The following is a 56,181-nucleotide window of genomic DNA, read 5'->3' as shown; positions in this document are numbered from 1 at the left end:
CGGTTGGAGGACTGGACGCCGACAAGCTCGAGGTCGACGCCGATCGTATCGGCCACTTCCCTGGCCATATCGGCTTCCATGCCGACAAGCTTGCCATCGGTGTCGATAAAGCCCCAGGGCTTGGCGTCGGATTTGATGCCGACGACGATTTTGCCGCGTTCCTTGATCTTGCTCCAGGTTTCGTTCGTGCAGGAAGCGGCATAGGCGGGCGCAAGGCTGCCAAGTGTGGTGGAGCAGATCACCGCCGCAGTGCTCAACATGTTCACAATCGTTTTCATAGTGCTTCGTTCACCCTCTTGTTTTGTCTGGAAAATAATCTTGCGGACGATGTATCCCCGTCCTTGGAGACCAAGCTGGCATCGTGGGGGCGTTGTGGCAAATGCCGTTTGTTGATAGGTTATGCAAAAATTGCATAGGGTTTGCGATGGAGCTCAACTGGCTTGAAGATTTCATGGAACTGGCCGCCGTTCGTAACTTCTCGACGGCCGCCGCCGCGCGCCATGTCACCCAGCCTGCTTTTAGCCGCAGGATACGCGCGCTCGAAAACTGGATGGGTACGGAACTGATCGACCGCAGTTCCTACCCCGTCAAACTGACGAGCGCCGGCGAGATCTTCCTGGAATCAAGCCGCGCGCTGATGCGTGAGATCTACCGCGTTCGCGACGAGTGCCGCCAGCAGGCACGTGCCGGCGTCGAGATGGTCACATTCAGCGCGTTGCACACGATCGCTCTCAGCCTCTTCCCGGATCTGTTGATCGGGATCGAGAAGAGCGCCGGACCTTTCGTGACGCGGATGCATGCGACGGACTTCTACGATTGCGTGGAGTCGCTGGCGCTCGGCAGGTGCGACATCGCCTTTTGCTACGCCCACGAGCTTGGACCGCCGGTGCTGCAAACCGAGCAGTTCTGGTCGAAGAGGATCCGCGTCGATCCATTCTACCTCGTGAGTACGACGAATGAGAACGGCCAGCCAGCCATTGATCCGGCAACATGGAACAAGAGCAACGACATTCCGTTGGTGGCCTATTCCTCCGATTGTTTTCTCGGCAAAATCCAGGCCCACCTGATGCATGAGATGCAGAAGACGAAGCTGACCTTTCGAACGGTCTATGAAAACTCCATGTCAGAGGCGGTCAAGCGCATGGTTCTTGCCGGAAAGGGCGTCGGCTGGCTGCCGGAAAGCGCGGCTCGACAGGAGATCGAGCAGGCCCAACTCTGTGTCATCGGCGAGGGAGCTCTGCGCGTGGATCTGAATGTTCTCGCAATTCGAAAACAGGGCACCGGGTCGGCGGCGGTTGAGCGTTTCTGGTCAAATCTACATGACCGATAGGGATCGGGAGAGCTGCCTGACCACTTAGCGGCGTACATAGTCTTCACCGGCGAATACCCGGCTAAGGGGGCAAATTTGCACGCCGGAACACAGAAGCCACGTTCGGCAGCACAGAAGCTCGCCGGTTTCTGCGTCCGGAATGTTGGCGCAACAGGGCACTCAGCCGCCCGGCACCGCCGGTAGCCTGCCCGCTGCGGCAAGCTGATCCGTTCCCGGCCCAAGCCGGAAAGCGCAGCGAACGTTGAAGCTACACCACTCCTCGGGAGTACGTCATGCCAAGCTGATAGCTGCTTGTGGGTGCAAGTCCCATCCGGCCAAAGCCATAGCGGGCAAGCCGGGACCGAGTCTTGCGGGCGTCGCGGTAACGCGGGGTCTGAAGTGTAGACAGGAGCCATGCGGGGTGCGGGAATGAGCCTCGAAAGGTGGATGTTCACGGAGGCCGAGTGTGTTCCCTAAACACGAAGGCAACATGAGTATCGTCGTTACGCGAGATGATGCCGCTCCGTCGGGGTCGATGGCCGGATCACGCATGGAAGGCAGTTACCGGAACATGAGAGGCCCGACCGGGTCCGCCAGACTGGTCTCTGGTGGGGGTCAACAACAAGGCACTGCCGGAGTTGTTGACCGAGCTGGGGTCGGGAGTCGGACTGGTTCATAGTACCAATGAAACCGTTGAAGGAAACGAAACGCGTGGAGGGAAGGGACCGGCCCGAGAGGATCTCGCAAGAGGAGGCCAGGGTCCGGACGCAGAGCCGGGTTATCCTGATGCCAAACCTCGAGCGAGTGAACGCGGCAGCCAGACAGGTTGCCCAAACTCGGTTCACTGCACTGCTGCATCACGTCGATCTGAATGCGCTTCATAGTGCATTCAGACGGCAAAAGCGGCAGGCAAGCGCAGGCGTCGATGGGATGACTGTGGCGAAGTACGAGGAGAGGTTGGAGCAAAATCTCCACGATCTCTGCGAACGGGTCCACACGGGTCGCTACCGGCCACAGCCGGTGCGACGTGTTTACATTCCAAAAGCCGATGGCGGAAAACGGCCACTTGGAGTGCCCGCCCTGGAGGATAAGATCGTCCAGGGCGCGGTCGCTGAAGTGCTTAGTGCCGTCTATGAGGCCGACTTTTGCGGGTTCTCCTATGGCTTCAGACCAGGGCGTAACCCGCACATGGCACTGGATGCATTGCATACAGCGATCATGAGCCAGCGCGTGAACTGGGTGCTCGATGCCGACATCCGCAGCTTCTTTGACTCGGTTGACCACGAGTGGCTGCTGCAGATGGTGGCGCACAGGATAGCCGATCCCCGTATCCTCCAGCTAATCAGGCTGTGGCTGCGGGCGGGAATCCTTGAGAGCGGCGAGACGTATGAGACTGACAAGGGTACCCCGCAAGGAGCTGGCATTAGTCCGCTCCTCGCCAACATCTTCCTGCACTACATCCTCGACCTGTGGGTTCATCAATGGCGTCGACGCTATGCACGCGGCCGAATCGTGATCGTGCGCTATGCCGACGACTTCGTCATGGGCTTCGAGAACAAGGATGATGCGCAGGAAATGCTTCTGGCCCTCAAGGAGCGACTAGGCAGTTTTGGCCTGGCGCTTCACGAAGGCAAGACGCGGCTGATCGAGTTTGGCCGGTTCGCGGCTTTGACTCGGCAACGGCGTGGCGAGCGAAAGCCCGAGACCTTCGCCTTCCTGGGCTTCATTCACTATTGTGGAGTGACCCGTGATGGCAGGTTTATCGTGAAGCACAAGACGGAAGGGAAACGCCTGACGCGAAAGCTGAAGGCGGTTAGCGAGGGGGCATGGCGGCATATGCACGCGCCATTAGCCACGCAGCATAAGTGGCTCGCTGCTGTGTTGCGAGGACACTATGGCTACTATGGCAGGCCGCATAACTATGCCTCGCTCAACGGATTCTACCGGCAAATTCGACGCACTTGGTTCCGCTGCCTGAAACGGCGGAGTCAGAAGAGTCGTCGGATGAGCTGGGTGGAGTTCGGAATCCTGACCGCACGCTTCGCGCTGCCAGTTCCTCGCATAACTCGAACTTGGGCGCAGGCACGGATATGACGCGGGTTACTCTCGGGAAGAGCCGGGTGCGGGAAATCCGCCCGCCCGGATCTGTGAGGGCGAAGCCGAATGGCATAGCTACTCGACCATCATCATTCGACCGGCCACGAGCCGATGTTGCGCAAGGCTTCCGGCAATATGTGCGGCTCGTTGCAGACAGTGACACGCGGTGGAAGGGAATCCGTGGCGACGGCAAGCAGATGATTTTCGTCGAGCCACAGCCATGAACCGACGAACCGGCGGGAACCGATCTCCACGAAAAACCCGTCATTCCGGGCGGTGACGGCTATGCTGTCCGGTGCAATGGCGAAACCGGAACCCTCGGCTTTCAGGGCCGATTCCTTGGCCGTCCAGGTCTTCAGGAACTGCCCGATCTCCCATTCCGGGAGGCTCGCCATTTCGCTCGGCGAGAGAAAGGACAACGTGATCTCCTCCCAGAACGGCTGCGGCCGTTCGGTCTCCACGTCGACACCGATCCGGCCGGACCGCATCAGGCCGACGGCGACCCAGTCGCCGCTGTGCGACAGGTTGAAATCGATGCCTGCGGCGTCCGACAGGACCGGTTTGCCGTTCGACAACCTGTCGAAGACGAGGTTCTCCGCCGGCCGCGCCATAGCAGCACCGATCATTGCGCGCGCAAGCAGATGAGCGGCACGGTAACGTTCCGCGTCCTCACGGTGGTGGAACGCCGCGGCCCGCGCCGTTTCGGCCGCGCTCAGCGCCCGGCCTCCGGCAAGGGCGCTGATCACCGTACAAACGGGCGCGGCGATCACCACGCCCGTGCCGCCATCCGGCGCTTGCCGAGGAACGCACCCCTCACTGTCCTCTATCGAGTGCTCGGCAAAAACCAAGTTGATCTCCGTTGCGCCCGCGGGGAGCGGACGCAATCATAATCGGCGGCGGCGTCCGATCACAAGTCCGACGGCGCGTGGGCACTGCAAAGCCGCCGTCCGAGGCGGCGGCCGCCGTCAGGCAGCGCGCCGCAAGGCATCTCCCAGCATCGCCACGATGTCCTCGATATGCTTCTTCTCGGCGATCAGCGGCGGCGAGAAGGCGATGATGTCGCCGGTGACCCGGATCAGCAGCCCCTTTTCGAAGCAGTCGACGAAGACGTCGTAGGCGCGCGCGCCGGGCGCCCCTTCCCGCGGAGCGAGCTCGATACCGGCGATGAGCCCGATCGTGCGGATGTCGATGACATGCGGCAGTCCCTTCAGCCCGTGCATGGCGTCGTGCCAAGCGTCCTGCAGCAGGGCGGCGCGCGTCAGAAGCGCCTCGTCGCGGTAGATGTCGAGGGTCGCGAGGCCTGCGGCACAGGCGGCGGGATGACCGGAATAGGTGTAGCCGTGAAAGAGCTCGATCTGGCCTTCCGGCCCTTGCATCAGTGCGTCATGCACCGGGCGGCTGGTGAAGACCGCACCCATCGGGATGGCGCCGTTGGTCAGCCCCTTTGCGGTCGTGACGATATCGGGTGTCACGCTGAAATAGTCGGTCGCAAACGGCATGCCGAGCCGACCGAAGCCGGTAATGACCTCGTCGAAGATCAGGAGGATGCCGTGCCGGTCGCAGATCGCGCGCAGCCGCTCCAGGTAACCCTTCGGCGGGATCAACACGCCGGTGGAGCCGGCGACGGGCTCGACGATGCAGGCGGCGATCGTTTCAGCGCCATGCAGCGCCACCAGCCGCTCCAGGTCGTCGGCAAGCTCCGCCCCGTGTTCCGGTTGGCCGCGGACGTAGGCGTTCCGCGCCGGATCGTGCGTGTGGCGCAGATGGTCGGAGCCCGCGAGCTGGGGGAAGACACGGCGGTTGTTGACAAGGCCGCCGACGGAAATGCCGCCGAAGCCGACACCATGATAGCCGCGCTCACGACCGATAAGCCGCGTGCGGGTGCCCTGTCCGATCGCCCGCTGATAGGCGATCGCGATCTTGAGCGCCGTATCGACCGATTCGGACCCGGAGCCCGTGAAGAAGACGCGGTCCAGCTTTGCGCCTTCCGGACCCGGCGCGTTCTCGGCCAGCCGTTCCGCGAAATCGAAGGCGATCGGATGCCCCATCTGGAACGACGGGGCGAAGTCCAACGTGGTGAGCTGCCGTTCGACCGCCGCGGCGATCTCGCGGCGCGCGTGACCGGCATTGACGCACCACAGTCCCGCAGTGCCATCGAGGATCCGCCGGCCGTCGGTACTGGTGTAATACATGCCCTCGGCGCTGGCGAGCAGACGCGGCGCGGCCTTGAACTGGCGGTTGGCGGTGAACGGCATCCAGTAGCTGTCGAGCACGGGTGTGTTGGGGCGATTGTGGACGTTCATGGCGATCTCCTGTGATCGTCGATTGACGCCATGATTTGCCAGATACAACAAGTCCTTTTCTGATTGGCCATAACCATCTGGAAAATGGTATCTGATGACAGCAACATTTCGATATTTCAAACACTCGAAACAGGCGAGGAAACATGTCCGTCGATATTGGCAACCGGTTGCGCCATCTGCGCATGGCCCACAATCTCTCGCAGCGCGCACTGGCCAAGCGCGCCGGCGTCACCAATTCGACGATCTCGCTGATCGAATCCAACGCCTCCAACCCGTCGGTCGGCGCTCTGAAGCGCATTCTCGACGGCATTCCGATCGGGCTCGCGGAATTCTTTGCCTTCGAGCCGGAGCGGCCGATCAAGGCCTTCTATGCCGCCGAGGAAATGATCGAGATCGGCAAGGGCGGGATCTCCTATCGCCAGGTCGGCGACAATCTCTTCGGCCGCAGCTTGCAGATCCTGAAGGAATGCTACCAGCCGGGCTCCGATACGGGAAAGATACCGCTGGTGCATGAGGGAGAGGAAGGCGGCATCGTGATTTCCGGACGGCTGGAGGTGACCGTCGACGACGACCGCCGCATCCTCGGTCCTGGCGACGCCTATTATTTCGAAAGCCGCAGACCCCACCGCTTCCGCTGCGTCGGGCCCGTGCCCTGCGCGGTCATCAGCGCCTGCACGCCGCCGACCTTCTAGGAGACCGTTTGCCCGCTATTCGGCGGCGATCTGCGGCCGGAACGGCGTGGGCTTCTGCGCCTCCCCGGTCTCCTGAACGTCGACCGGCTCCTGCTCATGCGTCCTTGTCTCCCGGCCGAAGAACAGCGCGTAGGCGGCCGGCAGGACGAGGATGGTCAGGACCGTCGCGACAAGGATGCCGCCCATCATCGCGTAAGCGAGCGGTCCCCAGAAGACGCCGCGCGAGATCGGGATCAGCGCGAGAACCGCGGTCAGCGCCGTCAGCATGATCGGGCGGAACCGGCGGACGGCCGCACCGATGATCGCCTCGGAACGCTCCATGCCCGCCGCGATATCCTGGTCGATCTGGTCGACGAGGATGATGGAGTTGCGGATGATGATGCCAAGAAGCGCGATGACGCCGAGGATCGCGACGAAGCCGAAGGGCGCGCCGCTGATGAGGAGCGCGGCCGCTGCGCCGATAATGCCGAGCGGGCCGGTGGCGAGCACGAGCATCGCCTTGCCGAAGTGCTGGAGCTGGACCATCAGCAGCACGAGGATGACGAGCAGCATGATCGGTGCCTTGGCCGCGATCGACGCCTGGCTTTCGGCCGAGTCCTCGGCCCCACCCTGAATCTCGACGCGGTAGCCGGGCGCAAGACCGTCACGAAGGGGCTGCAACGCGCCGTAGAGCTTCAGCACCACGTCGTTCGATTGAACGCCGTCGGGCAGAGTGGCGCGTACGGTGATCGTCGGCAGGCGGTCCCGCCGCCATTCGATGCCCTGTTCCAAGACCGGAACGACCTTGGCGACCTGCGACAGCGGCACGAAGCCGCCGAAGTCCGTCGGGATATAGACAGAGTCGACGGCCGTCAGCAACCGGCGGCTGTCGTCCGGTTCGCGGGCGACGATCGACACGGTTTCCTCGCCGTCCCGGAAGTCGCCGAGCGGCGCACCGCTCATCGTCGCCTGCAGCATCTGGCGGATACGCTGCGATGTGACGCCAAGCGCACGGGCGCGGTCCTGGTCGATGACGAGCTTCATGCCCGGCACCGGTTCGAGCCAGTCGTCGTGGATGGCCGCCAGCTGCGGATTTTCCTGGAACTTCGTCTTGACCTGATCGGCGATGCGCCGCACCTCGTCCCGTTCGGGTCCGATCACCCGTATCTGCACGGGCCAGCCGGTCGGCGGCCCGAGGAACAGGCGGTCGACCTTGGAGCGGATCGACGGGAAGTCGGCGGCCAGAATGGACCGCAGCTTGACGATCAACCGTTCACGCGCCGGCTCGTCCTTCGCCATGATGAGCAACTGCGCGAAGTTCGGGTTGCGGAGCTGCTGGTCGAGCGGCAGGAAGAACCGGGGCGCACCCTCGCCGATATAGGTGGCGATGAACCGCTTGTCGTCGTCATCCATCATGCGCGCCTCGAGGGCCTTCGCCTGCGTCTCGACCTCCTTGATGCTGGTGCCTTCCGGCAGCCAGAGGTCGACGAGGATTTCCGGCCGCGAGGACTGCGGGAAGAAGTTCTGCGGGATGAACTGGAAGGCCCACAGGCTGCCGACGAAGGTACCGATGGTCAGCGCGAGCACGATCAGCCGATGGCGCACGGCCCAGCCGACGGTCGCGCGCAGCCGCCGGTAGAAGCGGGTGTCGAAGACGTCGTGGTGTTCGCCGGCATGGTGACGCTGCTTCAAGATCATGTAGCCGAGCCAGGGCGTGAAATAGACCGCCACGAACCAGGACACGACGAGCGAGATGCCGACCACGTAGAACAGCGACCGCACATATTCGCCGGCCGTCGACTCGGCGAAGCCGACCGGGATGAAGCCCGCGGTGGTGATAAGCGTTCCCGTCAGCATCGGAAAGGCGGCGGACGAATAAGCGAAGCTTGCCGCGTCGATCTTGACGAGCCCCTCCTCCAGCTTTCGTTCCATCATCTCGACGACGATCATCGCGTCATCCACCAGAAGGCCGAGTGAAATGATGAGCGCCCCGAGCGAGATGCGCTGCAGGTCGATGCCGAGCTCGTACATGATGGCGAAGGTTGCCGCGAGCACGAGCGGAATGGCGATGGCGATGACCAGGCCGGAGCGCCAGCCGATCGACAGGAACGAGACGACGAGCACGATCGCCAGGGCCTCGCCGAGTGCCTTCATGAACTCGCCGATCGCCTCGCGCACGACCTCCGGCTGGTCGGAGATCTGGTCGACCGCGACGCCATAGGGCAGCGCGCTTTCGAAGCGGGCAAAGGTTTCCGCGATGGCCGTTCCGACATCCGTCACGTTGAATCCCTTGGCCATCACCACGCCGACCTGGAGGCTGTCGCGGCCGTTGAAGCGGTATTTGCGCTGGTAGGGGTCTTCGAGACCCGCCGTAACGGTGGCGATATCGCCGAGACGCGTCACCTGGTCGCCGGCGCGCAGCCGAAGCTCGCGGATGTCGTCCACCCGGTCGACGGCGCCCTCGACGGAAATGCGGACAGATTGCTGGCCGGTATCGATCGAGCCGGCCGGATCGACGCTGTTCTGGCCGGCAATGGCGTTCTGCAGGTCAGTGAGCGTCAAACCACGCTCCGCGAGTGCCTTCGAGGACACGTCGATGAAAATCTTCTCCGGCTGGTCGCCGATGATGACCGCCTTCTCGACGCCCGGTGTCGTCAGCAGCATGTCACGCGCCTGTATCGCGAATTTCTTGAGCTCGGGGTAGCTGTAGCCTTCGCCAGAGAGCGAATAGAGGGTGATGAAGGTGTCGCCGAACTCGTCGTTGAAATAAGGACCGAGCAGGCCGTCGGGCAGTTCGTTCGCGATGTCGCCGACCTTCTTGCGGGCCTGGTAGAAGGCATCGGCAACGTCCTGGGCATCCGTGTCGCCCTTGACCTGCAGCGTGATGATGGCGCTGCCGGCTCGGGTGTAGGATTTAACCCAGTCGAGATGCGGCGTCTCCTGCAGCTTGCGCTCGATCTTGTTGACCACCTGATCCTGCATGTCCTCGATGGAGGCGCCCGGCCAGACCGCCTGCACCACCATGACGCGGAAGGTGAAATCAGGGTCCTCCTTCTGTCCCATGCTCATCAGGCCGAACGCGCCGGCGACGATGATGAGCCCGAAGAGGAAACGGGCGATGCTCGGATGGCCGATCGCCCACCGGGAAAGATTGAACGAACGCTTGTCGTCGGTGGACGTGTTCATGGCCCTGCTCCTCGTTTCCGGCTCAGCGCATCGTGACGTGGTCGGCGGAAGCGGAGAGGGCCGATTGCACCACATCCGCCTGCATCTTGACCTTGAGATCCTCGGTCATGAACTGCGTGCCGGCTGCGACGACGAGGTCGCCGGCCGAAAGTCCCTTGGCGATGCGGACGCCGCTGTCGTTGAAGGATACGACCTCGACGTCCCGTGCATGGACCGTCGCGCTCGCAGGATCGACCGTCCAGACGATCGGCTTCCTGTTCATTTCCGCGAGCGCCGTCAGCGGGATGCTCACCAGCGTCTCGCCGCCGGCGGCCGCCGCCTGCACCATCGCGGTCATGCCAAGCAACACACGTTCGTCGGCCGGGATGCCGATGCGCACCGCGAAGGTGCGGGAGCGCAGATCGGCGCTGCCGGCCACCTCGCGCACCTTGCCCTTCAGGTCGAGACCCGGATAAGACCAGAACCCGACATCGACCGCCTTGCCCTGCTGAAAGGCGAGAATGTCCGTTTCCGGGACCGCGACCAGCACCTCCTTCTCGCCATCGACGGCAACCGTCACGACAGGCGTCCCCGACGAGACGACCTGACCGACCTCGCCGTTCGCCTCCGTCACGATGCCGTTTTCGGCGGCCGTGAGATCGGTGTAGCGCACCTGATTGCGACTTTGGTCCAGCGTGCTCGCCGCATCGTCGCGTGCAGCCACCGCCTGGTTGTAGGAGAGCTCCGCCTGTTCGAGGCTGGACTTCGACGTCACATTCTTTGCGAACAGATCGCGAGCGCGCTTCAATGCGAGCTCCGTGGTCTCGACCTGTCGCTCCGCCGCGGCGACGTTCGCCTCGGCGGAGCGCACCTGCAACTCGTAGTCGGAGGTGTCGAGCCGCGCGAGAACGTCGCCACGCGCGACGCGGTCGCCGACGTCCACCAGCCGCTCGGTAATTTTACCGGACACCCGGAATCCAAGCGCCATTTCACGCCGCGCCCTGACCTGGCCGGAATAGTCGAGGCTGCGCGTTGCTTCGGGCACCTTCACCTCCACGACCTTGACGGGGCGCGGCGCGTCGACGGCGGCTTCGGGCTTCTCCGTCTCGGTGCATCCGGCCAGCGCGAGCGCCGAGAGGAACAGCAGGGGGGTGAACCGAAATTTGACAAACACTGGCGAAATCATCTTCGCTCTCCAACAAAAAATGGGCTTCCACCGATCGCGCGGCGAGCGCATTCGGTCATCGCAGCGCCTGTATGGCGAATTCGATCAGGTCTTCGGCCCGCGCCTGGTTTTCTTTCATCAGGCACTGCGCAACCATCTGCGGGTGGCACAGCGTAACGAGGCTCGCGCCGAAACATTTCGACGCAATGACGGGATCCTGCGGGCGGAACTCGCCGGCCGCGATGCCATCCGCGATAATCTCCGCGACGATCGCATGCAATCTGATGATGTGCTTTTCGATGACATGCCAGTCACGCTCGATCGCAACGACGACCATCTCGTGCACCTTCTCCTGATCGAGCATGGTATCGACGGTCATCTGATGCTGCGTAGAGGCGTAGCGTCGCAGCCGCTCGGCAGCGCTTGAGGGTTCTTCGGCGACCGAACGGGCGAGATCGTAGCCTGCCTGCAGCATGCGGCTGCAGAGCGCCTGGTGAATGTCCTGCTTGGAGGCGAAGAACCGGTAGATATTCGCAGCCGACATGCCGAGGTCGCGTGCGATATCTGCGACTGTCGTCTTGCTGTAGCCATAGTGGCGGAAGAGGCGCTCCGCTACATCCAGGATGCGGTTGATGTTTTCTTGGCGCACCGCATCCTGTCCGGCTTCAAGAAGGGCAATGTCATTCATGGCGTGACCCTGACGAGTGACGATTTTCAAATTTCGTCATTCATAGCTCGAAAGTCGTCATACGTCAATTGTGTCGCAGGTCATTGCAGTGCCTGCATCGCGCCTTCATGCGATCTGCCACTGTTCCCGCCGAATGAACGGGGCTATTGCAGGAGCAATGAAATCGATCCTGCACCGCTTTCGCCGCACCGCCTTCCCGCTCCGTAGCCGGCTGACGCTCGACGGGTCAGCCTTTCCGGTCTATGCGATCGGCGATGTCCACGGATGCTTCGCCCAGCTGCTCGACGCCGAACGCCGAATCCTTGCCGACCTCGGCGGCGGCGACCGAAGGGCAACCGTCGTCTATCTCGGCGATTATGTGGACCGGGGGCCGCATTCATCGCTGGTGCTCGACCATCTCGCCCGCGACGATCACGAGGATGCTCTCCGGCGCATCGCCCTTTGTGGCAACCATGATGATGCCTTTCTCCGCTTCCTGCGCGATCCCGCCGGCAATTTCGCCTGGTTCGACTTCGGTGCCGACGCGACGTTTCGCGCCTATGGCATCGATCCCGATCCTTTCCTGCGATCCACCGACGGAAAGATGGCGCTTGCCGAACGTCTTCAGAAAACGGTGCCGGATCGGCATATCCGGTTCCTCGAGGATCTGGCGGCGCTTGCGACCGTCGGCCGCTTCGTTCTCGTTCACGCGGGGCTGAGGCCTGGCGTGCCGCTGAAACATCAGGAGGATCAGGACCTGCTCTGGATACGCGAGCCGTTTCTCAGCGAGGGACCGTGCCTGCCGCTCACCGTCGTGCACGGGCATACGCCTGTCGAAGTTCCGGTCATCAGCGATGACCGCATTGCAATCGATACGGCCTGTTTCGCCACCGGGCGCCTGACGGTGGTCCGCCTCGACGCCGATCGGGCACGCCTTCTACCGCACCGTTGAAAGAGCTTCGCGCAGCAAAGGGACATTCCCTCTTGCATGTCGTCCCCCCGCGCCGTTATGATCGGGCATTCACCAGGGGGGTCCCGACAAGGGGCTGAGATACTGCTGGCATCCGGGGCTTCGGCCCTTCGCAGCGCAGTGACCCGTTGAACCTGATCCAGTTCATGCTGGCGTAGGGACGGTGCAAGCGCTGACGAGATTCGCAATCCGCACCCGGATTCCGTGTCGGCGTCCTTCCATCATTCCGGCTTTGTGACTGGGTCTCCAACTTTGAACCTTGGAGCCTCACGATGAATATTGCCGCCCAGAATCTCACCCAGGCCGTCACCACCGGCGCCCTGCCCGCCTCGCGAAAGATCCATGTTCCCGGCGAACGGCATCCGGACATCCGCGTGCCGATGCGCGAGATCGCCCTGCACCCGACCGCGGGCGAACCGCCGGTTGTCGTCTACGACACCTCCGGTCCCTACACCGACCCCGCCCATGTCGTGGCGGTCGAAAGCGGCCTGCCGCGGATTCGCGAAAGCTGGGTCGCAGCCCGCGGCGATACGGAAGACTACGAGGGTCGCCATATCCGCCCGGAGGACAACGGTTTTGCCACCGGCGAGCGCCTGACGCCGGAATTCCCGATCCGCAACCGCCCACGCCGGGCGACGAACGGCAAGGCGGTGACCCAGCTTGCCTATGCGCGGGCCGGCATCGTCACGCCGGAAATGGAATTCATCGCCATCCGCGAAAACCTCGGCCGCAAGGCGGTGAAGGAAGCGCTCGTCCGCGACGGCGAGAGTTTTAGCGCACATATCCCGGATTTCGTCACGCCGGACTTCGTCCGCCAGGAGGTCGCTAGCGGCCGCGCGGTCATCCCGGCCAACATCAACCATCCGGAATCCGAGCCGATGATCATCGGCCGCAATTTCCTGGTCAAGATCAACGCCAATATCGGCAATTCCGCCGTCACCTCCTCCATGGCCGAGGAAGTGGAGAAGATGGTCTGGGCGATCCGCTGGGGTGCCGATACGGTCATGGACCTTTCGACCGGCCGGAATATCCACAATATCCGCGAATGGATCATCCGCAACGCGCCGGTCCCGATCGGCACTGTTCCGCTCTACCAGGCTTTGGAAAAGGTGAACGGCATTGCCGAGGACCTCACCTGGGAGGTTTTCCGCGACACGCTGATCGAGCAGGCCGAACAGGGCGTCGACTATTTCACGATCCATGCCGGCGTGCGGCTTGCCTATATCCCGCTCACCGTCAGCCGCGTCACCGGCATCGTTTCGCGCGGCGGCTCGATCATGGCCAAGTGGTGTCTGCATCATCACAAGGAAAGTTTCCTCTACGAGCATTTCGGCGAGATCTGCGACATCGCGCGGGCCTATGACGTCACCTTTTCGCTCGGCGACGGCCTGCGCCCCGGCTCGATCGCCGATGCCAATGACGCCGCGCAATTTGCCGAACTGGAGACGCTCGGCGAACTGACCAAGATCGCCTGGGCGAAGGACTGCCAAGTCATGATCGAGGGCCCCGGCCACGTGCCGATGCACAAGATCAAGGAGAACATGGACAAGCAGCTGGAGGTCTGCGGCGAGGCGCCCTTCTACACACTCGGGCCGCTGACGACCGACATCGCGCCGGGCTACGACCACATCACCTCGGGCATCGGCGCCGCGATGATCGGCTGGTTCGGCACCGCCATGCTCTGCTACGTCACGCCGAAGGAGCATCTGGGGCTTCCCGACCGTGACGACGTCAAGGTCGGCGTCATCACCTACAAGATCGCCGCGCATGCCGCCGACCTCGCCAAGGGCCACCCGGCGGCAAAGCTGCGCGACGACGCGCTCTCCCGCGCGCGCTTCGAGTTCCGCTGGGAGGACCAGTTCAACCTCTCGCTCGACCCGGAGACGGCGCGCTCGTTCCACGACGAGACCTTGCCGAAGGAGGCGCACAAGGTGGCGCATTTCTGCTCCATGTGCGGTCCGAAATTCTGCTCCATGCGGATTTCCCACGACATCCGCGCCGAGGCGCAGAAGGAGGGGCTGGAGGCGATGGCGGCAAAATTCCGCGATGGCGGCGATCTCTACATGCCGCTCGAAACCCCGGCCGGAGAATGACCATGCGCATCCTCGTCAAGGGGGCCGGCGTCGCCGGCCTCACCGTCGCCTGGCAGCTCTATCGCCACGGTTTCGACGTCACGATCAAGGAGCGCGCCGAAAAGGCTGGCGCCGGTGCCTCCGGCTTCGCCGGCGGCATGCTGGCGCCGTGGTGCGAACGGGAAAGTGCTGAAGAGCCGGTTCTGGCGCTCGGACGCCTCGCCGCCGATTGGTGGGAGGCCGCGCTGCCCGGCCATGTGCGCCGGCGGGGAACGCTGGTCGTGGCCGCCGGCCGTGATGCCGGCGAGCTCGACCACTTCGCCGGCCGAACCAGCGGCTGGGAATGGCTGGACGATGCGGGGATTTCAGCTCTGGAGCCGGATCTCGCCGGCCGTTTCCGCAAGGCGCTGTTCTTCCGGCAGGAGGCGCATCTCGATCCGCGAAAAGCGCTTTCCGCCTTGACGGCGGGGCTTGAGGAAGGCCGCATGCGGTTCCTCTTCGCTCAAACCGGCGAAGCGGACGAGGGCCGCTACGACCGGGTGATCGACTGCACCGGCGCCTCGCGGATCGGCCACATGCCGGAGCTTCGCGGCGTTCGGGGCGAGATGCTGGCGCTTGAAACCGACGAGGTAAATCTCTCCCGCCCCGTCCGCCTGCTGCATCCGCGCCACCCGGTCTACATAGTGCCGCGTGAAAAAAATCGTTTCATGATCGGTGCGACGATGATTGAGAGCGAGGATGCCGGCCCGATCACCGCCCGCTCGCTGATGGAATTGCTGAACGCCGCTTATGCGCTGCACCCGGCCTTCGGCGAGGCAAGGCTCATCGAGACCGGCGCCGGCGTGCGCCCCGCCTTTCCCAACAACCTGCCGCGCGTGACGGACGATGGTCGCACGATCCACGTGAACGGCTTCTACCGCCACGGCTTCCTGCTCGCCCCGGCCATGGCCGGAGAGGTCGCGCGGCGGCTCCTCGCACAACAGAAACAACCGGAAAGGCGGGCGTCGTGACCCTTATCATCAACGGCGAGGAACAGGTCGTCGTGGCCGCAACGCTCGCGGACCTGCTCTCCGTCCTCGACTACGAGGGCGACTGGCTGGCGACGGCGGTGAACGGCGAACTGGTGCACCGCGAGGACCGCGACACCTTCACGCTCGGCGAGCGCGACCGCATCGAAATCCTCTCGCCCATGCAGGGAGGCTGACATGCCGAAACTCTACGATGTCGACGTACAATCGCGCCTCCTGCTCGGCACGGCCCGCTACCCCTCCCCCACCATACTCGCCGAGGCGGTGCGGCGCTCGCAGGCGGAGATCGTTACCGTGTCGCTGCGCCGTGAGACAGCTGGCGGCAAGGGCGGTGGCGCCTTCTTCGAGCTGATCCGCGAGCTCGGCGTGCGCGTTCTGCCCAATACCGCCGGCTGCCACAGCGTCAAGGAAGCCGTGCTGACGGCGCAGATGGCGCGCGAGGTCTTTCGCACCGACTGGATCAAGCTGGAGGTGATCGGCCACCATGATACACTGCAACCCGATGTCTTCGGTCTCGTCGAGGCGGCGCGCATCCTGACCGGCGAGGGCTTTCAGGTCTTTCCCTATACAACCGACGATCTCGTCGTTGCGGAAAGGCTGCTGGAGGCCGGTTGCCGCGTGCTGATGCCCTGGTGCGCGCCGATAGGTTCGGCGATGGGGCCGGTGAACCCGACGGCGCTGCGGGCCTTCCGCGCGCACTTTCCCGAAATCCCGCTGATCGTCGATGCCGGCATCGGCCGCCCCTCGCATGCGAGCGTGGTCATGGAACTCGGCTATGATGCGGTGCTGCTCAACACCGCCGTTGCCGGCGCCGGTGACCCGGCCGCCATGGCCGAAGCCTTCGCGCTCGCCATCGAGGCCGGCCGCCTTGCGCATGCTGCGGTACCGCTCGAACCGCGCGACATGGCTGTTCCCTCCACCCCCGTCATCGGAAAGGCCGTCTTCTCATGAAGCTCGATCCCTTCTATCTCATCGTCGACAGCGCGGACTGGATCGAGCGCCTCGTGCCGGTCGGCGTCAGGCTGGTGCAACTGCGCATGAAGAACCAGCCGGACGACCGGCTGCGCGCCGAAATCCGCCGTGCACGAACCGCCTGCGCCGCCCAAGGCTGCCAGCTGGTCGTCAACGACCACTGGCGGATTGCGATCGAAGAGGGCTGCGACTTCGTGCATCTCGGCCAGGAGGATCTGGCTGCGGCCGATGTCGGCGCCATCCGCGCCGCCGGCCTGAAGCTCGGTCTCTCCACCCATGACGAAACCGAACTCGACACGGCGCTTGCCGCAGGACCAGACTATGTGGCGCTCGGTCCGGTCTGGCCGACGATCCTCAAGAAGATGCGATGGGCGCCGCAGGGTGTCGAACGTCTCGGGTTATGGAAACGGCGCGTCGCGCCGCTGCCCCTGGTTGCGATCGGCGGTCTTAACCCGGAACGCCTGCCGGCCGTCTTCGCGAACGGTGCCGACAGCGCTGCCGTCGTCACCGACATCACCCTCAACGCCGATCCGGAAGCGCGAGCGCGCGAATGGATCGCGGCAACGGAATCCTGGCGATGAGGGCAAATGGCCGTGTTCTCGTCGTGGGAGGGTCGGACTCGTCAGGCGGCGCCGGCATCGTGCGCGATATCGCGACACTCGCCGCCATGGGCCTCTCGACGAGCGTCGCCGTCACGGCGGTAACCGTTCAGACCCATGCGGCGGTCATCCATGTCGAAGTCATTCCGGCGGCGCTTGTTGCTGCGCAGATGCGGGCGGCGCTCGAAGCGGATGCAGTTGGCGCCATCAAGATCGGCATGCTCCCCACGGCCGACGTGATCGACGCGGTCTGCGATGTGCTCGACGCTCATCCGGTCCTGCCCGTCATCGTCGATCCCGTTCTCGCCGCCTCGTCGGGTGGCGCTCTTGCCGCCGGACCGGGGCTTGCGGAATCGCGCCGACGGCTCTTCCGGCTGGCGAGCCTTGTTGCGCCGAACCTGCCGGAACTCGCAGCGCTGGCGGGAGGTCCGACTGCAACGAACGCTGCGGACGCCTTGGGACAGGCGCGGCACCTGCTGGACGCCGGCGCCGGCGCGGTGCTCGTCAAGGGCGGGCACGGGGATTCGGGCGAGATGGCCACCGACATTCTCCTGTACCGGGACCGCCCTCCCCGGCGTTTCACCCTGCCGCGGCTGCAAGCATCGATGCGGGGAACGGGTTGCGCGCTGTCGAGCGCCGTCGCCGGCGGACTTGCTGCCGGTCTGGACACGGAGACGGCGATCTCGCAAGCCAAGGCATACGTCCACGCGGCACTTGTTGCACTGCAATAATCAGGCTTGCATTTTCGACAGTGATCGGCGACGCTCAGGCTTCTGGCACAGTGCCTATTGCCTTCGGAATCCAGAAACAGTTTCGCCCTGCAAACAAGTTGTTGCTTCCTTCGGTCGCACGAATGATAGCCCGGCTTCAGGCGGTGGAGGACTGGTTGAAGCCATCCGGTCGATGCGATGGAGGGTATCATGGCCGACACCAATTCCGTACACCCGGTGGACGAGAAGCTGCCGCTCGGCAGGCTCGGCACGCTGGGGCTTCAACATGTTCTCGTGATGTATGGCGGAGCGGTCGCGGTACCGCTGATCGTCGGGCGGGCATTGCAGCTCAGCCCCGAGGATGTGGCTTATCTTATCTCGGCCGATCTCTTCGTCTGCGGCATCGTCACCATCATCCAGTCCTTCGGATTGACGCGCCACTGCGGCATCAAACTGCCGGTGATGATGGGCGTGACCTTCGCCTCCGTTGGCCCCATGGTCTCGATGGCGACCATGACGCCGGGCGTCGAGGGTGCACGGCTGATCTTTGGCGCCATCATCGGCGCCGGTCTGATCGCCTTCCTCATTGCCCCGCTGATGGGTCGCCTGCTGCGGCTCTTTCCGCCGGTTGTGACCGGCACGATCATCCTCGTCATCGGCGTGACGCTGATGCGGGTGGGCATCAACTGGGTCTTCGGCAATCCGTTCGGCCCGACGGCACCGAAGCTGGTGGATCCTGCCCATTCCGAATGGCTCGCTTCGGTCAAGGCGCTGGCGGAGTCCGGAGCGGCGGGCGTGCCCGCTCTGCCGCAGGGCCTCACGCTGACGGCGACCACGCCGAACCCGATCTATGCCCAGCCGAGCCATGTGGCGCTGTCGGCGGTCGTGCTTATCAGCATCCTGCTCGTTGCCCGCTTCGGCCGCGGCCTCATCGCCAATATCGCGGTGCTCATCGGCATCGTGATCGGATGCGTGCTGGCCACCCTGCTCGGCATGATGCATTTCGATCGCGTCGCGACGGCGGGATGGATCGAGGTGATAACCCCGCTGCGCTTCGGCATGCCGATCTTCGATCCGGTCCTCATCCTCACCATGACGCTGGTCATGATCGTCGTGATGATCGAATCGACCGGCATGTTCCTGGCACTCCGCGAAATGACGCAGCGTCAGGTCTCCCGGCAGCAACTGACGGCGGGGCTGAGGGTGGACGGACTCGGCACCGTCATCGGCGGCCTTTTCAACACCTTCCCCTATACGAGCTTCTCGCAGAATGTCGGGCTGGTCGGCGTAACGGGGGTGAAGAGCCGCTATGTCTGTGTGATGGGCGGCGCGATCATGATCGTGCTTGGTCTCGTGCCGAAGATGGGCGCGCTTGTGGAGGCCGTGCCGACGTTCGTTCTCGGCGGCGCCGGCCTCGTGATGTTCGGCATGGTCGCCGCGACGGGCATCCGCATTCTCTCGACGGTGGACTTCCGAACCTCGCGCAACAACCTCTTCGTCGTCGCCGTTTCGGTCGGTTTCGGACTCATTCCGCTGATCGCCCCGAACTTCCTGATCTGGATGCCGCATGCGATCCATCCGCTGATCGAATCCGGCATCGTGCTGGCCTCCCTGACGGCTGTGCTGCTGAACGCTTTCTTCAACGGCGTCGACGGGAAGGAGGCGGCTTCGGTCGCGGCCGCCAAGCTGGCCGACAGCCACTGAGGCCACGGACCGCGACATAACGAAGACGAGCGCCGCCGCCGCACCCGTCTTCGGTGTGGCGATCATCGATTGATCATTCTTTCGTGTTACGCGTGTTTCTGACGCGAAAAGCGTTGAAATCGCTATTGTGTAGTTCCATGTGAAGGCACTGAGGCTTTGTCGACGGGAGGACTGGCGTGGCACGAGGCGTGACAAGACGAACACTGGCGGCCGGTTCTTCATTCTGCGCAGCCGCCCTTGTGTCACTTCTCGCCAGCGCACCCGCCCATGGAGCCGCCTGCGGAGCCCTCCCCGCCAACTATGTCGACTGGACCGACTGCAGCAAGAAGAACATCATGCTGCAGGGCAGCCCGCTTCAGGGAGCGAAGCTCGACGGTGCCGATTTCAGCCTGACCGATCTCTCCGGCGCGGACATCAGTGGAGCGAGCCTCGAGAAGACGACGCTCGTGCGCGCCTGGCTGAAGGGCGCCAAGGCAGAAAAGACGAACTTCCAGAAGGTCGAAGGATATAGGACGGGATTTTCGAACATGCAGGCCGAAGGAGCCTCCTTTGTCGGGGCAGAACTGCAGCGAGCCGACTTCTCCGGCGCCAACCTTACCAACGCCGATTTCGAGAAGGCCGAACTCGGGCGCGCCGAGTTCAAAGGCGCAACGATAACCGGCACCCGCTTCACGCTCGCGAATCTGTCCCGGGCCGATTTCTCCGATACGATCTTCGAGGGATCTCTCGTCTTCGACCGTGCCTTCATGTATCTGACACGCATCGAGGGCATCGACCTCACGCAGGCGAAAGGTCTCACACAGGAGCAGATCAACCTGTCCTGCGGCAACGCCGATACCAAACTCCCCGAAGGCCTGGCGGCGCCATCGAGTTGGCCCTGTCCATTCGATTGAAGCCGGTGCGTCGGGAGGCGGCCGCGGCGAGGACGACGTACCGTCAGCCGATGCGCGCCAGATCGCCGAGATAGGTATTCTCTTCCCGGGAGCGGGCGAAATCGTCGGGACGGATCTCCACGACAAGCAGGGTGTTTCCTTCGGCCGGCGCCTCGGCGAGCAGGCTGCCGTCGGGCGCGGCGACGCGCGTCAGTCCGGCATAGGTGAATTTCGCATCGGCGCCGCAGTGGTTGACATAGGCGACGAAGACCTGGTTCTCGAAGGCCCTGACCTGGATCATCTTGCCCGCGATAAAGTCGCCTGCCCAGCCCTTCGGCAGGGCCGTCGGTACCACGACGAGGTCGGCTCCATCCTGCGCCAGGCGCCGGACATTTTCCGGGAACTCCACATCGTAGCAGATCAGCATGCCGAGCCGGATGCCGCACAGCGTGACCATGATCGAGGTCGGACGCTCGGGCGTGAACCATTGCCGCTCGTAGTCGCCGTAGAGATGCGACTTGCGGTAGACGGCATGGGTGCCGATACCGTCCGTGAAGAGCGCGCTGTTGTAGGTGACAGGACCTTCCCGTTCCGCGAAACCTGCAATGACCGCAAGCCCGTTGTCGCGCGCGATTGCCGAAAGCCTCTGCAACGCCCAGCCGGTCGCAGGCGATGAAAGAGCGGCAAAGGCAGCACCGGCCCCGTAGCCCGTCACCGCGAGTTCCGGCGCGATGAGCAGCTTCGCGCCCGCTTCCGCAGCTTCCTTCGCGGCTTCCGAAATGCGGGCGATATTGGCCTCCACATCGCCTGCGACAGGCTGCATCTGTAGGGCGGCGATCTTCATCCTTCTGCCCTAGTCCCTGCCCGACATCGCGCCCAGCAGCTTCGGGAGGTCGCCAAAGCGGGCGACAAGACCGAAAATGACAGCCGCGATTGCGACGAAGAGGATCGTCACCGAGGCCATGGTCGGCGTGTAGCCGTAGCGCAGCGCGTTGAAAATCTTGATCGGCAGGGTCTCCATGGTGAAGCCGACGGTCATGTAGGCGACGATATATTCATTGAGCGACAAAACGAAGGCAAAGGCGTAGCCCGACACGAGATAGGGCAGGATCAGCGGCAGGACGACCGTGCGGAAGATCGTGCGGTCATCGGCGCCCATCGTGGCCGCCGCCTCGACCAGCGAACGGTCGATGGAGGAAAAGCCGAGCGACAGCGTCACCAGCGGCAAGGTCACGAAGAAGATCGCGTGGCTGATGACGGCGGTGAACGGCTGGCCGTAGAAGCCGGTCGTCGCCCAGAAGGTCAGGAGGCCGAGCGCCGTGATGACCGGCGGCAGGGTGAAGGGTGCAACGCCCAGAAGCTGGAAGATGTTCGCCCAGGGCGCGTGGCGTCGCCAGAGGAACCAGGCGAGCGGCAGCGCGATCAGCAGCGCCACGGCCGCCGAGAGCGCCGCAAGCGTCACGGAGGCAAACAGCGCGTTCCGCCATTCCGGATTGGCGAAGATCTCGCCGTACCAGCCGAGGGAGAAGCCTTCCGGCGGAAAGGCGAGATTCTGCTTCTCGTTGACCGAGACGCCCGCCACGACGATGAGCGGCAATGCCAGGAACAGACCGAAAAGCGCGAAATAGACCCGTTGTAGAAGCGCGGTCATACGGGTTCTCCCTTGCGACCGGCATAGACCGTCAGCGCCACGAGGCCGAGCGTGACGAGCACGAGGAAGACGGCCATCGCGGCGGCGAACGGCATGTTGGACTGGTAGATCGCCTGGTCGGTGATGAGCACGGAGAGCGTCCAGTGCTGCGGCCGGCCAAGAATCTGCGGCAGCAGGTAGGAGCCGAGGGCGAAGATGAAGACCATGATGAGCGTCGCGACGATCGTGTTGCGGAGCGCCGGCACGACAACCGTGAAGAAAGCCTTGAGCGGCGAGGCGCCGAGCGTACGCGCAGCTTCGGTCAGCGTCGGATCGAGCCGCACCAGGGCGGGATAGAGTACGAGTACCGTATAGGGCAGTGCCTGATAGACCATGGCGGTCAACACTGCGCCGAAGCTCGGATTGAGCGCCACCGGCTGCTCCATCAGGCCGATCGCCACGAAAAGGTTGGTGATGCCTGCCGTGCGCGAGAATAGCGTCGACCAGGCAAAGCCGATGATGACTTCGGAAAGCGAGAGGACCGAGAGCAGCACCACGAGCCAGAGTACCTGACTGCTGCGTCTGGCGCGCGAAAGCAGGTAGGTGAAGGGTACAGCAAGGACGATACAGCAGATCGCGACCGCGACGGCGAGGAACAGCGAGAAACCCAGGACCTTGCCGAAGAAAAGGCTGAGGAAGCGGGCGTAGTTGTCGAGGACGAAGTCCGGCGCATAGAAGCCTGCCGGATCGCGCCGGAAGACGGAGACGGCGATCATCGTCGCGAAGGGGACGACGAAGAAAACGACCAGCATGCCTGCCGGAAAGACGAGCGGGCCGTAATCGGCAAGCTTCTGCGGGGCTTCGCGTCTCATGACTTCAACACCACGCAATCGGCCGGGTTGAGGCTGATGCCGACGCCCTGCCCGACGGATACATCCGGCCGGGCGTTTGGCATGGAGACGGCGACCACCTGTTTTCCGCCGGCCTCCACGAAGGTCTCGATCGTGCCGCCGAGGTCGCGCACGAAGGTCACCGTGCCGCCGATCGCGCCATTGCCGGGTGCGGTCAGGTGCACGTCTTCCGGCCGCACCGAGAGGATGCCTCTGGCCGTGCCGTTCGGCGCGACGAGGCCTTCCACCGGCGTGCCGAGAACCGTGATCCGTCCTGTTCCATCCGTCTCGAAGTCGAGGAGGTTGGTCATGCCGATGAAGTCTGCGACGAAGGTATCGGCCGGGCGACGGTAGATCTCGACCGGCGGTGCAGCCTGGCGAATCTCGCCGCCGCTCATCACTACGACCGTGTCGGCCATGGTCATCGCCTCGCGCTGGTCGTGGGTGACGACGATGGTGGTAATGCCGAGGCTCTGCTGCAATTGCCGCAGTTCCACCTGCATCGCCTCGCGCAGCTTGGCGTCGAGGGCGGAAAGCGGCTCGTCGAGCAGGAAGAGCTTCGGCGATATGGCGAGCGCCCGGGCGATGGCGACGCGCTGGCGCTGGCCGCCGGAGAGCTTTGCCACCGGCCGTTCCGCGTAGCCCGGCAGATGGATCATCGCGAGAAGCTCGTCGACGCGCTTCTTCTGATCCTCCTTGCCCACCCCACGGATGCGCAGCGAATAGGCGATGTTTTCGCCGACCGTCAGATGCGGAAACAGCGCCAGCGACTGGAAGACCATGCCGAGATCGCGCTTGTGCGTCGGCACGTGCGTGATGTCCGCACCGTCCAGCCGGATCGCGCCGGAGGTCGGCAGGTCCAGGCCGGCGACCATTCGCATCAGCGTGGTCTTGCCGCAGCCCGAAGGGCCGAGGAGGCAGACGAAGGTGCCGTGCGGCACCACGAGATCGACGTTCTTCACCGCCGTAAACGGTCCGAACTGCTTGGTGATGCTCTGGAGGATCAATCCGGACATGGGCTCCACTCGGCGCTGGTAGCTGTTCAAGCGGGCCGGCCGCCCTCTCCCATGGAGGGACTTAGCGACCGGCCTGAACGGGTTCTCTCTCGTCAGGCTGTCAGCCCGCGATCATCTCCGTCCATTTCTGGTTCAGCCAGTCGGACTTCGTCTGATAGAGATCATAGCGCGGAATGATCGGATCGATGTCGGACGAGACGGCTGCGAATTCCTCGACCGTCAGGTCCGTCAGTTCCCGCTTGACGGTCGGCGCGGTGCCGACCTTGCGCGACAGCGTGGCCTGGATCGCCGGCTGGCTCATGTAGTCGATGAAGACATGCGCCTCCTCGACCTTCTCCGAAGCGCGCGACAGCGACCAGCAGCCGGAATCCATGATGCCGCCCTCCTTCGGGAAGGTGGAACGGACCGGATGGCCATCGGCAGCGGCGAGGCCCGTCACGTCGTGATAGTACTGACCCATCGGGATCTCGCCCGACTTCAGTGCCTGTTCGAACTGGGCTTCGTCGCGATACCAGAGCCGGACGTTCGGCTTCACTTCCGCGAGTTTCTCGAAGGCCTTGATCTGGCCCTCCTCCGTGTCCAGCGCATTGGTGCCGCCGAGGAAGGTCTTGGCCGTCACTTCGAGCAGGAAGGAGTTGGAGACGAGCGCAAGGAGGCCGAGCTTGTCGGCATTCGCCGGATCCCACAGTGCTTCCCAGGAGGTCGGTGCTTCCTTGAACGCGTCGGTGTTGGTGACCAGCGTGATGTACCAGGCAACGGCGCCGATGCCGGCGATGCGGCCGTCCGGATACTTGTTGACGAAGTGATCGATGAGGTTCGAGGCGTTCGGGATCTTCGCTGTGTCGAGCGGCGCCCATAGCTCGGTCGACTGGCCCTTGAGCATGGAGACCTGCGACATCATCGAGACATCGGCCGGTGCCTGGCCGGCCTTGGCGGCCTGTTCGAGCTGGACGAGCCAGGCTTCGCCTGTCGGCTCGGCAACGGATTCGATGGCAATGCCGGTCGCCTTGGTGAACTCCGGGAAGATGTTCTTGTCGAAGGAATCCTTGAAGTAGCCGCCGTAGACGCCGACCTTCAACGACTTGTCCTGCGCGCGCAGGATTGCCGGCATGGCAAGCAGCGAAGCACCGGCGACCCCGGCACCGAGCACCGCGCGCCGGCTGAGCGAGGCATTCAGAATATCACGCATGATCTTTCTCCTGTTGTGCCGGCCGGTCTTCGCCCGCCGGTTCGTTCCCATTTTTATGTCATTCTACGTCAGGCGGTCGCAGCCACAGAAGGGCTGAAGACCATCAAACTCAGAATCTCGAAGAGCACCTGCGCGCCCGCATGGGCCGTGTTCGTCGTCGCGTCATATTGCGGCGCCACCTCGACGACGTCGCCGCCGACGAGATTGACGCCCTTGAGGCCGCGGATCAGTTCCAGCACCTCGCGCGTCGTCAGTCCGCCGACCTCCGGCGTCCCCGTCCCGGGTGCGAAGCTCGGGTCGAGGCTGTCGATATCGAAGGAAAGATAGGTCGGGCCGTCCCCGACAATCGCCTTCGCCTTCTCGATGATCGCGGGCATGCCCATCCCCGTCACCTCTTCCGCATGGATCACCGTCATGCCGGACTCGTAGGAGAACTCCCAGAGATATTCCGCCGAGCCACGGATGCCGATCTGGATCGTCCGGGTCGGGTCGAGCACGCCGTCGAGGACCGCGTTGCGGAAGGGACCGCCGTGGTGGAACTTGGTCTGGTCGTAGGCGCCGCCCGTGTCGCAATGGGCGTCGATATGAATCATGCCGACAGGACGCTTCTTGCCCACCGCCTTCATGATCGGGTGGGTGATCGAATGATCGCCGCCGACCGCAAGCGGGATGACGCCGGCATCGACGATCTGGCTGAAGCGCCTCTCGATATCGTCGTGACTCAGTTCCAGCCGGTAGCGGCTCTGGAACGGCACGTCGCCGATGTCGGCGACCCTGAGGTCATGGACGGGCGCGCAGCCGAGCACGTGATTGTAGGGCCCGATCCGCTCGATCGAACGCAGCGCCCGCGGCCCGAAGCGCGAGCCGGGGCGGTTGGTGACGCCGAGATCCATCGGCACGCCGGTGATCGCGACCTGCAAGTTGCCGAAATCCGGCTCTGCCGCGTCGACCTGCATGTAAGGCGCCGTCAGAAACGTCGGGACGCCGGCATAAGGCGCAAGGCGCGTCCCGCTTTTCGAGAAGATCTTGTCGGCGACCTTGCGGAAAGCCGGATCAAAGAGATCACCGCCGTGGCCGGAGCCGTACTTTGCCCTCAGTTCCTCGAGCTTCGTTCCGTCGATCGCCATTCGCTGCATCTCTCCGCGCATGCGGGCAGCCAGGGGCTATGGCGCTGGGCGCACAAATTTTGGTTCCCCCGGGCTTTTGCCCTTGTTTTCATCATTTCAATACAAATCGGATGGAAAATCAATTGACATTGTTAAAGCATTTGCTGTGAGAAAAATTCACATATAGATTGCCGTCATGCCGTCTCGACTTCCTCCCCTCAACCCGCTCCGCGCCTTCGAGGCGACGGCTCGTCGTGGCTCGGTCTCGGCGGCGGCGCGGGAGCTGAACGTGACGCATGGCGCGATCAGCCACCAGATCAAGGCACTCGAGGAATCGCTCGGCACCACGCTCTTCGAGCGCGGCGGCAAGCGGCTGAAGCTGACCTCGCAAGGCGCGCTGCTCCTGCCGGCCGTCACCCAGGCTTTCGGCGAGATCGCCTCGGCGACCGAGATGATGAAACGGCCGGCGACAAGCGGCGAACTCACCATCACCTGCGTGCCGGCGCTGCTGTCCTTCTGGATCATCCCGAGGCTCCACCGCTTCACCGAGCAGTATCCCGGCATCCGGCTGACGCTGATCGCCTCGAACGATCCCGAACATCTGCACTCGCCAGACGTCGACATCTGCATCCTCTACGGCGACGGCAACTGGCCGGACCGCTGGACGCGGCTGTGGTCGCATCTCAGGCTCTTTCCGGTTGCAAGCCCCACGCTCGTCAACAGCCGCCCGCTGCGGTCGGTCCGTGACCTCTCCGACCATACGTTGCTGCACGGCGACGACGGGCGGGAATGGAACACCTGGCTTGCCGCGGCCGACGCGAACGAGCTCGGCCGCGGGCAGCAGCACTTCCTGAGCGACGCCCGTCTGTCGACGGAGGCAGCGCTCCATGGCCAGGGTATTGCGCTCGGCGACACGATCACGGCAAGCAGCCTGATCGCCAGGGGTGAGCTGATCGTACCCTTCGATCTCTCGGTGCCGGCGAACGACGCCTTCTATGTGGCGTGCCGCCCGGCATTGCGAACGGCACCGATCGTCAAGGTCTTCATCGACTGGCTGTTCGCGTCGCTGGAGGCTGACAGCCTGCCGGAACCGCAGGTCTCCGCCCGTACGGTGCTGCGTGCCCGTACGCGAGGTTCCGACAGCTATCTCCCCGTCTCCGCACCGGCCGGCCGCCGGACGAAGACCATCCAGAAACCTCGATCCCGCGCTTGAGGCGCCTTATCCGGACCCGATCCATGCCGACATTCAATCCGCTCGTCGAAACCCTCGCCGCCCCGCCGATTCCGTCCGTCTTCGCCTGGGGACGGTCCTATGACGGCAGGAGCGGTCCGATGATCGATCTCTCTCAGGCCGTTCCGGGATACCCCGCCCACCCGGACATGCTCGCCCTCCTTGCGGAATGCGCGGGATCGACGACCTATACCGGCTACGGCCCGATCGAAGGCGAGACGGTGCTGCGCGAAGCCTATGCAGCGCATGTCTCCGAGATCTGCGGTGCTGCGATCGGTGCCGGCAACATCCATGTCACAGCAGGCTGCAACCAGGCCTTCATCTGTGCGGCCATGGCCATTGCGGGGGCCGGCGACTCCGTGCTGATGACGAACCCCTACTACTTTAACCAGGAGACGACGCTTGCGATGCTCGGGGTGAAGACCCGCTTCGCAGCCTGCGATCCCGACAACGGCTTCCTGCCGGACGTCGCGTCGATCGCCGACGCGATCACGCCGGATGTGCGGGCGCTGGCACTCGTCTCGCCGAACAATCCGACCGGCGCCATCTATCCTGCAGACCTCCTCGGAACGATCTTCGACCTCTGCCGGGATCGTGGCATCTGGCTGATCCTCGACGAGACCTACCGCGACTTCCTGCCTGAGGGTATGTCCTGCGCGCACGATCTCTTCGGTCGGGCCGGCTGGGAGGAAACGCTGATCGGCCTTTACAGCTTCTCGAAATCCTTCTGCATTCCCGGCCATCGCCTCGGCGCCATTACGGCCGGCAGCGCGGTCGTCGAGCAGGTTGCCAAGATCATGGACAACCTGCAGATATGCCCGCCGCGGTCCGCCCAGGCGGCCGTCGCCAGGGCCCTGCCGCTGCTCGCCGACTGGCGGGCGGAGAACAGGCGGGAGATCGCGCGGCGCGCGCTGGCGATGAAGGCGGCCATGGCGGAACTCTCACTCTGGCAGATCGGCGCGATCGGCGCCTATTTCGCCTTCGTCCGACATCCGTTCGAGACAGCTTCCTCGTCGCAGGTCGCCGAACAGCTCGCCAAGCGAGCCGGCGTCCTCTGTCTGCCCGGCGTCTATTTCGGCGCCGGCCAGGAGCGCTACCTGCGCTTTGCCTTTGCCAATGCGGACGCCGCGACGATCGGTCTGCTGCCGGCGCGATTGTCCGGCTTCGACCTCGCCTGAGGGCGAGTGCCAATTTTTTTCCTGCAGATGTCGGAGCGCGGAGGGGCGTCGCGTCTTAATACCGGGAAGGCCACGACCTTCGCGCAGAGCAGATGATCAGAGGAGACGTGACGATGCGTGTGATTGTGATGGTGAAGGCGACCACCGACAGCGAGGCCGGCGCCATGCCGACGACTGAACTGCTGGAAGCTATGGGCAAGTACAACGAGGAACTGGTAAACGCCGGCATTATGCAGGCCGGCGAAGGCTTGAAACCTTCGTCGCTCGGCAAGCGCGTGGCGTTCGATGGCGTCAATCGCCTCGTGATCGACGGTCCCTTTGCCGAGACGAAGGAACTGGTTGCCGGTTTCTGGATCTGGCAGGTCAAGGACATGGACGAGGCGATCGAATGGGTCAAGCGCTGCCCCAACCCGATGCCCGGCCCGAGCGAGATCGAGATCCGCCCGATCTTCGAGATGGAGGATTTCGGCGAGGTGCTGACCCCGGAAGTCGCGGAACTCCACGACCGCGTGCGGGAAAAGACCGCGGGCAACTGACGGATTTCGCCGGGGCATGCATCGCCATGCCGATCCTTCAGGCGGCGCGGCGAATGTCGCTTCTGGCGCCAATTCACCCGCGCCGCTGCCGCCGGCCTACGCGGCCGGCGCCACCTTGCGGCTCCGTGCCGCCCCATCGTCCGATGCGGCATGCGGCGTGTGCCGGTGTCCCCTCTCGCACGCGCCGCACTCGGCGAGCGCCTCGATGACCTTGCATTCGGCAATGCTGCCGTGCCGGCAGTCCGAGAGCGTTCGCTCCAGTTCCGCCTCCAGAAGCTTCAGCCGTTTGATGCGTGCCTTGACGTCGAGCAGATGCCGTTCAGCGATCGCATCCGCGTCGGCGCAGGGCGCTTCGGGGTGTGCCGAGAGTTCGACCAGCTGCCGTATCGCCTCGATCGAGAGACCAAGGTCGCGTGCATGCAGGATGAAGACGAGGCGATGATAGTGCCGCTCGTCGTAGCGGCGCTGGTTTCCCCCGTTGCGCTCCGGTTCCGGCATGAGGCGGATCGATTCGTAGTAGCGGATCGTTTCCACCTTGCAGCCGCTCATGGTCGCGAGCTTGCCGATCGCGAACATTTTCCGCATCGATTTTACCTCTTGAACCTCTAGTTGCTGGAGCAATTAAGGTGGGGCAAATCAGGGAGATTTGCAATGGAACGATCCGCTCCGGCCGGCGGCCACGAACATGACGCAGCCGATCACGACCACCATCACGACGCCCACGATCATGGCGAGGCCTGCAGCCACGCATCCGTGGCGGCGCCCGACATGCCGGAGGCGACCGGTGACGGCTACCGCCGTTTCCATGTTTCCGGCATGGACTGCGCAAGCTGCGCCAACACGATCCAGACCGCGATCGGCGGGCTTCCCGGCGTGTCGGACGTCCGCGTCTCGGTCGCCCGCGAACTGATGTCCGTGAAGATTGAGGACGGGAAGGCGAACCTGGAGGGTATTGCCGATGCAGTTCGGAAGCTCGGCTATGCGGCAGAGCCGATACCCGATGACAACAGCCCCGTCAGGCGGGGGACAGATCCCTGGTGGCAGGCCCCGAAGGGGCTGCATGCGATTGCCGGCGCCCTCGTGACGGCCGGCGGCTTCGCGATCAGCACCCTCTGGCCCGCGGCGGGCGACGGGCTCTTCACCGTTGCCGCGCTGCTGCTCGCCCTGCCGATCGCCCGCCGCGCCCTCTCGGCTGCACGGATGGGCGCGCCCTTCACAATCGAAATGCTGATGACGCTCGCGGTGATCGGCGCGGTGATGATCGGCGAGGCGGCGGAGGCGGCCGTGGTCGTCTTCCTGTTCGCGACCGGCGAGGTGCTGGAAGGTTATGCCGCCGGGCGCGCCCGGGCCGGCATCCAGGCGCTCGGCTCCCTCGTACCGGACCGGGCGATCGTCGAGGAAATGGGCGGCACGCGGGAGATCAGGGCCTCGGAGATCCGCCCCGGCATGCTGGTGATCGCCCGTCCCGGCGACCGGGTCGCCGCAGACGGCGTGATCGTCGAGGGGCGCAGCCACCTGGACGAGTCGGCAATCACAGGCGAAAGCATGCCGGTCTCGCGCGGACCGGAGGAAAATGTCTTTGCCGGCTCCGTCGTCATCGATGCGGCTCTCAAGGTACGGGCGGACCACGGCGCGGCGGACAACACGATCGCCCGTATCGTGCGGCTCATCGAGGAGACGCAGGATGCGAAGGCGCCGACCGAACGCTTCATCGACGGCTTCTCCCGCGTCTACACGCCGCTGATCTTCGCACTCGCCGTGCTCGTCGCGCTGCTGCCGCCGCTCGTCGCCGCTGGCGACTGGCAGACCTGGATCTACCGCGCACTCGCACTGCTGCTGATCGGATGCCCCTGCGCCCTCGTCATCTCCGTGCCGGCGGCAATCGCCTCGTCACTCTCGGCGGCCGCCCGTTCGGGCATCCTCGTCAAGGGCGGCATCGTGCTCGAAAACCTGGCGAGGGCGGAGCTCGTGGCCTTTGACAAGACCGGGACGCTGACGCGCGGCAAGCCGCTGGTGACGGACCTTCATGCAGCAAACGGTGACGCACCCGGGCTGCTCGCGCTCGCGGCCGCGATCGAGGCTGGCTCGAGCCACCCGCTCGCCGAGGCGATCGTCGCGGCCGCTGCACGGCAGGCCATCCGGCCGCCGGTTGCAACCGACGTCCGGGCCATCGCCGGCCGCGGGGTGGCCGGCGTCGCGCAAGGCAGGGTGACTTTCATCGGTGCGCCGCGCTTTGCCGCGGAGGAAGGACCGATCGATGCGGCCCTTTCCGAGAGGATCGCCGCATTCGAACGGGAAGGAAAGACGGTGGCCGTCGTTATGGTCGACGGGGCGGCGGCCGGCGCGATCGCGCTTCGCGACGAGCCGCGCGAGGATGCCCGGAAGGGCGTCGCCGCGCTGACGGCGATGGGTGTGCGCACGGCGCTGCTCTCCGGCGACAATCCGGCGACGGCGTCGGCCATCGGCCAGGCGCTCGGCATCGACGACGTGCGTGGCGGATTGCTTCCGGCCGACAAGGTTGACGCGATCCGCAGGCAGGCGGAAGGGCGGCGCACTCTCATGATCGGCGACGGCATCAACGATGCAGCCGCGCTTGCGGCGGCCGACGTCGGCATGGCCATGGGGTCCGGAACCGGCCTGGCGCTCGAGACGGCCGATGCGGCGCTGATGGGCAACCGCGTCGGCGACGTCGCCCGGGCCATCGCGCTCGGCCGCGCGACCATGGCCAACATCCGGCAGAACGTCGCCATCGCACTCGGCCTGAAGGCGGTTTTCCTGGTCACGACGATCATCGGTTCGACCGGCCTGTGGCTCGCCGTCTTCGCGGATACCGGTGCGACGGTGCTGGTCACGGCAAATGCGATGCGGCTGCTGCGCGTGCCGCGGCCGAAGGGCTGAGCGGCCGAGGCCCCCGGATTGGGAGATGGCGGGCGGCCCCGGCGCCGTCTCCCGTCACAGCGGCCGGATATGCGTCACGTAGGACTCGAAGAAATCGGAGAACTTCGCGACGCGCATCGGCAGTTTTTCATAGGGCGGGTAGTAGAGGGTCAGCCAGAGCTCCGGCGGCGACCACTCCGCAAGAACCTGCGACAGCGTCCCGCTGTTCAGGGCATCCTCGACGATGAAGAGCGGCAGCAGGGCGATCCCTTCCCCGTTCGCGGCGAGCCGCGCCAGCAGCTCGCCGTTGTTGGCGGCGATCATCCGGCCCGCCCGCACCTTGCGTGTCCGTCCGCCATGCGACAGCTCCCAGGTCTCCTCTACCGCCTCTTCGTCATAGGCCACGCAGGCATGCGCCGCGAGGTCGTCGGGATCCCGCGGTGTGCCGAAGGCCGCAAGGTAACCAGGCGACGCAACGAGCACGCGGCGCACCGGGCAGATCTTGCGCCAGATCGTCGACTTGTCGCGCGGCGGTTCGGATATGCGGATCGCCAGGTCGAAGGTCTCCGACAGGATATCGATGAAGCGGTCCGTCAGCGCGAGCGAAACCCTGGTATTGGGATATTCGACGCGAAAGCCCGACAGCACGTCGGCCAGGATCTGCTGGCCGAGCGAGAGCGGTGCGTTGATCCGCAGCAGGCCGGCGGTCTCGCCCTGCTCCTCGCGCACCGTCTCCGCGACGGCATCGAATTCGGCGACCAGCGGCCGGACACGCGCGGCATAGACCGCGCCCGCCGACGTCAACGACACCTGTCGGGTGGTCCGCAACAGCAGCTGTACCCCAAGCTCCTCTTCCAGCGCGCCGACGGCCCGCGTGACGCTTGGAGGCGTCATGGCAAGCTGCCGGGCCGCGCCGACGAAGCTTCGCTGTTCGGCGACGGCCAGGAACACGCGGATGTCGTTGAGGTCGCTCATTCGATATTGTTTCAATTATTGAAATAATATTGTCAATATTATTGCTATTCATTTTGCGATTGGCTTGCCCCATCTTCTCCCAGAACCTACGTGCCACGGCACGCAAACGAAACGGAGAGAACCATGCTCAAGCAGATCAAGGGCCTGCATCACGTGACCTCCATGGCCGCGAATGCCCAGGAAAACAGCGACTTCTTCACGAAGACGCTCGGCCTGCGCCGGGTCAAGAAAACCGTGAACTTCGATGCGCCGGAGGTCTATCATCTCTATTACGGCGACGAAGCCGGCACGCCCGGCTCGGTCATGACCTATTTTCCGTTCCCACATATCGCCGCCAGCCGCGCAGGCGCAGGCGAAGTGGGCGAGACCTATTTCGCGGTCGAGAAGGGCACGCTCGGCTTCTGGAAGGACCGGCTGACCGGACTGAAGGTCGGTGGTCTGTCGGAGACGGAGGTGTTCGGCGAAAAGCGCCTGCGTTTCGCCGGCCCCGACCGTGACGCCTTTTCCCTGATCGAAGTCGACGGCGACGTCCGCAAGGGCTGGGAAGCTGCCGGCGTCGGTACCGACGAGGCGATCAAGGGCTTTCACGGCGCGAGCCTGAGGCTCCGGGATGCCGGTGCAACCCGCGAGCTTCTCGGCTTCATGGGCTATGAGCAGGTGGACAGCAAGGATGCATGGGAGCGCTTTGCCATCCCTGGCGGCAACGGCGCCGCCGTCATCGATATCGAAACGGTGCCGCAGGCGGACTTTGCCCGGCAGGGCGCCGGCTCGGTGCACCACATCGCCTTCGCCGTCGAGGATCGCGCAGCCCAGCTCGAGGTCCGCAAAGCGTTGATGGACACCGGTTACCAGGTGACGCCGGTGATCGATCGCGACTACTTCTGGGCGATCTATTTCCGCACGCCCGGCGGCGTATTGTTCGAGATCGCCACGAACGAGCCGGGTTTCGACCGTGACGAGGACTCGGCGCATCTCGGCGAGGCGCTGAAGCTGCCGTCCCGCTACGAGCCCTACCGCGACCAGATCAGCGGTCTGCTGCAGCCGATTGTGGACTGACGCGGTGACGGGCCGGCGCAACCGGCCCGCATCCGCCCGTTTCCGTCGCCGCGAGCAACGGAAATGCCGTCCTGCTTTTTACGCGGTTCCAGAAATCCGATCCGCCGTCGCGGAGACCACGCTTGGGAGACACGACCATGACCACGACATCCTATCAGGCCCTCGTCAGGGCGCCGGCACCCGGTGCGCCTCTCGTCTTCGCCTTTCACGGCACCGGCGGCGACGAGCATCAGTTTTCCGAACTCGTGCGGCAGATGCTGCCGGATGCCGGCCTCGTCTCGCCGCGCGGCGACGTATCGGAGCACGGTGCCCTGCGCTTCTTCCGCCGAACGGGGGAAGGCATCTATGACATGCCGGATCTTGCCGCACGCACGGAGAAGATGGCGGCCTTCATCGCCGCCCATCGGACAGCCAATCCGGGGTGTCCCGTCTACGCGCTCGGTTACTCGAACGGTGCAAACATTCTCGCCTCCGTCGCCTTCTTGCATCCGGGGCTCTTCGACCGGATTGCGCTTCTGCATCCGCTCATACCGTGGAAGCCGCGGCCGAATGCCGGACTTCAACATGTTCGCGTGCTCGTCACGGCGGGGCGCCGCGACCCGATCTGCCCGCTTCCCCTGACGGAAGCGCTGGTCGACTATTTCGAGAGCCAGCAGGCCGAGGTCGAGGCAAGCTTCCACGGTGGCGGTCACGAGATCCGGCCGGAGGAGCTCGCCGCGCTCAACGCTTTCCTGACCGTATCCTGATCGTCACACCGGCGGCCAAACTGCCGCCGGCTGCCCCCTCAGCCGAGCAGCGCCTCGACGGCAAGCGCGACGGAGAGCGTGCGTTCGTCGCTGCCGCGGGGGCTTGAGACGAGAAGACCGACCGGCATGCCGGCCTCGCCTGTTCCGCAGGGCAGCGAAACGCCGCACCAGTCGAGGAAATTGCCGATCGACGTGTTGCGCAGCGTCCTGCCGTTGATGCGGAAGAACAGTTCATCGTCCTCGACGAGCGGTTCGACCCTGGGTGCCACATGCGGAAGCGTCGGGCTCAGGATAAGCTCTCCGGCTGCAAGCCTGCCTTCGAACGAACGGATCAGCCGGTCGCGTGCGGCAAGCGTTTCCACATAGTCCGACAGCGAGATTTTCCCGCCGAGCGTCGTCCGCTTGACGACGCGCTGATCCATCCGTGCCGCTTCCGGCCCGCCGAGCCGGTGTCGGTGCAAGACGTAGGCTTCTGCCGTCACCAGCGCGCCATGACGCGCCATCAGGTCGAAGATCTCCGTGAATTCCGGGAAAGCGGCGCGCCGGACCTTCGCTCCGCCCGCGCGTAGCCTTTCCACCGCCGCTTCGAAGGCCGCGACGACACCCTCCTCGGCGTCGTCGAAGAACACCGTTTCCGGAATGACGAAGGAGAGGTCATCCGGGGCCGGCCATTCGATACCGGTCGGTGCGGGCAGTCCGCGCATGGCGGCGTCGGCCCAGATCGCATCCTGCACGGTGCGGCAGAGGGGGCCAAGGGAATCGAGGCTGGTTGCCAGCGGGAAGACGCCGTCCATCGCATAGCGGCCGCGCGTCGCCTTGTAGCCGACGATGCCGTTGAAGGCGGCCGGGATGCGGACGGAGCCGCCGGTGTCGGTGCCGATCGCGACGGGCACGAGGCCGGCGGCCACCGCAACGCCGGACCCGGACGAGGAGCCGCCGGGTATGCGATGCTCGCCCGGGGGAGAGACCGGATTGCGCGGCGTGCCGTAGTGCGGGTTGATGCCGAGGCCGGAGAAGGCGAATTCGCTCATATTGACCCGGCCGACACTCACCATGCCCGCAGCCGAAAGCGCCCGAACGACTGCCGCGTCGCGTTCGGCCGGCGCCGTGCCGCAGAGCACGCGCGACCCGGCCGTGGTCGGCAGGCCCTCAATATCGAAAAGATCTTTCCATGCCACCGGGATACCATCGAGCAAGCCGCGCGAGCGACCCTCGCGGATGCGCCGCCGGCTGGCTTCCGCCTCGGCGGAGGCGCGCTCCTCCAGAAGCTCGATGAAGATCGTCCGGTCCGGCCAGCCTGCTATTCGATCGAATGTCTCCTGCGCAAGCTCGACGGGATCGAGGGTACCGGATTGCAGCAGGACGGAAAGCTGTGCGATCGAGCGTGAACCTGTTGCCGCCATGTATCCTCTCCGGTCTTCTCTCCCGCCGCGTGCGGAAGCACCGTTCAACAGCTTCGCATCGGCAGCGTCAACACCCCAGCCGGCAGAGCGCCCGCTCCCCCCTTGTCAGAATCGCCGCTCGGCGGCAGGCTCGCGCCCTTGAACAGGGAGGACAGGACATGAAGAAGGCCCTCATCGTCTGGGGTGGCTGGGAAGGACACGAGCCGGAACGGTGTGCCGGCGTCATTCGGGACATGTTGCGGCAAGACGGTTTCGACGTGGCGCTCGCCGGCAGCACAACCGCCTTTGCCGACCCGGCGATCCATGATCTGTCGCTGATCGTGCCGATCATGACCATGTCGAAGATCGAGCGTGAGGAAGCCAGGAATCTGGCGGCAGCGGTCGAAAGCGGCGTCGGCCTCGCCGGCTATCACGGCGGAACGGGCGACGCCTTCCGCGACAGCGTGGACTACCAGTTCATCATCGGCGGCCAATGGGTCGCCCATCCGGGCGATATCATCGACTATACCGTGAACGTGACCCGGCCGGACGATGCGATCATGGCGGGCATTGCCGATTTTCCCTACACGTCCGAGCAATACTACATGCATGTCGACCCCTCGAACGAGGTCCTGGCGACGACGACCTTTTCCGGCGTGCATGCCTGGTGGATCGACGGCGTCGTCATGCCGGTCGTCTGGAAGCGGCGATACGGTCACGGCCGCGTCTTCTATTCCTCGCTCGGGCACGTCGCTAAAGAATTCGACGTGCCCGAGATGCGCACGATCTTCCGGCGCGGCCTCAACTGGGCAGCGCGATGAAGACGGCGCCGTCCTCGACCCTGGCCGTATAGGTATTGAGGTTCCGGCAGGCGGGCAGTCGCTTCGCCTCGCCTGTCCGGTAGTCGAAAACGCCGGAATGCTTCGGACATTCGATGTCGTAGTCCATCACGAGCCCCTCGGCGAGATGGACGGCTTCATGCGTGCAGAGGCCATCGGTACAGAAAACCTCGTCGTCCGGCGAGCGGTAGATCGCATAGGTCCGCCCGCCATGATCGAAGCGCCGCGCGCCCTCCTGCTCGATGTCATCGAGGCGGCAGGCGGAAATCCAGTTGCTCACGATCGTCTCCCTACTTCGTGGTTTCGGCGGCATTGGCGCGCGCCTTGCGTTTCTCATAGCGGGCCTGCATACGCGCCTCGCCGTCGGCGGTGCCGTCGTGCCAGGTGCCGAACCACCGGTCGAACGGCACCAGCCCGTCGCCGTAGTTCACCTCGAAATATTTGTGGTGCAGGTAATGGGTATAGGCGTGGCTATCGACCGCCGTTTCCCGGCCAACCTCGATCTTGTCGAAACCGATATGGCCGACGACCGCGCCGAAGCCGGCAAGATGAAGCTGGTAGATCGCGAGGATCGGGTTCGACGGGACAACTAGGTGCAGCAGCGCCGTCGAAAAATAGAGGAACTGTTCGGCGGGATGCATGGAGAGTGACGACCACGGCGACGGGTTCACCGAATTGTGGTGGACCGAATGGATCCAGCGGTAGAGCGGGGCCCAGTGAATAAGGCGATGGATCGCGAAAAAGTGTGCCTCGTGGAAGATCGGTAGCACGAGCGCAAGCCCGAACAGGTACCAGGGATTGTCTGCGAAAGTGAGCCAGGGCACGAGCCCGCTGGCATAGGCATGCAGGATCCCCACCTCGTAAGCGGTCCAGATCGGCACGGCGGTGCAGAAGGTGCGGATCATGCCGTCGGCATTCTGGCTGTTGAACAGGAAGGCCGGGTTCTTCTGGTCGGAGGGAAAACGAGCGTTGTACTTGAACCGGTTGCCCTGTGTTCTCAGGATATAGAGTCTCAGTTCGAAGGCGCCGTAGAATAGGAAGACGGCGGCGCAATTGACGAGGAAGAGCCTGAGGATCCAGCTCCAATGCAGCGTCGCCATCACGTCGGGCGCCGGTGCGACGGCGTGCCAGTAGCCGACGGCAGATGCTGCAAAAAGCACGTTCCACGGGAGGAAATACTGCGGCAGCCATTTGAGGAAGGCGAGCGGCTTCGGCGGCAGGGTGAAGACCGGTGCCGTCGTGATGCGCCCCTCCGGCGCCCAGTCGCCGCGCCTGTTGCGCTTGCCATATCGCAGGTCGTCCATGGATCTTTCCTTCGGATGACGGGGTTCAGATGGAATATGCGAGAGCGAGGAGGCGATCGAAGGCATCGTCGCCCATGTCGACCTGACGCCGTGGCTCCGGGTAGGTGCCGCCGTGCGGCAGGCCGACCGACAGGAAGGCGGCAAGTGCCGCCGCACGAATGGGATCGAGATGCCGGTCCGGCTCGCAGGACGGCATGTTTATCCCTGCCTCGATCGCCGCCGCAGCTCGTCGGCAATGCAGACGCGTAGCTGGCCGCCGGCGCACGCCCTTCCGGCTCTGCAGACCGTAGACTGTCATGCGGTGTGTCATCGATGTCCTCCCGAAAGTTCAGGAGGATCATAAGTTCGCCGCCCACGCCAGGCTGCAACAGTCTTGATCAGATATGATCAAGACTGTCAGAGATTCTCGGAGGTGACCGTGACGAACCGGATGGGGGCATTCGGCAGCGCCTCCTGCAGGAATCCGAGGCGATGAAGCAGCATGTCGACTGCCCGGCGGGCCTGGGCTTCCGGCGCCTGGTCGAGAACGACGGACATCACGCCGTCCCGAAGGGCCGCCGCGCTGCGTTCCGTCAGTTCGTGGCCGACAAAAAAGATGTTTTGCCCGCGGGGGTGCTTGCGCAATACCGAAGATAGCGCGGCGTTCGCTCCTCCTGCATTGTAGAGCCCGACGAGATCGGGCCAGGACTCGAGCGCCTGCCGAAGCAGCTCCGTGCTGCGCAACGCATCGTCTCCCCCGAGAAGGACGGCCGCAAGCTCCAGGCCCGCGGGCCGATGCTCGGCAAAATAGTCCGACAGGCCGCGAATGCGATCGCGGTGAACCTGATAGATCCCGCTGTGGCATAGAGCGGCCACCCGGCCGGATCGCGGCTGCATGCGACAGAGGAAGAGGCCGGCCGTGCGTCCGGCGGCATAGTTGTCGATGCCGACATAATCCGCCTCGACGCCCTCCGAGCGCGTGACGATCTGGACCAACGGCACCTTGGCCGCCGCAACGGTACGCAGTGCGGCCCGAACGCCGTCGTGGTCGGGCACGGCGACGATCAGGCCCGCGCGGCGGGGCTCCAGGCTGGCGATCCGTGCCGCGATGGCGGCGGGATCACGCTCGTCCATGAAGGTGCGATGCAGCTTGATCGCGGGATCGAGTGTGGCGGCAATTCGGCCGAAGGCCTCCGACAGGCGGGCAAAGAACGTCGTCTCGGGCCGGACGAGAATGACGTCAAGGCGCAGGATACCGCTGTGGCGCTCCGGCAGCCGTCGCGGGTAGTCGAGCTGGCGCGCCGCCGAAAGCACCTTCTCAACCAGCTCCGGCCGCACGCCGCCACGTCCGTTCAGCACCCGCTCGACCGTCGCGGTTCCGACGCCGGCAAGCTGCGCGATGTTCTGAAAAGTCGGCTTCTGTCCGTTGGAATCCATTCGTCGAACCTAGCAGCAGCCACGCCGAGAATCGACGATCAAAACCCGTCAAGTTCGCCGTGTCAGCCGATAGACCTGTGCCGGAGGAAAGTTCCGGAAGACCCAGCCCAGACTTTCGGCCTCGAGGTCGAGCAGGTCCCGGATACGTCGCGAAACAGGACACCGCGGACCGTAGGTGAACTGATAGAAGGCGCCGCCCGGCCGCATGTGCCGAAAGGCGCCGTCGAGGATCGCAAACACCTGCGCGGGTGCCATGGAAAGCAGAGGCAGGCCGCTGACCGTCGCGCCGGGCCGCTCGAACGGATCAAGGTCCTGGTGCGCCAGCGACGCGGCATCCGCGCAGATCACGCGCGCCTCGGGGAAGCGAATCCGCATCATGTCCGCGAAGTCCCTGCCCCGTTCCACGAGAACGAGCTGGCGCTGCTGGACGCCGCGTGCGAGCAGCGCACGGGTAAAGACGCCCGTTCCCGGTCCGAGCTCGATGACGGGCCCTGTCTGGTTGGAAATTTCAGCCGTCATCGCGCGGGCAAGGGCAACGCTCGAGGGAACCACGGACGCGACGCGCAGCGGATCGCTCATCCAGGCGCAAAAGAAGGGTACGGCATCGGGCATTGCGGTGATCTCCGGTGATCCGGCTCGCGACCGGTCCCCACGTCTTAATCGGAGATCGAGGCTCGGTGGTTTAAGACTTGTTTAGAAATGTTGGCAGCCGACGACCTGCCCCGCGGCCGCACTCATTCGGCCGGCGCCGCCGCGCCGCTTGTCCTGCCGTCACCCGCCCTGTCGGGGGCTGCACGGCGCATCGGCTGCGGGTTTTCGTTGAAGGTCTCCGCCGGCAGGATGATCGCTGCGATCAGACCGCAAGGCTGTCGGTTCGTCAGGGTCAGCGTGCCGCCATGTCCCCGGACGATGTCGTCGACAATCGACAAACCGAGCCCGAAGCCGCTTCGGCCGTTGGCATTGCGGGCATCGTCAACCTTGAAGAAGGGGGTGAGCACCCGCTGGTGAAGCTCGCCTGCGATTCCCGGCCCATCGTCCGCCACCGTCAGTACGATCGATCCGTCGGCGGCCCGCGGCAGCGACACCTCGACACGATTTCCGAATTTCGCTCCGTTGTCGACAAGATTGGCGACGGCCCGCGCGAGGGCCCGCGGTCGGCAGGCATAGGCCAGTCGTTCCGGTCCCCTGTAGGTAACGTGGTGGCCGATATCCGAGAAATCGGTGCAGACCGTTTCGACCAGGCTCGGGAGATCCGCCTTCGTCGGCACCTCGCTGGCAGCGTCGTTGCTGAGATAGCGCAGCGTATCTTCGATCATCTCCGCGAGCGACCCGATATCCGCAAGCATCGCGGTGCGCAGCTCCGGCTGCTGCGATCGTTCGGCGCGCAACCGCAAGCGTGTCAGGGGCGTTCTGAGATCATGGCTGATGGCGCGCAGCATGCGCGTGCGGTCGTCGATCATTCGGCGAAGGCGGCTATGCATGTTGTTGAGCGCACGCGCCAGCAGAAACAATTCGCGCGCGCCCTCCTCCGCAAAGGGTCGGTCGCGGCCGTCGTCGGGCCGGAGCGTCTGCGCCGCTTCGGCAAAATACGACAGCGGGCGGCTAATCATCCGGCTCGCATAGACGGACAGGAGAAGAAGCGGTGTCACGAAGAGAAAGAGCTTGCCTGCAATATGGGCCTGCTCGCTGTTGAACCAGGAGTCAGGCGATCGCCGAGGCAGGGTGAAGGCAAGAGCTTCGTCACCCTGCTGGCGAATGATCAAGGCATTGTCGGCACCGTCTGCCGCGACGGGAGCGTAGGCCGCGATATCCGAGGGCAGCTTGCGCAGCACCCTCTGGCGAAGATCGTGTTTCGAGGCCTCATCCGCATTCCCGACCGCAGCCTGCCAGGAGACCCTTCGAAAGGGAAGGCCGCTCGCCGCAGCCGTCGCCAGAACGGCGTCGGCCTGAGCCTTCGTTTCGGCGTTTCGCACCTGCTGTGAAACGAAAGCGAGCCTGATCGCCGTCGCGCTCACATAGGGCATGTCTTCCTTTTCGGGAAAGAACGGCTCGGTGACCGTCGCCAGAACCGCGACGAGGAGCACCGGCAGCACGGCCAGCAGCTTGAGCTGTCGCCGGATCGGGCCTTCGCAGCACCACTTGAGCCCCGCTCTCAGCATCGCACGAACTCGACGTCCGGGGTGAACATATACCCCCCGAGACGAACCGTCTTGATGAAGGTAGGTTCGCGCGCATTCATCTCGATTTTCTGTCGAATGCGGCTCACATGCACGTCGATGCTTCGTTCCACCGGGCCGGCCAGGCCCGCATGCGTCAGCCCGAGCAACTGCTCGCGGGTCAGCACGGCGCCGGGGTTGCGACAAAAGGCGAGCAGCACGTCGAACTCGGCCGTCGTCAGGGAAACCTGGACGCCGTCCGGGTCACGAAGCTGCCGGCGCATCGGATCGATCTGCCAGCCGGCAAACAACAGCACGTCCTTGCGGTTGGTTCGGGCCGGTCCGTAGGATGCCCGGCGGAGCAGGGCCTTGATGCGGGCGACCAGTTCTCTTGGGTTGAACGGCTTCGTCACATAGTCGTCCGCGCCCAGTTCAAGCCCGACAATACGGTCGACATCCTCGCCGAGTGCCGTCAGCATCAGGATCGGCGTTGCGGAAGTGGCGCGCAGGCGGCGGCAGATGCTGAAGCCGTCTTCGCCGGGCAGCATCGCATCGAGAATGATGAGATCGAAGGACGTCGCCCGGATCGCCCGGTCCATGTCGATTGCGTTTTGGGCAGCAAGGCCGTCGTAGCCATGCTCGGACAGCAGTTCGAGCACCATGGAGGCGATCTGGTGATCGTCCTCCACGAGAAGAATCTGCTGCGCGATCAATGGCGGAGCCTTTGTCTGCAAGGTCATTGCTGGCGCTTCGTCCCGATTGTCTAGGTCGCGGGAGCGCTCGCGCTCCCGCGCGCCATCATCGTCGCGAAAGGCGAGGGAGTCATCCGGCATTTTGTTTTGATTTGTTAAGTGAGCCCGACCGCAGCGGGCCGTACCGGCGCGCCGCGGACGTCAGCTCGAACTTTCGAGCCGGTAGCGGGCACCGGGATAGAGAAGCCGTACGGACGTCACGACCTGATCCGACGACCAGGTCCGGCGACGGATGAGCAGGCACGGTTCCGTTCGCGAGATCGACAGAAGCCGGGCCTCCCATGGCTGCGCGACGACCGCTTCCACGAACTGCTCGGTGCGGGAGATCGGCGCGATCGCCGTCAGATAGGCGTTGGGTGTGACATGCTGAAAATTCTGGTCGAGATAGTCCGGTGCCACGGCGGGATTGACGAAGCGATCCTCGATCTGGATCGGCGCCTCGTCCTCGTGATGCACGATCACCGAATGAAAGGCCGGATTGCCGACATCGAGACCCAGTGAATCGGCCAGTTCGTATCCGCAGGTTTCCGTCTGCTTGAGGATGACCTCGGCGGTGTGCTGTGCACCACGCTCCGCGATCTCGTCGGCAATGTTGCGCACACCCATGAACCGGGCGCTGCGCTTTTTCGGCGCGACGTAGGAGCCGCTTCCCTGGACGCGCACGATGATGCCCTCGTTCGCCAGTTCCCGGAGCGCACGATTTGCCGTCATCTTGCTGACACCCATCAGATCAACGAGTTCGTTCTCGGAGGGCACCCGGTGATGAACGGGCCATTCGCCGCTGTCGATCCGCTGCTTGATCTGCGCCTTCATCCGCTCGTAGAGGGGCGCCTCGCGAGGCTCGGAAGCCTTTGCGGCCGGATATGCACCAGGCTTCGACATGAGCGATTTCCCTCTGTGACAGTGGGTATCTGCATACAAAATATGCAGAAAAGATAAAGCGCAAAATTACGACAGACGTCTTGCATCGCGCATTAAAATCTGCAATGTTCCATATACAACTTAGGTGGATCTGGGTCCATCACGAGCACCGCGTTCCTTGTTGCAGGCAATTTTCTCTCTCAACGGATAAGACAATGGACGTCTTGGTTTCCGTCACAAACGCCGACCGATCGGCGAGGCGCGACGTGCGTTCGGCGCGGGAAATAGTCCGGATTGCCCGTCGCTCGGCGCATCATCCCGGCATGACGGATTCTGCAGGCGCGCGTGGTGGTCCAGGCGCGACCGGCGACCGGCCGCGATACGTTCCAAGTTTCAGAGAATCATCAACACGCCGTCAACTTGTATATATAACTTGGAGGGCAGCTGACATTCGCGGCTGCGCCTTTCGAAACGGTCTGCCCAGACCGCCCTGCAATGCCTGAACTCAAATAATCATCTCAAACGAAAAGGGGACTTAAATGTTGAATGCCAAGACGAAATGCATGCTCGCTGCCGCAACCTTCCTGCTTGGAGGGTCCGTCACCAGCGCACACGCCTCCTATTGCGGTGACGGCAACACGGTCACCTTCGCCGGCATCGACTGGGAAAGCGGCGCCTTTATCACGGAAGTGATGAAGATGATCCTTTCGAGCGGCTACGAGTGCAAGGTGGACGCTATTCCCGGAAACTCCGTCACGCTTGAGCAGGCAACCGCCAACAACGACGTCCAGATCTTTGCCGAGGAGTGGATCGGTCGCTCGGACGTCTGGAACAAGGCCGCTGCGGCCGGCCAGGTGACCTCTGTCGGCAAGACCTTCGTCGGCGCCTCGGAGGGGTGGTTCGTACCCGACTACGTGGTGAAGGGCGACGCATCCCGCGGCATCGATCCGATCGCCCCGGACCTCAAGAGCGTATCCCAGCTTTCCGAACCGGCGGTCGCCGCCCTCTTCCAGGATCCGGAAGAGCCTTCGAAGGGGCGCTTCCTCAATTGCCCGTCCGGCTGGACCTGCGAAGGCGTGAACACGGCCAAGCTCGAAGCCTACAAACTCGACGCATCCTACGTGAATTTCCGGCCGGGCACCGGCACGGCGCTCGACGCCGCAATCAGTTCGGTCTACCTTCAGGGAGAACCGGTGCTTTTCTACTATTGGAGCCCCACTGCGATCCTCGGCAAGTACAAGCTGGTCCAGCTCGAGGAGCCGGCCTACGACGAGGCCTGCTGGAAGGAACTGACAAGCGCCGAAGGCAAGCGCGACAAGGCGTGCGCCTTTCCGGCCGTTGAAGTGGCCTATGGCGTGAACAGTGAATTTGCGAAGGCCGCACCGGAGATCATCGAGATCCTCGAAAAAGCCACGTTCCCGCTCGCCGAGCTCAATGCGAGCCTCGCCTATATGGCGGATGAGAAGGCCGACGCCGCGACCGCGGCGGCACGCTTCCTGAAGGAAAAGGGCGACGTATGGGGCGTGTGGGTTTCCCCGGAAGCCAAGGCACGCATTGAAGCGTCGGTGAAATAAACAAAGCGGGCGGGGGCTCATCCCCCCGCCCGCACCTATCGCGGACGCATGCCATCCACCTCTCGCCCCCGGTCGGGTCTGCATTGACAAGGAATTCAGCGATGTTCCCCGAGTCCCTCCAATTCTCAATTCGCAGCCCGATAAACGACTTCGTGCAGTTTCTCGTGGTGAATTACGGATTCGTCTTCAAGGCGATATCGCACGCCATCCTCCAGGCGATCCTGTTCTTCGAGTGGATCCTGCGCGGTCTGCCCTGGTGGGCGATTTTCCTGGCCTTTCTCGTCGTTGCCTGGCTGGCGGCGCGCAAGGTTTCGCTTGTCGTCCTAGTCGGCGTCATGCTGTTCGTCGTCGGCGCGCTCGGCCTGTGGGATCTGACGATGCAGACACTCGCATTGATGCTGATGGCGACGTTGATTTCCGTCGCAATCGGCGTGCCGATGGGCATATGGCTCGCCAAGAGCCGCATCGTGCGCGGCGTCACGCTGCCGGCGCTCGATATCATGCAAACCATGCCGAGTTTCGTCTATCTGATCCCCGCCATCATGCTCTTCGGCCTCGGCAAGGTTCCCGCCGTGCTGGCGACGATCATCTACGCTGTTCCGCCGCTGATCCGTCTGACGGATCTCGGCATCCGCCAGGTCGACGGCGAGGTGGTGGAAGCCGCGACGGCCTTCGGCGGCAATCCGGTCCAGATCCTGTTCGGCGTCGAGCTCCCGCTTGCCACCCCGACGATCATGGTAGGCCTGAACCAGACCATCATGATGGCCCTGTCGATGGTGGTCGTCGCCTCCATGATCGGCGCACGCGGTCTCGGAGAGCAGGTCCTCAACGGCATCCAGACGCTCGACGTCGGCAAGGGACTGGAGGCAGGTCTTGGCATCGTCATCCTCGCCATCGTGCTTGACCGTATCACCCAGGGCTTCGGCACACCCAAGCTGGAGGGAAACAATCGTGGCTGAGATCGCAATCCGCAACGTCTACAAGATTTTCGGCCGGGAGCCACGCAAGGCGCTCGCCATGGCCCGGGATGGCATCGACAAGGCCGAGATCCTTGCGAAGACGGGGTGCAGCGTCGGTCTCAACGACGTCAGCCTGACGATCGGCGCGAGCCGCATCTTCGTGATCATGGGACTTTCCGGCTCGGGAAAATCGACCTTGGTGCGCCATATCAACCGTCTGATCGAGCCCACCAGCGGCGAAGTCCGCGTCGACGGCCGCAACGTCCTCGATCTGGCCCCGCGGGACCTGCGCGAATTTCGCAACCGCAGCGTCAGCATGGTGTTCCAGAGCTTCGGCCTGATGCCGCACCGCACGGTGCTGCAGAACGTCGTGTACGGCCAGCGGGTGCGCGGCCTCGGCAAGGCCGAGGCCGATCCGATCGGCATGAAATGGATCGAGACCGTCGGTCTGCTCGGATACGAGAACAAATATCCGCACCAGCTTTCGGGCGGCATGAAGCAGCGGGTCGGTCTCGCGCGGGCACTGGCCGCCGACACGGACGTGATCCTGATGGACGAGGCGTTCTCCGCCCTCGATCCGCTGATCCGCAGCGACATGCAGGACCAGTTGCTGCAACTGGAGAAGAACCTGTCGAAGACGATCGTCTTCATTACCCACGACCTGGACGAGGCCGTGCGGATCGGAGCCGAAATAGCCATCCTCAAGGATGGCCGGCTGGTGCAGGTCGGCACACCGCAGGATATCCTCCACCGTCCCGCCGACGACTATGTCGCGCGGTTCGTGCGCCGCCATGCCGGCGCCCTCGAGGCAGACCATGGCTGAACGCATCCTTCTCGACGACCGGCTGACCTGGCGCGGCATCGCGGCTGTCGCGCAAGGGCTGCCGTTAGCCCTGTCCGACGGCGCCTGGGCACGCATCGAAAAGGCTCGGCACATCGTCGATGCGCTGGTGGCACGCGGTATCCGGGGCTACGGCATCAATACCGGTGTCGGTGCGCTGTGCGATGTCGTGATCGATGTGAACCGCCAGCAGGCGCTGTCGCGCAACATCCTGCTGAGCCATGCCTGCGGCGTCGGCGAGCCGCTGGGGTCCGCCGAAACGCGGGCAGTGATGGCGGCGCAGATCGCCAACTTCGCACATGGCTTCTCCGGCGTTCGGCGCGAAACCGTGGAAGCTCTGCTGGCACTGCTCAATGCCGATCTGCTGCCGGTCATACCGTCGCGCGGATCCGTCGGCTATCTGACCCACGCGGCGGCAATCGGGATCGTACTGATCGGCGAGGGCGAGGTGCGCCACGAAGGTCGTTCCATTTCCGGCAGGGAGGCACTCAACTGCCTGGGGATGGCGCCGCTCGTGCCGCAGGCCAAGGAAGGACTGAGCCTCGTCAACGGCACACCCTGCGCGACAGGGCTCGCCTGCCTCGCCCTGTCGCACCTGGAGCGGCTGCTCGACTGGGCAGACGCAGCCGCCGCGATGACCTACGAGAACCTCGGCGCCCAGGCAGGTCCGTTCGCCGAGGCGGCGCTTGTTCTGCGCACGTCGCAGGGACTTCGCCAGGTCGGCGCCAATCTGCGCCGATGGCTCACCGGCAGCGCGCTTCTCGCCGAAGCCGCCGGCAGCAGGACCCAGGACCCGCTCAGCCTGCGTGCCGTGCCGCAGGTTCATGGCGCCGTGCGCGATGTCTTCCGGCAACTCGCCGACGTCGTCGACCGGGAGCTTGCCAGTGTAACCGACAACCCGGCCGTCACCGGAACGCTCGACGCGCCAGAGGTCCATTCGCAGGCGCACGCGGTCGGGGCCGCACTAGGGCTTGCCATGGACAGTCTCGCGACAGCCGCGGCGGAGCTGGCGGCAATTTCCGAGCGGCGGATCGATCGGCTCGTCAACCCGCTGGTGAGCGGCCTCCCGCCCTTCCTCGCCTGGGAAGACGGCGTCTGCTCCGGCTTCATGATCATTCAATACACCGCCGCCGCGCTCGTCGCCGAAAACCGCCGGCTCGCGGCACCGGCAAGCCTCGACGGCGGAATTACCTCGGCACTGCAGGAAGACATTCTCACACATGCAACACCGGCGGCCGACAAGGCGCTCGGCGTGATCGCGAACCTCGAAACCGTGCTGGCGATCGAGCTTCTTGCCGCGACGCAGGCCTACGAGATGCAGTCCCGCCAAGGGGAGAAGTCCGCACGCACCGCCCGGCTCTTTGACTTCATCCGGTCGCAGATCGAGACCTATCGCGACGACCGGCCGCTCAACACGCTGGTTTCCGCGATGCGTGGCATCCTGCGGGATGAAACCGCGCCGTTCCGGTTGGACCGCGAGCAGTAGAGGTTTTGCCCGCGTGACGCGCCACCTCCGCCGCGGGGCGCTGCGCGAACCGCATACGGACACGCATGGATCGAGCGTGTCGGCAAATTCAGGGATATCGGAAACGGCCCGGTCGCGGTCGCCCCATGACGTCGAACTCCGAGCAGCATATGTGGCTGCCGGCGTTAAACGGAACGTCAATAGACGGCGGGCATGCCGGTGGGGCGGATAGAGCGCTTCTGCGCGGCAATACGGAACGGTGCGTTCGCAGCACCGTAGCCGCGATACCCGCCGCGGCGTTCGACGATCTCGAAGAAGAAGCCTTCGCCATGCGGCGGTCCGTAGATCTGGAAATAGTCGCCATGCTCGTCGCGGTCGTAGAGGATATTCTCCTGGCGCAGCCGATCGACGAAGTCGGGCTCAAGCCCGAAGCGGACTTCGATATCGTCATAGTAGTTGCGCGAGATCATCAGTGACCGGAAGCCGCTCGCCTTGAGTTTCAGCGCAGTTGCAAAAATGTCGTCGGTGCTGAAGGCGATGTGCTGGACCCCGGAGCCGAAGCTCTCGGCGACGAAGTGGCCGGCAAGCGTGCGGTGATTGTCGGCACCGTTGAGCGTCAGGCGGAGGGATCCCGTCTCGTTTTCCACCACCTGGCTGCGGACGAGGCCCGCCGGATCGACGATGTCGACCTGCGGCAGTTTGCCGGCGTTGAGAAGCGCCGTGTAGAAAAGCAACCAGCTCGGCAGTTCCTCGGCCTTCATGGATTGCGCGACATGATCGATCGCGGTCAGCCCGGCGCCTGCTTCGGCTTCTCCCGCCAACGCAACGAACTCGCGCGCCCAGACGTCGTCGTCCTTGCCGACGAAATAGAGGAGGCCGCCCCCGACGCCGCGGATCGACGCCAGCGGCGCTTCGCCTTCACCCGCAGGCGGCACGAAAGTCTCGATCCCCAGCGCGCGCGCCCGTTCGATCGCCGCACCGGCGTCGCCGACCTTGAGCCCCAGCGCGTAGGCGGACGTGCCGTGGACGAGATAGGTGGAATGCGCGAAGCCCTTTTGCTCGGAATTGACGACAATGTTGATGCCCCGCCCGTCGCGTGACTGACGCCACAGCTGAACGGATTTTTCGCGGTGTTGCGCGACCGGTGAAAAGCCCATCGTCCTCAGAAGATCGCAGAGCATCTCAGCCTCCGCGGGATCGGCCGTGAACTCGGCAAACTCGACGCCGAGCACCTCCGTCCGCTCCGGCATGGCCTTGCCCAGCCGGATCGCACCCGGTTCACTCCTGCGCACCTGGTCCATCAGCTGGATCAGCGAGCGGTATCCGTCCTCGGCGATCGCCTTGGCCGAACCGCCGCGGAACTGATCGTTGAAAATCTCGAGGGAAACGGCGCCGTCATAACCGGTCGCGGCAACGGCCGCCATGAAGTCCGCCACCGGCAGGTCTCCCTCGCCGGGCATATTGCGGAAATGGCGGCTCCAGTAGAGCAGGTCCATGTCGATCCGCGGCGCATCCGCGAGCTGGACGATGAAGATCCGGTCACCGGGAATGGCCCGGATCGAACGCAGGTCGATGTTGCGCGACAGCGTATGGAAACTGTCGAGGATCAGCCCGATGGCCGGGTGATCGGCACGGCGCACGATCTCCCAGGCATCCCGGTGGTCGTTGACATGCCTTCCCCAGGCGAGCGCCTCGTAGCCGACGCGCAGATCACGTTTCGCCGCCCGCTCGCCCAGTTCACGCAGATCGTCTGCTGCCCGGTCGATGCCGCCGATCGCGAGTGGTGAGACGCTGGAGCAGATCAGCATGAGATCGGTGCCGAGATCCTGCATGACGTCGAACTTGCGTTCGGCGCGATCGAAGGCGCGCGACCGGTGCGGCTCCGGCAGACCTTCGAAGTCGCGGAACGGCTGGAAGAGCGTGACCTCGAGGCCGTGGTCGCGCACCATGCGGCCGACCTCGGCCGGTGAGCCGTCGAAGGTCAGGAAGTCGTTTTCAAATATCTCGACGCCATCGAAGCCGGCGGCGGCAACCGCGGCGAGTTTTTCCGACAGCGTGCCGCTGATCGAGACCGTGGCGATCGAGGTTTTCATGCGGAAATCCTCTCGATGGAGTCAGGACGGGCGAGTTCCCTGCGCAGTGCCTCCGCGTCGACAGTCGCCCCTGTGAAGAGATGGAAGGCATCGACACCCTGATGGAAGAACAGTTCATAGCCGCTGATGATCTCGACGCCGGCGGCGCGGCAGTCGACCAGGAACTCGGTGTCGACCGGCGTATAGACGGCGTCGAAGGCCCAGCGCCGTCCCTCGATCAGCGGCTGCGGAATGGCGGTGCCCGGATAGCCGACCATGCCGAGCGGCGTGCAATTGACCAGTCCCTGCGCTCCCTCGACCGCCTCATCGATCGAACCGGCGACATGGGTCTCCATCGCAAAGCCGGATCGTTCGAGGGCCGCGACGAGCGGCTTGACCCGTTCGGGCGCCCGGTCGTAGATCGACAGCCGCGGGCAGCCAAGGCCGGCGAGCCCGAAGGCGACGGCCTTGCCGACGCCGCCGGCACCAGCCATGGCGACAGGTCCCGGGCTTGCCCCGCCGAAGGCCGCCCGATAGGCACGCATGAAGCCCGTATAGTCGGTGTTGTAGCCGACAGGCTGCCCTGCGCCGAAGATCACCGTGTTGCAGGCGCCGATTGCAGCAATCGCCCGATCCGGCACCGACAGGAAGCGTGTCACCTCTTCCTTGTAGGGGTAAGTGATGTTGATGCCGCGATAGCCGCCCGTCCGGCAAGCCTCGAAGACTGCGTCGAACGACTGCCCGCGATCGGCAGGGACGAGACGCTCGTAGCTGACGTCAAGTCCGCACAGCCGGCCCGCCAGCACATGGAGGCGCGGCGACTGGGACCGCGTGATGTTGTCCCCGATGAGCCCGAGACGGATGGCGGATGGCGTCATGGGATCATTCCTTCCCCTTGAGCGGTTGTCCTATCTCGCCACCGGTCCCGTCGGCCCCGTGTCCCCTGAAGGATTTCCACCAGGGTGTCTGGCTGATGACGACGAAGACGATGACGAGCAGCAGTGGCAGCGACAGCGGGCTGGTGACGATACCCTTCAGGAAGGCCGGGATACTCTCCTGCTCGGAGATGATCGCGCGCCGCCAGTTGTCATCCATCAGCCGGCTCAGGATGATGCCGAGCACGACAGGGCCGACCTGGTAGCCGTAGAGCTTCAGGAAGTAGCCGAAGACGCCGAAGCCGAGCATCCACCAGACATCCATGACAGAATTGTTGATCGAGAAAGCCCCGACGACGCTGAGCAGGAGAATAAGCGGGAAGAGGATCGACTTCGGGCACTCGACGAGCTTCGTGAAGATCCGGATACCGGTCAGGCCGAAAATCAGCATGAAGATATTGGCGAGCACCAGGTTCCCGACGGTGAACCAGAAAATGTCGGGCTTTTCGATCATCAGCAGCGGACCGGGATTGAGCCCGTGGATGAAGAGCGCACCGATGATGATCGCGGTGACGGCGTCGCCGGGAATGCCGAGCGTCAGCATCGGGATATAGGCCCCGCCGACCGCCGCATTGTTCGCAGTCTCCGGCCCGACGATGCCTTCTTTCGCCCCTTCGCCAAAGGGAACCTCGGGGTTCTTCGTCACGCGCTTGGCATGGTCATAGGCCATGAGCGCCGCAATATCGCCGCCGGTTCCCGGAAGCGCGCCGATGATGACGCCGATGCTCGACGTCTGAAGGCTGAGCGGCAGGTATTTCTTCACATCGGCGAGCGACGGCACGATGCGGTCGACCTTCTGCTTGATGGCCTCGGCGTGCAGGCTGTGCATCTGCAGCAGCGCTTCCGAGACGCCGAAGAGGCCGATCATCAGGGCAATCGGCGATATGCCGTTCATGAGCTGGACAGAACCGAAGGTGAAGCGCTGCTCCGCCGTCATCGGGTCGAGGCCGACCGTCCCCAGCAGCATGCCGAGCGCACCGGCAAAAATGCCCTTCGCAAGGCTTTCCCCCGACAATGCCCCGACGAGCAAAATGCCCATGACGGCGAGCAGCATGTAATCGCGCGGCTGGAAGAGAATGGCGAATTCGCTGACCACCGGTGCGGCGGCGGCCAGAACGATGATGCCGACGAAACCCCCGATGAAGGACATCACGGTGGAAAGCGCAATCGCCGACCCGGCCTCCCCCTTCTTGGCGAGCGGATAGCCGTCAAGTGCAGTCGCGATGGCGGCGGGTGCGCCCGGAATGTTGAGCAGGATCGCGGTGCGCGATCCGCCATAGACGCCGCCCATGAAAATCCCGTTCATCAGCGCCAGCGCCGGATTGACCTCCCAGCTGAAGGTGAAGGAGATCAGGATCGATACCGCCATGGTGACGGAAAGGCCGGGAATGGCGCCGATATAGATACCGGCGAACGTGCCGAGCGCCGTCAGCGCGAGAAGCTCTGGCTGAACCCAGGACGAAAACAGATGGGTAAGAGCGTCGAGCATGGCCTAGTTCCCTCCACCCAGCAACGCAACGATACCGGCCATGATGCTGCGCTCGGGAATGACCCCTTCCGGAAGCACGACCTGGAAAATCACCCGGAAGACGATGTAGACGCAGACGATGGACACGAGGGAGAGCAAAAGGGCGCGCTTGAGCCGGCCACCTTCGAGAAACCAGGTGGACACCATCAGGAAGAGGAACGAGGCGAGCACGAAGCCGAGCGACTCGAGCAGCACCGAATACGCAAAGATGAAGAGTGAGAAGACGACGACCGCCGACGGCAGGATCTCCTTGCGAAACAGTGCGAAGCCTCCCTGTGCGGACGGCAACCGCCAGCTGCGCAGAAGGGCGATTGCGGCGGTCAGGCTCATGATGGCGGTCATCGCCATGGGGAATGCGCCGGCGGAGCTTAGGGCGGAAAAGCCCGAGATATTGTAGGCCTGCCAGAACATGAACAGGCTGAACGCGAGCAGGACGGCGTTGAACGCCAACTCGCCGGGCCGCCTCGTGTGAATGTCGTCGTGCATGGGTAAATCTCCTCCCTCGATGCCGTCCTCCGGCGACAGGGCCGGCCGGGCAAGGGACCGGCCGGGTCTCCGGCTGCCGTCAGGGCTTCGGAATTCCGAACTCCTCCGGCGACTTCTTGGCGATGCCGGCATCATAGGCCACCCAAGCCGTCGTCGACTGCCATTTCTTGAGGAAGGCATCGGCCTCCTCGCCCGAAATGTTCATCGGAACATAGCCGCGGTCCGACAGCAGCGTCTGGAATTCAGCCGAGTCCGCGCCGGACTTGAAGGCGTCCACCAGCTTCGCTGTCACGTCCTCGGGCGTGTCGCGCTTGACGAAGACGCCGAAGAACGGTCCCCAGGGCATGAACTTCTCGAACTGCGGGAAGTCCGCCACGATCGGCTTGGCGTCCGGCAGGACGGGGCTTGCCTCCTTGTCGAAGATGCCGAGCATTTTGATGCGACCGGCCTTCACGTGCTCGACGGCAGCGCCGAGAACGGCAGGCATGAAATCGACCGCGCCGCCCTGCATCGCCGTCAGCGCCGGGCCGTCGCCGTCGAAGGGAACGGCCGTCACCTTGAAATCGAGCTGCGTGGACAGCATGCCGCCGACGACCGAGGGCAGGCCGCCAGGACCCGTCGAGCCCATCTTCACCTTGCCCGGGTTGGCCTGGACGTAGTCGACAAGTTCCTTGATCGTATCGAAGGGTGCGTCGTTGTTCGCCACCAGAACCGGGATGCCGCGGGCGAGCATGTTGACGGGATAGAAGTCGGCATAGTCGAGTTCCGACAGCCCCATGACCTTGTAGAGCTGCGGATTTTCAGCGCTCATCAGCAGCGTGTAGCCGTCAGACGGCTGGGACGCGACGAACTGCGTGGCAATCACGCCGACGCCGCCGGTCTTGTTCGTCATGACGATGCTGCGACCGAGTGCCTTCTCCGCATGGGGCGCTACCGACCGCATGACGAGATCGGTGCTACCGCCTGCGCCCCACTGGATGACGCCCTGCAGATCCTGTTCCGGAAAATCCGCAGCCGTCGCATAGCCGGCAAAAAACACGAGGGCGGCAGCCGCCCCCTTCATCCTCTTCAACATGGAATCCTCCCTTGGAGCAAGGCTCTAACGAACTATATGCCGGGCGAAGTCCTCTCTCCACCGGCGCTGAGCGCCTGAACGGCTCAGCACCCTATGTTTGTCAAGTTTGTAACTATAACGCAAATACCCTTTTTGACGTCGGCGATACCGTTCAGTTATGAATCTGACCCGATTGGGCCGCGCCGTATCAGGTCGTCCATGACCCGCCGCAGCGTCACGACGAACCTCTCCGCATAACTCGACAGCGCTGCATCCGCCCGATAGGCGACGTAGGTCTGGAATTCCGTATCATCGCTGATTGGAATGACCGCCAGCCCCTGGTCCGCAATGTCGCCGACGGTGAAGGCATCGATCACCGCGATGCCGAGGTTGCGTTTGACGAGGGCGCAAACGGTCGTGCCGAAGCGGGCACGGATGGGAATGTGGTATTCAAGCTTCTCCCGCTCGAAGATGCCCGCCATGATGGCCCCGTAGGGATCGCGCGGGTCGATGCCGATGAGCGGGTACTGCGCGATCTCGCGGGCGGAGATCGTGGTCCTTGCGGCCACCGCATGCTCCTTCGCAGCGATGCAGACCAGGCGCCCCTTGGACAGCGGCTCGAAGGTGATGGACGGATGCGACAGCCGGTAGCTCATGACGACCAGCTCTCCCTTGCCCAGCATGAGATAGTCGATCGCCTCCTCGATCTTCAGGATGTCGAAGTTGATGCGGATTTCGGGGTACTGCCGCATCAGGACGGATATCGCCTGCGGCACCATGACATTCGCGATACTTGGCACCGAGCCGATGGCGAGCTCCACGCCGAGGCCCCGCTCCAGCTGACCGATCGAATATTGCAGGTCCTCCACCTTGCGGTGCACATCCTGAAGCTGGGTGAAGATGTCGCGCGCCTCGGCGGTCGGCACGTAGCGGCCCGCCTTCCTGGCGAAAAGCTTGATGCCGAGCGACGCCTCGATGTGCTTCATGGTGCGGCTGACGCCCGGCTGGGCGACGTTCATCAGGCGCGCGGCACCGGCGATCGTGCCGGCGATCATCACGGCCCGCACCACCTCGATCTGGCGCAGCGTCAATGCCATCCTTTCCTCCCGCGCGTCTCCTCAGCCGCTGATCCCGTCAGTCGATCAGAGGCGCGGACGAGGCGCAAGACGGCTAGAGCGTTTTCGACGTGCCGCGTCGCACCGGACGGCCTTCCTCGGCCTTGTAGAAATACTGGCTGGCCACCAGCCATCCTTTCAATGGCCGCAGCGGCGGAATGCATGTCGCCAGCATGAAGGGACCGGTGACGAAAAGCTGAATCCAGAGCGGCGCCGTAAATGCGACTTCGAGCCATACGCCGAGTGCCACGCTCGGCACACAGGCGAAGCAGATGACGAAGAAGGCGGGGCCATCGGCGGGATCGGCAAAGGAATAGTCGAGCCCGCAGGCCTCGCATTCCTTTCGCAGCGCCAGGAAGCCATCGAACAGGTGACCCTGTCCACAGCGCGGGCACCGACCGCGCAAACCGGTGCGAATCGGGGAAATGAGAGGATATTCAGTGTCCATGACGCATCCACTTTCGCTGCCAGCCATCATCATATGCTGTCAATTCCTTATATTGATTGCATTCAATACTATTACATTGAAAGCTTATTGACAGTCCATTGGCCAGAGCGCCGCAGCGGCCCCATCCGTGCGCCGAACGGGCAACGGCCGAGAACCGGGGAAGCAAAAGGCGGAGTTGAACGACTAGGCTCAGGACCTATTAATTTCGTTTGAGATGTGATTCCCGGTTTCCGACAGGAGGCCGTGATGGATGATTTGTT

General features: G+C 64.2%; 53 protein-coding genes and 1 riboswitch (1 of these 54 only partly in view). Of the genes, 23 read left to right on the top strand and 30 right to left on the bottom strand.

Going from position 1 to position 56,181, the window contains the following annotated elements; translation table 11 throughout:
- Positions 1-260: the beginning of a transporter substrate-binding domain-containing protein gene (locus LXM94_RS09610; protein ID WP_235770991.1), read on the bottom strand. The gene continues 571 nt to the left of window position 1, outside the view; 260 of the gene's 831 nt are visible here — the first part of the coding sequence; it begins with the start codon at positions 258-260; the stop codon falls past the left edge of the window.
- Between the two features lie 164 nt (positions 261-424).
- Between LXM94_RS09610 and LXM94_RS09605 the strand changes: the two genes are divergently transcribed.
- The gene (locus tag LXM94_RS09605) at positions 425-1,330 is read left to right on the top strand and encodes a LysR substrate-binding domain-containing protein (RefSeq protein WP_235770990.1); all 906 of its coding nucleotides are present in this window, start codon (positions 425-427) and stop codon (positions 1,328-1,330) included.
- A gap of 663 nt (positions 1,331-1,993) precedes the next feature.
- Complete coding sequence (ltrA, locus tag LXM94_RS09600; RefSeq protein ID WP_408015615.1) at positions 1,994-3,403, top strand: group II intron reverse transcriptase/maturase; 1,410 nt, start codon at positions 1,994-1,996, stop codon at positions 3,401-3,403.
- 92 nt (positions 3,404-3,495) lie between these two features.
- Here ltrA and LXM94_RS09595 read toward each other — a convergent pair whose 3' ends face one another.
- Positions 3,496-4,254 (bottom strand): 4'-phosphopantetheinyl transferase family protein, encoded by a 759-nt coding sequence (locus LXM94_RS09595; RefSeq protein ID WP_235770988.1) that lies wholly within the window; start codon positions 4,252-4,254, stop codon positions 3,496-3,498.
- A gap of 117 nt (positions 4,255-4,371) precedes the next feature.
- Positions 4,372-5,709, bottom strand: coding sequence for an aspartate aminotransferase family protein (locus LXM94_RS09590; protein WP_235770987.1), 1,338 nt, complete (start codon positions 5,707-5,709; stop codon positions 4,372-4,374).
- Positions 5,710-5,852: 143 nt separating this feature from the next.
- Here LXM94_RS09590 and LXM94_RS09585 point away from each other — a divergent pair, with 143 nt between their 5' ends.
- Positions 5,853-6,401 (top strand): cupin domain-containing protein, encoded by a 549-nt coding sequence (locus LXM94_RS09585; protein ID WP_235770986.1) that lies wholly within the window; start codon positions 5,853-5,855, stop codon positions 6,399-6,401.
- 15 nt (positions 6,402-6,416) lie between these two features.
- On the opposite strand, the gene LXM94_RS09580 is transcribed toward LXM94_RS09585, so the two are convergent.
- Genes LXM94_RS09580 through LXM94_RS09570 form a run of 3 tightly spaced genes read right to left on the bottom strand, consistent with a single transcriptional unit; the run spans position 6,417 to position 11,398 of the window.
- Positions 6,417-9,566 (bottom strand): efflux RND transporter permease subunit, encoded by a 3,150-nt coding sequence (locus tag LXM94_RS09580; protein ID WP_235770984.1) that lies wholly within the window; start codon positions 9,564-9,566, stop codon positions 6,417-6,419.
- 22 nt (positions 9,567-9,588) lie between these two features.
- The gene (locus tag LXM94_RS09575; RefSeq protein ID WP_235770982.1) at positions 9,589-10,731 is read right to left on the bottom strand and encodes an efflux RND transporter periplasmic adaptor subunit; all 1,143 of its coding nucleotides are present in this window, start codon (positions 10,729-10,731) and stop codon (positions 9,589-9,591) included.
- Between the two features lie 55 nt (positions 10,732-10,786).
- Positions 10,787-11,398: a TetR family transcriptional regulator gene (locus LXM94_RS09570; RefSeq protein ID WP_235770981.1), complete on the bottom strand. Its 612-nt coding sequence runs from the start codon at positions 11,396-11,398 to the stop codon at positions 10,787-10,789.
- A 157-nt stretch (positions 11,399-11,555) separates the two neighbouring features.
- On the opposite strand from LXM94_RS09570, the gene LXM94_RS09565 reads away from it, so the two are divergent.
- The 9 genes from LXM94_RS09565 (at position 11,556) to LXM94_RS09525 (ending at position 20,325) form a co-directional block, all read left to right on the top strand.
- A complete protein-coding gene (locus LXM94_RS09565) occupies positions 11,556-12,329 on the top strand; it encodes a metallophosphoesterase (RefSeq protein ID WP_235770980.1) in 774 nt (257 codons plus the stop codon).
- Between the two features lie 64 nt (positions 12,330-12,393).
- Positions 12,394-12,526, top strand: a riboswitch (TPP riboswitch).
- Positions 12,527-12,619: 93 nt separating this feature from the next.
- A complete protein-coding gene (gene thiC / locus LXM94_RS09560) occupies positions 12,620-14,440 on the top strand; it encodes a phosphomethylpyrimidine synthase ThiC (RefSeq protein WP_235770979.1) in 1,821 nt (606 codons plus the stop codon).
- Positions 14,441-14,442: 2 nt separating this feature from the next.
- Entirely contained in the window at positions 14,443-15,429 is a 987-nt protein-coding gene (gene thiO, locus LXM94_RS09555) for a glycine oxidase ThiO (RefSeq protein WP_235770978.1), read from the top strand.
- A complete protein-coding gene (thiS, locus tag LXM94_RS09550) occupies positions 15,426-15,623 on the top strand; it encodes a sulfur carrier protein ThiS (protein WP_235770977.1) in 198 nt (65 codons plus the stop codon). Before thiO ends, thiS begins: the two co-directional genes overlap by 4 nt.
- A 1-nt stretch (position 15,624) precedes the next feature.
- Positions 15,625-16,398 (top strand): thiazole synthase, encoded by a 774-nt coding sequence (locus LXM94_RS09545; protein ID WP_235770976.1) that lies wholly within the window; start codon positions 15,625-15,627, stop codon positions 16,396-16,398.
- Entirely contained in the window at positions 16,395-17,000 is a 606-nt protein-coding gene (locus tag LXM94_RS09540; RefSeq protein ID WP_235770975.1) for a thiamine phosphate synthase, read from the top strand. Before LXM94_RS09545 ends, LXM94_RS09540 begins: the two co-directional genes overlap by 4 nt.
- A complete protein-coding gene (thiD, locus tag LXM94_RS09535; protein WP_329605598.1) occupies positions 16,997-17,749 on the top strand; it encodes a bifunctional hydroxymethylpyrimidine kinase/phosphomethylpyrimidine kinase in 753 nt (250 codons plus the stop codon). Before LXM94_RS09540 ends, thiD begins: the two co-directional genes overlap by 4 nt.
- Positions 17,750-17,938: 189 nt before the next feature.
- Complete coding sequence (locus LXM94_RS09530; protein ID WP_235770974.1) at positions 17,939-19,432, top strand: nucleobase:cation symporter-2 family protein; 1,494 nt, start codon at positions 17,939-17,941, stop codon at positions 19,430-19,432.
- A gap of 239 nt (positions 19,433-19,671) precedes the next feature.
- A complete protein-coding gene (locus tag LXM94_RS09525) occupies positions 19,672-20,325 on the top strand; it encodes a pentapeptide repeat-containing protein (RefSeq protein ID WP_235770973.1) in 654 nt (217 codons plus the stop codon).
- Between the two features lie 43 nt (positions 20,326-20,368).
- Here the strand turns inward: LXM94_RS09525 and LXM94_RS09520 are convergent, their stop codons facing one another.
- The 6 genes from LXM94_RS09520 to speB all read right to left on the bottom strand — a co-directional run bounded on the left by LXM94_RS09520 (position 20,369) and on the right by speB (position 26,156).
- Positions 20,369-21,148: a carbon-nitrogen hydrolase family protein gene (locus LXM94_RS09520; RefSeq protein WP_235770972.1), complete on the bottom strand. Its 780-nt coding sequence runs from the start codon at positions 21,146-21,148 to the stop codon at positions 20,369-20,371.
- A 9-nt stretch (positions 21,149-21,157) separates the two neighbouring features.
- A complete protein-coding gene (locus LXM94_RS09515; protein ID WP_235770970.1) occupies positions 21,158-21,955 on the bottom strand; it encodes an ABC transporter permease in 798 nt (265 codons plus the stop codon).
- Complete coding sequence (locus tag LXM94_RS09510; RefSeq protein ID WP_235770969.1) at positions 21,952-22,806, bottom strand: ABC transporter permease; 855 nt, start codon at positions 22,804-22,806, stop codon at positions 21,952-21,954. Before LXM94_RS09510 ends, LXM94_RS09515 begins: the two co-directional genes overlap by 4 nt.
- Positions 22,803-23,840 carry an ABC transporter ATP-binding protein gene (locus LXM94_RS09505; RefSeq protein WP_235770968.1) on the bottom strand — a complete coding sequence of 346 codons (1,038 nt, stop codon included), beginning with the start codon at positions 23,838-23,840 and terminating at the stop codon, positions 22,803-22,805. Before LXM94_RS09505 ends, LXM94_RS09510 begins: the two co-directional genes overlap by 4 nt.
- Positions 23,841-23,940: 100 nt before the next feature.
- Complete coding sequence (locus tag LXM94_RS09500; protein WP_268965071.1) at positions 23,941-25,029, bottom strand: ABC transporter substrate-binding protein; 1,089 nt, start codon at positions 25,027-25,029, stop codon at positions 23,941-23,943.
- Between the two features lie 68 nt (positions 25,030-25,097).
- Positions 25,098-26,156, bottom strand: a complete 1,059-nt coding sequence (speB, locus tag LXM94_RS09495) for an agmatinase (RefSeq protein WP_235770967.1) — start codon at positions 26,154-26,156, stop codon at positions 25,098-25,100.
- A 175-nt stretch (positions 26,157-26,331) separates the two neighbouring features.
- Between speB and gcvA the strand changes: the two genes are divergently transcribed.
- The 3 genes from gcvA to LXM94_RS09480 all read left to right on the top strand — a co-directional run bounded on the left by gcvA (position 26,332) and on the right by LXM94_RS09480 (position 29,080).
- Complete coding sequence (gene gcvA, locus LXM94_RS09490) at positions 26,332-27,348, top strand: transcriptional regulator GcvA (RefSeq protein ID WP_235770966.1); 1,017 nt, start codon at positions 26,332-26,334, stop codon at positions 27,346-27,348.
- Positions 27,349-27,371: 23 nt separating this feature from the next.
- Positions 27,372-28,544, top strand: coding sequence for an aminotransferase (locus tag LXM94_RS09485; protein WP_235770965.1), 1,173 nt, complete (start codon positions 27,372-27,374; stop codon positions 28,542-28,544).
- A gap of 113 nt (positions 28,545-28,657) precedes the next feature.
- Positions 28,658-29,080, top strand: a complete 423-nt coding sequence (locus tag LXM94_RS09480) for a YciI family protein (RefSeq protein WP_235770964.1) — start codon at positions 28,658-28,660, stop codon at positions 29,078-29,080.
- Positions 29,081-29,176: 96 nt separating this feature from the next.
- Here the strand turns inward: LXM94_RS09480 and LXM94_RS09475 are convergent, their stop codons facing one another.
- Entirely contained in the window at positions 29,177-29,665 is a 489-nt protein-coding gene (locus tag LXM94_RS09475) for a MerR family transcriptional regulator (protein WP_329605597.1), read from the bottom strand.
- A gap of 66 nt (positions 29,666-29,731) precedes the next feature.
- Between LXM94_RS09475 and LXM94_RS09470 the strand changes: the two genes are divergently transcribed.
- Complete coding sequence (locus tag LXM94_RS09470; protein WP_235770963.1) at positions 29,732-31,978, top strand: heavy metal translocating P-type ATPase; 2,247 nt, start codon at positions 29,732-29,734, stop codon at positions 31,976-31,978.
- A gap of 54 nt (positions 31,979-32,032) precedes the next feature.
- Here LXM94_RS09470 and LXM94_RS09465 read toward each other — a convergent pair whose 3' ends face one another.
- Positions 32,033-32,932 carry a LysR family transcriptional regulator gene (locus tag LXM94_RS09465; protein WP_235770962.1) on the bottom strand — a complete coding sequence of 300 codons (900 nt, stop codon included), beginning with the start codon at positions 32,930-32,932 and terminating at the stop codon, positions 32,033-32,035.
- A 123-nt stretch (positions 32,933-33,055) separates the two neighbouring features.
- Between LXM94_RS09465 and LXM94_RS09460 the strand changes: the two genes are divergently transcribed.
- Positions 33,056-33,988 carry a VOC family protein gene (locus tag LXM94_RS09460; protein WP_235770961.1) on the top strand — a complete coding sequence of 311 codons (933 nt, stop codon included), beginning with the start codon at positions 33,056-33,058 and terminating at the stop codon, positions 33,986-33,988.
- A 137-nt stretch (positions 33,989-34,125) separates the two neighbouring features.
- Positions 34,126-34,734, top strand: a complete 609-nt coding sequence (locus LXM94_RS09455) for an alpha/beta hydrolase (RefSeq protein ID WP_235770959.1) — start codon at positions 34,126-34,128, stop codon at positions 34,732-34,734.
- A gap of 38 nt (positions 34,735-34,772) precedes the next feature.
- Here the strand turns inward: LXM94_RS09455 and LXM94_RS09450 are convergent, their stop codons facing one another.
- Positions 34,773-36,137 carry an amidase gene (locus LXM94_RS09450; RefSeq protein ID WP_235770957.1) on the bottom strand — a complete coding sequence of 455 codons (1,365 nt, stop codon included), beginning with the start codon at positions 36,135-36,137 and terminating at the stop codon, positions 34,773-34,775.
- Between the two features lie 158 nt (positions 36,138-36,295).
- On the opposite strand from LXM94_RS09450, the gene LXM94_RS09445 reads away from it, so the two are divergent.
- A complete protein-coding gene (locus LXM94_RS09445; protein ID WP_235770956.1) occupies positions 36,296-36,937 on the top strand; it encodes a ThuA domain-containing protein in 642 nt (213 codons plus the stop codon).
- On the opposite strand, the gene LXM94_RS09440 is transcribed toward LXM94_RS09445, so the two are convergent.
- From LXM94_RS09440 to hutC, 8 genes are all read right to left on the bottom strand, one after another.
- Positions 36,918-37,235 (bottom strand): MocE family 2Fe-2S type ferredoxin, encoded by a 318-nt coding sequence (locus tag LXM94_RS09440; protein WP_235770955.1) that lies wholly within the window; start codon positions 37,233-37,235, stop codon positions 36,918-36,920. The two genes, LXM94_RS09445 and LXM94_RS09440, sit on opposite strands and share 20 nt — an antisense overlap.
- A 10-nt stretch (positions 37,236-37,245) precedes the next feature.
- Positions 37,246-38,259, bottom strand: a complete 1,014-nt coding sequence (locus tag LXM94_RS09435; RefSeq protein ID WP_235770954.1) for a sterol desaturase family protein — start codon at positions 38,257-38,259, stop codon at positions 37,246-37,248.
- Between the two features lie 25 nt (positions 38,260-38,284).
- Entirely contained in the window at positions 38,285-38,569 is a 285-nt protein-coding gene (locus LXM94_RS09430; RefSeq protein ID WP_235770953.1) for a hypothetical protein, read from the bottom strand.
- A gap of 86 nt (positions 38,570-38,655) precedes the next feature.
- A complete protein-coding gene (locus LXM94_RS09425; protein ID WP_235770952.1) occupies positions 38,656-39,675 on the bottom strand; it encodes a LacI family DNA-binding transcriptional regulator in 1,020 nt (339 codons plus the stop codon).
- A gap of 48 nt (positions 39,676-39,723) precedes the next feature.
- Complete coding sequence (locus LXM94_RS09420) at positions 39,724-40,287, bottom strand: class I SAM-dependent methyltransferase (protein ID WP_235770951.1); 564 nt, start codon at positions 40,285-40,287, stop codon at positions 39,724-39,726.
- Between the two features lie 122 nt (positions 40,288-40,409).
- Entirely contained in the window at positions 40,410-41,834 is a 1,425-nt protein-coding gene (locus tag LXM94_RS09415) for a sensor histidine kinase (RefSeq protein WP_235770950.1), read from the bottom strand.
- The gene (locus LXM94_RS09410) at positions 41,828-42,571 is read right to left on the bottom strand and encodes a response regulator (protein WP_235770949.1); all 744 of its coding nucleotides are present in this window, start codon (positions 42,569-42,571) and stop codon (positions 41,828-41,830) included. The genes LXM94_RS09415 and LXM94_RS09410 overlap by 7 nt, the downstream gene beginning before the upstream one ends.
- Before the next feature lie 153 nt (positions 42,572-42,724).
- Positions 42,725-43,465, bottom strand: a complete 741-nt coding sequence (gene hutC / locus LXM94_RS09405) for a histidine utilization repressor (protein WP_235770948.1) — start codon at positions 43,463-43,465, stop codon at positions 42,725-42,727.
- A gap of 518 nt (positions 43,466-43,983) precedes the next feature.
- On the opposite strand from hutC, the gene LXM94_RS09400 reads away from it, so the two are divergent.
- From LXM94_RS09400 to LXM94_RS09385, 4 genes are all read left to right on the top strand, one after another.
- Positions 43,984-45,018: an ABC transporter substrate-binding protein gene (locus LXM94_RS09400; RefSeq protein ID WP_408015614.1), complete on the top strand. Its 1,035-nt coding sequence runs from the start codon at positions 43,984-43,986 to the stop codon at positions 45,016-45,018.
- Between the two features lie 101 nt (positions 45,019-45,119).
- Positions 45,120-45,977, top strand: a complete 858-nt coding sequence (locus LXM94_RS09395) for an ABC transporter permease (protein WP_235770946.1) — start codon at positions 45,120-45,122, stop codon at positions 45,975-45,977.
- Positions 45,970-46,800 carry a quaternary amine ABC transporter ATP-binding protein gene (locus LXM94_RS09390; RefSeq protein WP_235770944.1) on the top strand — a complete coding sequence of 277 codons (831 nt, stop codon included), beginning with the start codon at positions 45,970-45,972 and terminating at the stop codon, positions 46,798-46,800. Before LXM94_RS09395 ends, LXM94_RS09390 begins: the two co-directional genes overlap by 8 nt.
- On the top strand, positions 46,793-48,304 hold the full coding sequence (locus tag LXM94_RS09385) for an HAL/PAL/TAL family ammonia-lyase (RefSeq protein WP_235770942.1): 1,512 nt from the start codon (positions 46,793-46,795) through the stop codon (positions 48,302-48,304). The genes LXM94_RS09390 and LXM94_RS09385 overlap by 8 nt, the downstream gene beginning before the upstream one ends.
- Positions 48,305-48,480: 176 nt before the next feature.
- On the opposite strand, the gene LXM94_RS09380 is transcribed toward LXM94_RS09385, so the two are convergent.
- The 7 genes from LXM94_RS09380 to LXM94_RS09350 all read right to left on the bottom strand — a co-directional run bounded on the left by LXM94_RS09380 (position 48,481) and on the right by LXM94_RS09350 (position 55,921).
- Positions 48,481-50,376, bottom strand: a complete 1,896-nt coding sequence (locus LXM94_RS09380) for a bifunctional sugar phosphate isomerase/epimerase/4-hydroxyphenylpyruvate dioxygenase family protein (RefSeq protein WP_235770941.1) — start codon at positions 50,374-50,376, stop codon at positions 48,481-48,483.
- On the bottom strand, positions 50,373-51,233 hold the full coding sequence (locus tag LXM94_RS09375) for a shikimate dehydrogenase family protein (RefSeq protein WP_235770939.1): 861 nt from the start codon (positions 51,231-51,233) through the stop codon (positions 50,373-50,375). The genes LXM94_RS09380 and LXM94_RS09375 overlap by 4 nt, the downstream gene beginning before the upstream one ends.
- A 4-nt stretch (positions 51,234-51,237) precedes the next feature.
- On the bottom strand, positions 51,238-52,779 hold the full coding sequence (locus LXM94_RS09370) for a tripartite tricarboxylate transporter permease (protein ID WP_235770938.1): 1,542 nt from the start codon (positions 52,777-52,779) through the stop codon (positions 51,238-51,240).
- Between the two features lie 3 nt (positions 52,780-52,782).
- A complete protein-coding gene (locus tag LXM94_RS09365; RefSeq protein WP_235770936.1) occupies positions 52,783-53,304 on the bottom strand; it encodes a tripartite tricarboxylate transporter TctB family protein in 522 nt (173 codons plus the stop codon).
- Positions 53,305-53,383: 79 nt separating this feature from the next.
- Positions 53,384-54,379 carry a Bug family tripartite tricarboxylate transporter substrate binding protein gene (locus LXM94_RS09360; protein WP_235770934.1) on the bottom strand — a complete coding sequence of 332 codons (996 nt, stop codon included), beginning with the start codon at positions 54,377-54,379 and terminating at the stop codon, positions 53,384-53,386.
- Between the two features lie 155 nt (positions 54,380-54,534).
- Complete coding sequence (locus tag LXM94_RS09355; protein ID WP_235770933.1) at positions 54,535-55,455, bottom strand: LysR family transcriptional regulator; 921 nt, start codon at positions 55,453-55,455, stop codon at positions 54,535-54,537.
- 73 nt (positions 55,456-55,528) lie between these two features.
- The gene (locus LXM94_RS09350; protein ID WP_235770997.1) at positions 55,529-55,921 is read right to left on the bottom strand and encodes a DUF983 domain-containing protein; all 393 of its coding nucleotides are present in this window, start codon (positions 55,919-55,921) and stop codon (positions 55,529-55,531) included.
- Positions 55,922-56,181: the final 260 nt, after the last annotated feature.

The organism is Rhizobium alarense (assembly GCF_021555155.1).
Taxonomy (GTDB): Bacteria; Pseudomonadota; Alphaproteobacteria; order Rhizobiales; family Rhizobiaceae; genus Rhizobium_D; species Rhizobium_D alarense.
This window is presented reverse-complemented; position numbering and strand designations above follow the sequence as displayed.

Coding starts and splice junctions, on each gene's coding strand:
- LXM94_RS09450 (WP_235770957.1), bottom strand. CDS start 36,137: ATGGCGGCAACAGGTTCACGCTCGATCGCACAGCTTTCCGTCCTGCTG.
- LXM94_RS09605 (WP_235770990.1), top strand. CDS start 425: ATGGAGCTCAACTGGCTTGAAGATTTCATGGAACTGGCCGCCGTTCGT.
- LXM94_RS09520 (WP_235770972.1), bottom strand. CDS start 21,148: ATGAAGATCGCCGCCCTACAGATGCAGCCTGTCGCAGGCGATGTGGAG.
- hutC (WP_235770948.1), bottom strand. CDS start 43,465: ATGTCGAAGCCTGGTGCATATCCGGCCGCAAAGGCTTCCGAGCCTCGC.
- LXM94_RS09430 (WP_235770953.1), bottom strand. CDS start 38,569: ATGACACACCGCATGACAGTCTACGGTCTGCAGAGCCGGAAGGGCGTG.
- LXM94_RS09565 (WP_235770980.1), top strand. CDS start 11,556: ATGAAATCGATCCTGCACCGCTTTCGCCGCACCGCCTTCCCGCTCCGT.
- LXM94_RS09515 (WP_235770970.1), bottom strand. CDS start 21,955: ATGACCGCGCTTCTACAACGGGTCTATTTCGCGCTTTTCGGTCTGTTC.
- LXM94_RS09485 (WP_235770965.1), top strand. CDS start 27,372: ATGCCGACATTCAATCCGCTCGTCGAAACCCTCGCCGCCCCGCCGATT.
- LXM94_RS09455 (WP_235770959.1), top strand. CDS start 34,126: ATGACCACGACATCCTATCAGGCCCTCGTCAGGGCGCCGGCACCCGGT.
- LXM94_RS09505 (WP_235770968.1), bottom strand. CDS start 23,840: ATGTCCGGATTGATCCTCCAGAGCATCACCAAGCAGTTCGGACCGTTT.
- LXM94_RS09400 (WP_408015614.1), top strand. CDS start 43,984: ATGTTGAATGCCAAGACGAAATGCATGCTCGCTGCCGCAACCTTCCTG.
- LXM94_RS09385 (WP_235770942.1), top strand. CDS start 46,793: ATGGCTGAACGCATCCTTCTCGACGACCGGCTGACCTGGCGCGGCATC.
- LXM94_RS09465 (WP_235770962.1), bottom strand. CDS start 32,932: ATGAGCGACCTCAACGACATCCGCGTGTTCCTGGCCGTCGCCGAACAG.
- LXM94_RS09475 (WP_329605597.1), bottom strand. CDS start 29,665: ATGCGGAAAATGTTCGCGATCGGCAAGCTCGCGACCATGAGCGGCTGC.
- LXM94_RS09350 (WP_235770997.1), bottom strand. CDS start 55,921: ATGGACACTGAATATCCTCTCATTTCCCCGATTCGCACCGGTTTGCGC.
- LXM94_RS09480 (WP_235770964.1), top strand. CDS start 28,658: ATGCGTGTGATTGTGATGGTGAAGGCGACCACCGACAGCGAGGCCGGC.
- LXM94_RS09445 (WP_235770956.1), top strand. CDS start 36,296: ATGAAGAAGGCCCTCATCGTCTGGGGTGGCTGGGAAGGACACGAGCCG.
- LXM94_RS09500 (WP_268965071.1), bottom strand. CDS start 25,029: ATGCGTGATATTCTGAATGCCTCGCTCAGCCGGCGCGCGGTGCTCGGT.
- thiC (WP_235770979.1), top strand. CDS start 12,620: ATGAATATTGCCGCCCAGAATCTCACCCAGGCCGTCACCACCGGCGCC.
- speB (WP_235770967.1), bottom strand. CDS start 26,156: ATGGCGATCGACGGAACGAAGCTCGAGGAACTGAGGGCAAAGTACGGC.
- LXM94_RS09545 (WP_235770976.1), top strand. CDS start 15,625: ATGCCGAAACTCTACGATGTCGACGTACAATCGCGCCTCCTGCTCGGC.
- LXM94_RS09570 (WP_235770981.1), bottom strand. CDS start 11,398: ATGAATGACATTGCCCTTCTTGAAGCCGGACAGGATGCGGTGCGCCAA.
- LXM94_RS09370 (WP_235770938.1), bottom strand. CDS start 52,779: ATGCTCGACGCTCTTACCCATCTGTTTTCGTCCTGGGTTCAGCCAGAG.
- LXM94_RS09460 (WP_235770961.1), top strand. CDS start 33,056: ATGCTCAAGCAGATCAAGGGCCTGCATCACGTGACCTCCATGGCCGCG.
- LXM94_RS09425 (WP_235770952.1), bottom strand. CDS start 39,675: ATGGATTCCAACGGACAGAAGCCGACTTTTCAGAACATCGCGCAGCTT.
- LXM94_RS09470 (WP_235770963.1), top strand. CDS start 29,732: ATGGAACGATCCGCTCCGGCCGGCGGCCACGAACATGACGCAGCCGAT.
- LXM94_RS09375 (WP_235770939.1), bottom strand. CDS start 51,233: ATGACGCCATCCGCCATCCGTCTCGGGCTCATCGGGGACAACATCACG.
- thiD (WP_329605598.1), top strand. CDS start 16,997: ATGAGGGCAAATGGCCGTGTTCTCGTCGTGGGAGGGTCGGACTCGTCA.
- thiO (WP_235770978.1), top strand. CDS start 14,443: ATGCGCATCCTCGTCAAGGGGGCCGGCGTCGCCGGCCTCACCGTCGCC.
- LXM94_RS09575 (WP_235770982.1), bottom strand. CDS start 10,731: ATGATTTCGCCAGTGTTTGTCAAATTTCGGTTCACCCCCCTGCTGTTC.
- LXM94_RS09395 (WP_235770946.1), top strand. CDS start 45,120: ATGTTCCCCGAGTCCCTCCAATTCTCAATTCGCAGCCCGATAAACGAC.
- LXM94_RS09420 (WP_235770951.1), bottom strand. CDS start 40,287: ATGCCCGATGCCGTACCCTTCTTTTGCGCCTGGATGAGCGATCCGCTG.
- LXM94_RS09355 (WP_235770933.1), bottom strand. CDS start 55,455: ATGGCATTGACGCTGCGCCAGATCGAGGTGGTGCGGGCCGTGATGATC.
- LXM94_RS09415 (WP_235770950.1), bottom strand. CDS start 41,834: ATGCTGAGAGCGGGGCTCAAGTGGTGCTGCGAAGGCCCGATCCGGCGA.
- LXM94_RS09585 (WP_235770986.1), top strand. CDS start 5,853: ATGTCCGTCGATATTGGCAACCGGTTGCGCCATCTGCGCATGGCCCAC.
- LXM94_RS09580 (WP_235770984.1), bottom strand. CDS start 9,566: ATGAACACGTCCACCGACGACAAGCGTTCGTTCAATCTTTCCCGGTGG.
- LXM94_RS09365 (WP_235770936.1), bottom strand. CDS start 53,304: ATGCACGACGACATTCACACGAGGCGGCCCGGCGAGTTGGCGTTCAAC.
- LXM94_RS09540 (WP_235770975.1), top strand. CDS start 16,395: ATGAAGCTCGATCCCTTCTATCTCATCGTCGACAGCGCGGACTGGATC.
- LXM94_RS09380 (WP_235770941.1), bottom strand. CDS start 50,376: ATGAAAACCTCGATCGCCACGGTCTCGATCAGCGGCACGCTGTCGGAA.
- LXM94_RS09530 (WP_235770974.1), top strand. CDS start 17,939: ATGGCCGACACCAATTCCGTACACCCGGTGGACGAGAAGCTGCCGCTC.
- LXM94_RS09435 (WP_235770954.1), bottom strand. CDS start 38,259: ATGGACGACCTGCGATATGGCAAGCGCAACAGGCGCGGCGACTGGGCG.
- LXM94_RS09360 (WP_235770934.1), bottom strand. CDS start 54,379: ATGTTGAAGAGGATGAAGGGGGCGGCTGCCGCCCTCGTGTTTTTTGCC.
- LXM94_RS09590 (WP_235770987.1), bottom strand. CDS start 5,709: ATGAACGTCCACAATCGCCCCAACACACCCGTGCTCGACAGCTACTGG.
- LXM94_RS09410 (WP_235770949.1), bottom strand. CDS start 42,571: ATGACCTTGCAGACAAAGGCTCCGCCATTGATCGCGCAGCAGATTCTT.
- LXM94_RS09510 (WP_235770969.1), bottom strand. CDS start 22,806: ATGAGACGCGAAGCCCCGCAGAAGCTTGCCGATTACGGCCCGCTCGTC.
- gcvA (WP_235770966.1), top strand. CDS start 26,332: ATGCCGTCTCGACTTCCTCCCCTCAACCCGCTCCGCGCCTTCGAGGCG.
- ltrA (WP_408015615.1), top strand. CDS start 1,994: ATGAAACCGTTGAAGGAAACGAAACGCGTGGAGGGAAGGGACCGGCCC.